The sequence below is a fragment of the Microbispora sp. NPDC004025 genome (genome assembly GCF_053604425.1).
Genome location: NZ_JBSGHN010000012.1, coordinates 108436 through 162478 on the forward strand (window position 1 = coordinate 108436; position 54043 = coordinate 162478).

The 54043-nt window shown below is 73.1% G+C and carries 56 protein-coding genes (1 of these 56 cut by a window edge); 23 read left to right on the top strand and 33 right to left on the bottom strand.

The genetic code is table 11. The annotated features are described in order from the left end of the window. Positions 1 to 23 precede the first annotated feature (23 nt). Positions 24 to 2282: an SF1B family DNA helicase RecD2 gene (gene recD2, locus ACWEQG_RS26950; RefSeq protein WP_452289166.1), complete on the top strand. Its 2259-nt coding sequence runs from the start codon at positions 24 to 26 to the stop codon at positions 2280 to 2282. Between the two features lie 53 nt (positions 2283 to 2335). On the opposite strand, the gene ACWEQG_RS26955 is transcribed toward recD2, so the two are convergent. The 3 genes from ACWEQG_RS26955 to ACWEQG_RS26965 form a co-directional block, all read right to left on the bottom strand. After that, positions 2336 to 3301: a hypothetical protein gene (locus ACWEQG_RS26955; protein ID WP_452288823.1), complete on the bottom strand. Its 966-nt coding sequence runs from the start codon at positions 3299 to 3301 to the stop codon at positions 2336 to 2338. Between the two features lie 67 nt (positions 3302 to 3368). Beyond that, the gene (locus ACWEQG_RS26960) at positions 3369 to 4463 is read right to left on the bottom strand and encodes a hypothetical protein (protein ID WP_452288825.1); all 1095 of its coding nucleotides are present in this window, start codon (positions 4461 to 4463) and stop codon (positions 3369 to 3371) included. 152 nt (positions 4464 to 4615) lie between these two features. Next, a complete protein-coding gene (locus ACWEQG_RS26965) occupies positions 4616 to 5707 on the bottom strand; it encodes a hypothetical protein (protein WP_452288827.1) in 1092 nt (363 codons plus the stop codon). Positions 5708 to 6025: 318 nt separating this feature from the next. Between ACWEQG_RS26965 and ACWEQG_RS26970 the strand changes: the two genes are divergently transcribed. From ACWEQG_RS26970 to ACWEQG_RS26980, 3 genes are all read left to right on the top strand, one after another. Beyond that, entirely contained in the window at positions 6026 to 7093 is a 1068-nt protein-coding gene (locus ACWEQG_RS26970; protein WP_452288829.1) for a cytochrome P450, read from the top strand. Beyond that, complete coding sequence (locus ACWEQG_RS26975; protein WP_452288831.1) at positions 7090 to 7899, top strand: isocitrate lyase/PEP mutase family protein; 810 nt, start codon at positions 7090 to 7092, stop codon at positions 7897 to 7899. Before ACWEQG_RS26970 ends, ACWEQG_RS26975 begins: the two co-directional genes overlap by 4 nt. Positions 7900 to 8041: 142 nt before the next feature. Then, positions 8042 to 9259 (top strand): Ig-like domain-containing protein, encoded by a 1218-nt coding sequence (locus ACWEQG_RS26980; RefSeq protein WP_452288833.1) that lies wholly within the window; start codon positions 8042 to 8044, stop codon positions 9257 to 9259. An 89-nt stretch (positions 9260 to 9348) separates the two neighbouring features. Here the strand turns inward: ACWEQG_RS26980 and ACWEQG_RS26985 are convergent, their stop codons facing one another. Further along, complete coding sequence (locus tag ACWEQG_RS26985) at positions 9349 to 9993, bottom strand: response regulator (protein ID WP_452288835.1); 645 nt, start codon at positions 9991 to 9993, stop codon at positions 9349 to 9351. After that, entirely contained in the window at positions 9984 to 11132 is a 1149-nt protein-coding gene (locus ACWEQG_RS26990) for a sensor histidine kinase (protein WP_452288837.1), read from the bottom strand. The genes ACWEQG_RS26985 and ACWEQG_RS26990 overlap by 10 nt, the downstream gene beginning before the upstream one ends. A 111-nt stretch (positions 11133 to 11243) precedes the next feature. Between ACWEQG_RS26990 and ACWEQG_RS26995 the strand changes: the two genes are divergently transcribed. Further along, positions 11244 to 12680 carry a serine hydrolase domain-containing protein gene (locus ACWEQG_RS26995; protein ID WP_452288839.1) on the top strand — a complete coding sequence of 479 codons (1437 nt, stop codon included), beginning with the start codon at positions 11244 to 11246 and terminating at the stop codon, positions 12678 to 12680. A 10-nt stretch (positions 12681 to 12690) separates the two neighbouring features. Here ACWEQG_RS26995 and ACWEQG_RS27000 read toward each other — a convergent pair whose 3' ends face one another. Beyond that, positions 12691 to 12870, bottom strand: a complete 180-nt coding sequence (locus ACWEQG_RS27000) for a hypothetical protein (RefSeq protein ID WP_363463409.1) — start codon at positions 12868 to 12870, stop codon at positions 12691 to 12693. 131 nt (positions 12871 to 13001) lie between these two features. On the opposite strand from ACWEQG_RS27000, the gene ACWEQG_RS27005 reads away from it, so the two are divergent. Further along, a complete protein-coding gene (locus tag ACWEQG_RS27005; RefSeq protein WP_452288841.1) occupies positions 13002 to 13439 on the top strand; it encodes a helix-turn-helix domain-containing protein in 438 nt (145 codons plus the stop codon). Positions 13440 to 13470: 31 nt separating this feature from the next. On the opposite strand, the gene ACWEQG_RS27010 is transcribed toward ACWEQG_RS27005, so the two are convergent. From ACWEQG_RS27010 to ACWEQG_RS27020, 3 genes are all read right to left on the bottom strand, one after another. Then, positions 13471 to 14166 (bottom strand): GNAT family N-acetyltransferase, encoded by a 696-nt coding sequence (locus ACWEQG_RS27010; RefSeq protein ID WP_452288843.1) that lies wholly within the window; start codon positions 14164 to 14166, stop codon positions 13471 to 13473. Positions 14167 to 14375: 209 nt separating this feature from the next. Beyond that, on the bottom strand, positions 14376 to 15137 hold the full coding sequence (locus ACWEQG_RS27015; RefSeq protein ID WP_452288845.1) for a phytanoyl-CoA dioxygenase family protein: 762 nt from the start codon (positions 15135 to 15137) through the stop codon (positions 14376 to 14378). Between the two features lie 185 nt (positions 15138 to 15322). Then, complete coding sequence (locus ACWEQG_RS27020) at positions 15323 to 16471, bottom strand: epoxide hydrolase family protein (RefSeq protein WP_452288847.1); 1149 nt, start codon at positions 16469 to 16471, stop codon at positions 15323 to 15325. A gap of 62 nt (positions 16472 to 16533) precedes the next feature. Between ACWEQG_RS27020 and ACWEQG_RS27025 the strand changes: the two genes are divergently transcribed. Further along, the gene (locus ACWEQG_RS27025) at positions 16534 to 17493 is read left to right on the top strand and encodes a helix-turn-helix transcriptional regulator (RefSeq protein WP_452288849.1); all 960 of its coding nucleotides are present in this window, start codon (positions 16534 to 16536) and stop codon (positions 17491 to 17493) included. An 18-nt stretch (positions 17494 to 17511) separates the two neighbouring features. Here the strand turns inward: ACWEQG_RS27025 and ACWEQG_RS27030 are convergent, their stop codons facing one another. Genes ACWEQG_RS27030 through ACWEQG_RS27040 form a run of 3 tightly spaced genes read right to left on the bottom strand, consistent with a single transcriptional unit; the run spans position 17512 to position 19288 of the window. Then, positions 17512 to 17649: a hypothetical protein gene (locus ACWEQG_RS27030; RefSeq protein ID WP_452288851.1), complete on the bottom strand. Its 138-nt coding sequence runs from the start codon at positions 17647 to 17649 to the stop codon at positions 17512 to 17514. Further along, complete coding sequence (locus ACWEQG_RS27035; RefSeq protein WP_452288853.1) at positions 17646 to 18311, bottom strand: CatB-related O-acetyltransferase; 666 nt, start codon at positions 18309 to 18311, stop codon at positions 17646 to 17648. The genes ACWEQG_RS27030 and ACWEQG_RS27035 overlap by 4 nt, the downstream gene beginning before the upstream one ends. 23 nt (positions 18312 to 18334) lie before the next feature. Then, positions 18335 to 19288, bottom strand: a complete 954-nt coding sequence (locus ACWEQG_RS27040; RefSeq protein ID WP_452288855.1) for a sigma-70 family RNA polymerase sigma factor — start codon at positions 19286 to 19288, stop codon at positions 18335 to 18337. Between the two features lie 114 nt (positions 19289 to 19402). Between ACWEQG_RS27040 and ACWEQG_RS27045 the strand changes: the two genes are divergently transcribed. Continuing rightward, positions 19403 to 20047 (top strand): TetR/AcrR family transcriptional regulator, encoded by a 645-nt coding sequence (locus tag ACWEQG_RS27045; RefSeq protein ID WP_452288857.1) that lies wholly within the window; start codon positions 19403 to 19405, stop codon positions 20045 to 20047. 55 nt (positions 20048 to 20102) lie between these two features. Here ACWEQG_RS27045 and ACWEQG_RS27050 read toward each other — a convergent pair whose 3' ends face one another. Continuing rightward, the gene (locus ACWEQG_RS27050; protein ID WP_452288859.1) at positions 20103 to 21089 is read right to left on the bottom strand and encodes a radical SAM protein; all 987 of its coding nucleotides are present in this window, start codon (positions 21087 to 21089) and stop codon (positions 20103 to 20105) included. Positions 21090 to 21210: 121 nt separating this feature from the next. Further along, positions 21211 to 22290 carry a TetR/AcrR family transcriptional regulator gene (locus tag ACWEQG_RS27055; RefSeq protein WP_452288861.1) on the bottom strand — a complete coding sequence of 360 codons (1080 nt, stop codon included), beginning with the start codon at positions 22288 to 22290 and terminating at the stop codon, positions 21211 to 21213. A 103-nt stretch (positions 22291 to 22393) separates the two neighbouring features. Here ACWEQG_RS27055 and ACWEQG_RS27060 point away from each other — a divergent pair, with 103 nt between their 5' ends. After that, positions 22394 to 23599, top strand: a complete 1206-nt coding sequence (locus ACWEQG_RS27060; protein WP_452289168.1) for a cytochrome P450 — start codon at positions 22394 to 22396, stop codon at positions 23597 to 23599. A 30-nt stretch (positions 23600 to 23629) separates the two neighbouring features. Here the strand turns inward: ACWEQG_RS27060 and atzF are convergent, their stop codons facing one another. Genes atzF through ACWEQG_RS27080 form a run of 4 tightly spaced genes read right to left on the bottom strand, consistent with a single transcriptional unit; the run spans position 23630 to position 30291 of the window. Further along, positions 23630 to 25315 (bottom strand): allophanate hydrolase, encoded by a 1686-nt coding sequence (gene atzF / locus ACWEQG_RS27065; RefSeq protein ID WP_452288863.1) that lies wholly within the window; start codon positions 25313 to 25315, stop codon positions 23630 to 23632. Further along, positions 25308 to 28841, bottom strand: a complete 3534-nt coding sequence (locus tag ACWEQG_RS27070) for a 5-oxoprolinase/urea amidolyase family protein (protein WP_452288865.1) — start codon at positions 28839 to 28841, stop codon at positions 25308 to 25310. Before ACWEQG_RS27070 ends, atzF begins: the two co-directional genes overlap by 8 nt. Continuing rightward, on the bottom strand, positions 28838 to 29479 hold the full coding sequence (locus tag ACWEQG_RS27075; RefSeq protein ID WP_452288867.1) for an urea amidolyase associated protein UAAP2: 642 nt from the start codon (positions 29477 to 29479) through the stop codon (positions 28838 to 28840). Before ACWEQG_RS27075 ends, ACWEQG_RS27070 begins: the two co-directional genes overlap by 4 nt. Next, entirely contained in the window at positions 29476 to 30291 is an 816-nt protein-coding gene (locus ACWEQG_RS27080; RefSeq protein WP_452288869.1) for an urea amidolyase associated protein UAAP1, read from the bottom strand. The genes ACWEQG_RS27075 and ACWEQG_RS27080 overlap by 4 nt, the downstream gene beginning before the upstream one ends. 151 nt (positions 30292 to 30442) lie before the next feature. Between ACWEQG_RS27080 and ACWEQG_RS27085 the strand changes: the two genes are divergently transcribed. Continuing rightward, the gene (locus ACWEQG_RS27085; protein ID WP_452288871.1) at positions 30443 to 31210 is read left to right on the top strand and encodes a TetR/AcrR family transcriptional regulator; all 768 of its coding nucleotides are present in this window, start codon (positions 30443 to 30445) and stop codon (positions 31208 to 31210) included. Here the strand turns inward: ACWEQG_RS27085 and ACWEQG_RS27090 are convergent. Next, positions 31142 to 32689, bottom strand: a complete 1548-nt coding sequence (locus ACWEQG_RS27090; protein ID WP_452288873.1) for an amino acid permease — start codon at positions 32687 to 32689, stop codon at positions 31142 to 31144. The genes ACWEQG_RS27085 and ACWEQG_RS27090 overlap by 69 nt on opposite strands. Positions 32690 to 32807: 118 nt before the next feature. Next, on the bottom strand, positions 32808 to 33761 hold the full coding sequence (locus ACWEQG_RS27095) for an FAD-binding protein (RefSeq protein ID WP_452288875.1): 954 nt from the start codon (positions 33759 to 33761) through the stop codon (positions 32808 to 32810). Between ACWEQG_RS27095 and ACWEQG_RS27100 the strand changes: the two genes are divergently transcribed. Together ACWEQG_RS27100 and ACWEQG_RS27105 are read left to right on the top strand one after the other, a co-directional pair. Continuing rightward, positions 33754 to 34146, top strand: a complete 393-nt coding sequence (locus tag ACWEQG_RS27100; RefSeq protein WP_452288877.1) for a winged helix-turn-helix domain-containing protein — start codon at positions 33754 to 33756, stop codon at positions 34144 to 34146. The genes ACWEQG_RS27095 and ACWEQG_RS27100 overlap by 8 nt on opposite strands. A 161-nt stretch (positions 34147 to 34307) precedes the next feature. Further along, a complete protein-coding gene (locus ACWEQG_RS27105) occupies positions 34308 to 34631 on the top strand; it encodes a DMT family transporter (RefSeq protein WP_363463442.1) in 324 nt (107 codons plus the stop codon). A gap of 57 nt (positions 34632 to 34688) precedes the next feature. On the opposite strand, the gene ACWEQG_RS27110 is transcribed toward ACWEQG_RS27105, so the two are convergent. Together ACWEQG_RS27110 and ACWEQG_RS27115 are read right to left on the bottom strand one after the other, a co-directional pair. Further along, positions 34689 to 35045 carry a YdeI/OmpD-associated family protein gene (locus ACWEQG_RS27110; RefSeq protein ID WP_452288879.1) on the bottom strand — a complete coding sequence of 119 codons (357 nt, stop codon included), beginning with the start codon at positions 35043 to 35045 and terminating at the stop codon, positions 34689 to 34691. Positions 35046 to 35050: 5 nt separating this feature from the next. Further along, complete coding sequence (locus tag ACWEQG_RS27115; RefSeq protein ID WP_452288881.1) at positions 35051 to 35464, bottom strand: VOC family protein; 414 nt, start codon at positions 35462 to 35464, stop codon at positions 35051 to 35053. Positions 35465 to 35555: 91 nt separating this feature from the next. Here ACWEQG_RS27115 and ACWEQG_RS27120 point away from each other — a divergent pair, with 91 nt between their 5' ends. Then, entirely contained in the window at positions 35556 to 36494 is a 939-nt protein-coding gene (locus ACWEQG_RS27120) for a helix-turn-helix transcriptional regulator (RefSeq protein WP_452288882.1), read from the top strand. Between the two features lie 113 nt (positions 36495 to 36607). On the opposite strand, the gene ACWEQG_RS27125 is transcribed toward ACWEQG_RS27120, so the two are convergent. Continuing rightward, on the bottom strand, positions 36608 to 37618 hold the full coding sequence (locus ACWEQG_RS27125; RefSeq protein ID WP_452288884.1) for a GlxA family transcriptional regulator: 1011 nt from the start codon (positions 37616 to 37618) through the stop codon (positions 36608 to 36610). A gap of 52 nt (positions 37619 to 37670) precedes the next feature. Between ACWEQG_RS27125 and ACWEQG_RS27130 the strand changes: the two genes are divergently transcribed. The 4 genes from ACWEQG_RS27130 to ACWEQG_RS27145 all read left to right on the top strand — a co-directional run bounded on the left by ACWEQG_RS27130 (position 37671) and on the right by ACWEQG_RS27145 (position 39658). After that, positions 37671 to 38066 carry a cupin domain-containing protein gene (locus ACWEQG_RS27130; protein WP_452288886.1) on the top strand — a complete coding sequence of 132 codons (396 nt, stop codon included), beginning with the start codon at positions 37671 to 37673 and terminating at the stop codon, positions 38064 to 38066. Between the two features lie 158 nt (positions 38067 to 38224). After that, on the top strand, positions 38225 to 38893 hold the full coding sequence (locus ACWEQG_RS27135; RefSeq protein WP_452288888.1) for a TetR/AcrR family transcriptional regulator: 669 nt from the start codon (positions 38225 to 38227) through the stop codon (positions 38891 to 38893). Further along, positions 38890 to 39207 carry a DUF952 domain-containing protein gene (locus ACWEQG_RS27140; RefSeq protein WP_452288890.1) on the top strand — a complete coding sequence of 106 codons (318 nt, stop codon included), beginning with the start codon at positions 38890 to 38892 and terminating at the stop codon, positions 39205 to 39207. The genes ACWEQG_RS27135 and ACWEQG_RS27140 overlap by 4 nt, the downstream gene beginning before the upstream one ends. 52 nt (positions 39208 to 39259) lie before the next feature. Beyond that, positions 39260 to 39658 carry a VOC family protein gene (locus tag ACWEQG_RS27145; protein WP_452288892.1) on the top strand — a complete coding sequence of 133 codons (399 nt, stop codon included), beginning with the start codon at positions 39260 to 39262 and terminating at the stop codon, positions 39656 to 39658. Positions 39659 to 39662: 4 nt separating this feature from the next. Here ACWEQG_RS27145 and ACWEQG_RS27150 read toward each other — a convergent pair whose 3' ends face one another. After that, positions 39663 to 40382, bottom strand: a complete 720-nt coding sequence (locus ACWEQG_RS27150; RefSeq protein WP_452288894.1) for a helix-turn-helix domain-containing protein — start codon at positions 40380 to 40382, stop codon at positions 39663 to 39665. Positions 40383 to 40443: 61 nt separating this feature from the next. Continuing rightward, positions 40444 to 42072: an ABC-F family ATP-binding cassette domain-containing protein gene (locus ACWEQG_RS27155; RefSeq protein ID WP_452288896.1), complete on the bottom strand. Its 1629-nt coding sequence runs from the start codon at positions 42070 to 42072 to the stop codon at positions 40444 to 40446. Between the two features lie 105 nt (positions 42073 to 42177). Here ACWEQG_RS27155 and ACWEQG_RS27160 point away from each other — a divergent pair, with 105 nt between their 5' ends. After that, a complete protein-coding gene (locus ACWEQG_RS27160; RefSeq protein WP_452288898.1) occupies positions 42178 to 42891 on the top strand; it encodes a TetR/AcrR family transcriptional regulator in 714 nt (237 codons plus the stop codon). Here the strand turns inward: ACWEQG_RS27160 and ACWEQG_RS27165 are convergent. Genes ACWEQG_RS27165 through ACWEQG_RS27175 form a run of 3 tightly spaced genes read right to left on the bottom strand, consistent with a single transcriptional unit; the run spans position 42818 to position 45390 of the window. Beyond that, positions 42818 to 43828, bottom strand: a complete 1011-nt coding sequence (locus tag ACWEQG_RS27165; protein WP_452288900.1) for a sterol desaturase family protein — start codon at positions 43826 to 43828, stop codon at positions 42818 to 42820. The two genes, ACWEQG_RS27160 and ACWEQG_RS27165, sit on opposite strands and share 74 nt — an antisense overlap. Positions 43829 to 43886: 58 nt before the next feature. Beyond that, complete coding sequence (locus tag ACWEQG_RS27170) at positions 43887 to 44711, bottom strand: AraC family transcriptional regulator (protein ID WP_452288902.1); 825 nt, start codon at positions 44709 to 44711, stop codon at positions 43887 to 43889. After that, positions 44698 to 45390: a TetR/AcrR family transcriptional regulator gene (locus tag ACWEQG_RS27175; protein ID WP_452288904.1), complete on the bottom strand. Its 693-nt coding sequence runs from the start codon at positions 45388 to 45390 to the stop codon at positions 44698 to 44700. The genes ACWEQG_RS27170 and ACWEQG_RS27175 overlap by 14 nt, the downstream gene beginning before the upstream one ends. A 99-nt stretch (positions 45391 to 45489) precedes the next feature. Here ACWEQG_RS27175 and ACWEQG_RS27180 point away from each other — a divergent pair, with 99 nt between their 5' ends. Beyond that, positions 45490 to 46971, top strand: coding sequence for a DHA2 family efflux MFS transporter permease subunit (locus tag ACWEQG_RS27180; protein ID WP_452288906.1), 1482 nt, complete (start codon positions 45490 to 45492; stop codon positions 46969 to 46971). A 49-nt stretch (positions 46972 to 47020) separates the two neighbouring features. Here ACWEQG_RS27180 and ACWEQG_RS27185 read toward each other — a convergent pair whose 3' ends face one another. Continuing rightward, complete coding sequence (locus ACWEQG_RS27185; protein ID WP_452288907.1) at positions 47021 to 48019, bottom strand: helix-turn-helix transcriptional regulator; 999 nt, start codon at positions 48017 to 48019, stop codon at positions 47021 to 47023. A gap of 168 nt (positions 48020 to 48187) precedes the next feature. Between ACWEQG_RS27185 and ACWEQG_RS27190 the strand changes: the two genes are divergently transcribed. Together ACWEQG_RS27190 and ACWEQG_RS27195 are read left to right on the top strand one after the other, a co-directional pair. Then, positions 48188 to 48610 carry a VOC family protein gene (locus ACWEQG_RS27190; RefSeq protein ID WP_452288909.1) on the top strand — a complete coding sequence of 141 codons (423 nt, stop codon included), beginning with the start codon at positions 48188 to 48190 and terminating at the stop codon, positions 48608 to 48610. Between the two features lie 27 nt (positions 48611 to 48637). After that, positions 48638 to 49738: a winged helix DNA-binding domain-containing protein gene (locus tag ACWEQG_RS27195; RefSeq protein ID WP_452288911.1), complete on the top strand. Its 1101-nt coding sequence runs from the start codon at positions 48638 to 48640 to the stop codon at positions 49736 to 49738. Positions 49739 to 49789: 51 nt separating this feature from the next. Here ACWEQG_RS27195 and ACWEQG_RS27200 read toward each other — a convergent pair whose 3' ends face one another. From ACWEQG_RS27200 to ACWEQG_RS27210, 3 genes are read right to left on the bottom strand one after another with little or no spacing between them, the layout of a single operon-like run. After that, positions 49790 to 50590, bottom strand: coding sequence for an ABC transporter permease (locus tag ACWEQG_RS27200; RefSeq protein WP_452288913.1), 801 nt, complete (start codon positions 50588 to 50590; stop codon positions 49790 to 49792). Continuing rightward, complete coding sequence (locus ACWEQG_RS27205; RefSeq protein WP_452288915.1) at positions 50590 to 51363, bottom strand: ABC transporter permease; 774 nt, start codon at positions 51361 to 51363, stop codon at positions 50590 to 50592. Before ACWEQG_RS27205 ends, ACWEQG_RS27200 begins: the two co-directional genes overlap by 1 nt. Position 51364: 1 nt before the next feature. Further along, complete coding sequence (locus tag ACWEQG_RS27210) at positions 51365 to 52300, bottom strand: ABC transporter ATP-binding protein (protein ID WP_363466171.1); 936 nt, start codon at positions 52298 to 52300, stop codon at positions 51365 to 51367. A 154-nt stretch (positions 52301 to 52454) separates the two neighbouring features. Between ACWEQG_RS27210 and ACWEQG_RS27215 the strand changes: the two genes are divergently transcribed. Beyond that, a complete protein-coding gene (locus ACWEQG_RS27215) occupies positions 52455 to 52904 on the top strand; it encodes a universal stress protein (protein ID WP_452288917.1) in 450 nt (149 codons plus the stop codon). A gap of 31 nt (positions 52905 to 52935) precedes the next feature. Here the strand turns inward: ACWEQG_RS27215 and ACWEQG_RS27220 are convergent, their stop codons facing one another. Next, on the bottom strand, positions 52936 to 53691 hold the full coding sequence (locus ACWEQG_RS27220; protein WP_452288919.1) for an ATP-binding protein: 756 nt from the start codon (positions 53689 to 53691) through the stop codon (positions 52936 to 52938). A 200-nt stretch (positions 53692 to 53891) separates the two neighbouring features. On the opposite strand from ACWEQG_RS27220, the gene ACWEQG_RS27225 reads away from it, so the two are divergent. Then, on the top strand, positions 53892 to 54043 hold the start of the coding sequence (locus ACWEQG_RS27225) for a DUF3224 domain-containing protein (protein WP_452288920.1). Its footprint extends 244 nt past the window's final position; 152 of the gene's 396 nt are visible here — the first part of the coding sequence; the start codon lies at positions 53892 to 53894; the stop codon falls past the right edge of the window.

A 54043-nucleotide genomic window follows, 5' to 3' on the forward strand; every position in this document is an offset into this window, starting at 1 on the left:
CCTGCCCTAGTCTCGTCCACGTGGTGAGGACTGAGGGGAGCCCGGACGCGGGTTCCGGAAAAATCGCTACTCATTTAGATGCAGTACTTGAGCGGATCACGTATGCCAACGAGGAGACCGGCTACACGATCGCCAGGGTCGCCACCGAACGGTCGGGCACCGATCTGCTGACCGTCGTCGGGCCCCTGCTCGGGGCGCAGGTGGGGGAGTCGCTGCGTCTCACCGGTCGCTGGGGCTCCCACCCCAAGTACGGCAGGCAGTTCGAGGTCTGGTCGTACACCACCGTCCTGCCGGCGACGATCCAGGGCATCCAGCGTTACCTCGGCTCCGGCCTGATCAAGGGCATCGGCCCGAAGATGGCCGAGCGGATCGTGGACCACTTCGGCACCGACACGCTGCGGGTCATCGAGGAGGAGCCGAAGCGGCTGGTCGAGGTTCCCGGCCTCGGGCCGAAACGGACCAAGATGATCGCCGCGGCCTGGGAGGAGCAGAAGATCATCAAGGAGGTGATGATCTTCCTGCAGGGCGTCGGGGTGTCCACCTCCATCGCCGTGCGCATCTTCAAGCAGTACGGCGAGGACTCCATCGACGTGGTCCGCAAGGAGCCCTACCGGCTCGCCGACGACGTGTGGGGCATCGGCTTCAAGACGGCCGACACCATCGCGCAGGCAGTGGGCATCCCGCACGACAGCCCCGAGCGGGTCAAGGCCGGACTGCGCTACACGCTCTCCCAGGCCGCTGACGACGGCCACTGCTTCCTGCCCGCGCCCAATCTGGTCGCCGACGCCGTGAAGATCCTGGAGGTGCCGGCCGACCTGACCACGGCCTGCCTGGAGGAGCTGGTCGCCGAGGAGGGCGTGGTTCGCGAGGAGATCCCGGCCAGGGGGAACGGCGAGCAGAACGGGGACGACGGCGACAGCACCGTCCCCGCGATCTACCTCGTCCCCTTCCACCGCGCCGAGCTGTCGCTGGCCGGCACGCTGCGCACCCTGCTGAACGCCGGGCACGACCGGCTCGGCGCGTTCACCGACGTCGACTGGCCGGCCGCCCTCGACTGGCTGCGTGGCCGGACCGGCGCCGACCTCGCGCCCGAGCAGGCCCAGGCCGTACGGCTCGCGCTGACCGAGAAGGTCGCGGTGCTGACCGGCGGCCCCGGCTGCGGCAAGAGCTTCACCGTGCGCTCGGTGGTGACCCTCGCCCGCGCGAAACGGGCCAAGGTCATCCTGGCCGCCCCGACCGGCCGCGCGGCCAAGCGGCTGGCGGAGCTGACCGGGCACGAGGCGACGACCGTGCACCGGCTGCTCCAGCTGCGCCCCGGCGGGGACGCCACCTTCGACCGCGACAACCCCCTCGACGCCGACCTGGTCGTGGTGGACGAGGCGTCCATGCTCGACCTGCTGCTGGCCAACAAGCTCGCCAAGGCCGTCGCCCCGGGAGCGCACCTGCTGTTCGTCGGCGACGTCGACCAGCTTCCCTCGGTCGGCGCCGGAGAGGTGCTGCGCGACCTGCTGGCCGCCCCCGCCATCCCCCGGGTGCGACTGACGCAGATCTTCCGTCAGGCGCAGGAGTCCGGCGTGGTCGTCAACGCCCACCGCGTCAACACCGGACAGCAGCCGCTGGTGCGCGAGTTCCCCGACTTCTTCCTGTTCCCCTGCGAGGAACCCGAGGAGATCGCCGCCCTGACCGTGGACGTGGTGGCCCGGCGGATCCCGAGGAAGTTCGGCCTCAACCCGCGCAGGGACGTACAGGTGCTCGCGCCCATGCACCGCGGCGCGGCCGGCGCGGGAGCGCTGAACATCGCCCTGCAGGAGGCGCTGACCCCCGCCCGGGAGGGCATGCCCGAGCGCCGGTACGGCGGGCGGGTCTTCCGCGTCGGCGACAAGGTCACCCAGCTGCGCAACAACTACGACAAGGGCGCGGCGGGGGTGTTCAACGGCACGGTCGGCGTGGTCACCGCCATCACCCCCGAGGAGAGCAAGCTGACCGTGCTCACCGACGAGGACGAGAACGTCGACTACTCCTTCGACGAGCTCGACGAACTCGCCCACGCCTACGCGGTCAGCATCCACCGCTCCCAGGGCAGCGAGTATCCGGCGGTGGTCATCCCGCTGGCCACCAGCGCCTGGATGATGCTGCAGCGCAACCTGCTCTACACCGCCATCACCCGGGCCAAGAAGCTCGTGGTCGTCGTCGGGTCGCGGCGGGCGCTCGGCCAGGCGGTGCGCACGCGGGGGGCGGGCCGCCGCCACACGGGGCTGACCCACCGCCTCCGCGTGCCCTGATCCGCGTCGCCCTGATGCGTGGGTCCTGGCCGGCGCGCCCGCCCTCGGCCGCGTCAGTACTGCGAGGTGTAGGTCACCAGCGACGGGGAGTCGACCTTGACGTTCTCCCGGTAGCAGAAGACGTCGCGGACGTGGACGTCGGAGCCCGCCGTGACCCACAACGTCACCAGGTTGCAGAACTCCGGCCCGGAGCCGTACGCGGTGACCTGCACGTTGCTGGGCAGCACCCCGACCGAGGGGAACGCCACCCAGCGCCGGCCGGTCGCGGTCCTCGTCAGGGTGTTGACCGCGCCGGTGTGGTTGTAGTTGACCCCGGCGGGGACGGGCGCGTACGGCCCGGGGTTCGACGGGTCGTTGTCGAAGGTGTAGGCGAAGTACTTCGGCGGCACCGCCGCCCCCATGATCGCCCGCTGCCGCTGGTAGGTGAGGGTCCAGCCGGTGTCGAGCGGCACATCGGTCGCGTCGTGGCACAGCACCCGGATCTTCTGGGCGTCCTTGGACCAGTCCCAGGCCCCGACCTTGCACCGCGCCGCCCGGCCCGAGTCCACCGCGGTGACCTGGATGTTGCCCGCCTGCACGACCGAGCCGAGCCCGGGTAGCACGACCGCCCAGGCCCCGGTGCCCGTGTGGGCGACGGAGTTGGTGGCGAGCGCCGAGTTGTAGTGGGAGGCGATGGATCCGCCGTCCCAGTAGACGTAGCCGTACGCCTGGGACGCTGAGGCCAGCGCCCCGCTGCTGGAGGCGAAGACGACGGAGAACAACGTCTGCGCGTGGTGCCCGCCGCCGTACAGCGTGCACCGCACCGCCACGACCTCGTCCGGGCCGTCCTGCCACCACTTCTCGATCTGGCACCATTCCGGTGACTGCGAGATGGCGGTCACGTGCGCGATCCCGCCCCTGGGGATGCCGATCTTCGGGAAGCGCACGAAGTACTCACCGGAGCCGCCGGAGGTGACGCTGACCGTCGGCCCGGGCGCCCAGTCGCGCCGGCGGTGGCCCGGCGGGTCGTGCCCGGCCATCGGCGGCAGGGGACGCGGGCCGCGCCACCCTGCCACCGCCCGGCCCGCCCCGGCGGGGCGGGTGCCGTCAGTACGCGGAGACGTAGGTCACGAACGAGGGCTGGTCGACCTGGGTGGTGCCCTTGTAGCAGACCACGTCACGCACGGAGACGTCGGACCCGTAGGTCGTCCACAGCGTGAGCAGGTTGCAGAAATACGGCCCGGGGCCGTACGCCGTCACCTGCACGTTGTTGGGCGTCACTCCGACCCTGGGGAAGAACGCCAGGCGCATGCCGGGCCCGGCCGTCCGCACCGTGTTGATCCCGCTCTGGGAGTTGTAGTTGATCCCCGCGGGGGCGGGCGCGTACGGGCCGGGGTTGGCCGGGACGTTGTCGAAGGTGTAGGCGAACAGCTTCGGCGGCGCGTACGCCCCGGTGATCGCCCGCTCGCGCTGGTAGGTGAGGGTCCAACCGGTGTCGTACGGCTTGTCGGACACGTCGTGGCACAGCACCTGGATCTTCTGCCCCGACGGCGCCCAGCTCCAGGCGCCCACCTTGCACCGCGCCGGCTTGCCGGAGTCGACCGCGGTGACCTGGATGTTGCCCGCCTGCACGGCGGAGCCGAGCCCGGGCAGCCAGACGGTCCAGTCGCCGGTCGTGTTGGGGAAGACGGCGTTCACGCCGAGCGCGGAGTTGTAGTCGGAGGCGATGGATCCGCCGTCCCAGTAGACGTAGCCGTAGGCCTCCGTCGCCGAGGCCAGCGCCCCGCTGCTGCTGGCGAAGACGATCGAGAACTTCGCCTTGACGGGGGTGCCGCCGTACCGGTAGCACCGCACCGCCACGATCTCGTCCGAGCCGGACTGCCCCCACTTCTCGATCTGGCACCACTCGGCCGCCTGCGAGATCGCGGTGACGTGCGCGATCCCGCCCTTGGGGATGCCGATCTTCGGGAAGCGCACGAAGTACTCACCCGTGCCGCCGGGCGTGACGCTGACCGTCGGCCCGGCCCCCCAGCTGCCCGCCTGGTAGGCCAGGTTCGGCACACCGGAGGTGACGTCGACGTAGGCGAATCCCCATACGTCGGGAACCGCCGCGTTGGCGGCCCCCGCCCCGGCGGTGGCGCCCGCGGCGACCATCGCACACAGCAGAAGAATTCGAGTGACCATGGTTCGTAACAGGCGCATCTGTCCTCCATGACAGGTCGTGCGAGAGGCCGCGCCGGGGCTGGCCCGGCGGGTCGTGCCCGGTCGTCGGTCCGGTGACGGTCGGTCCGGTGACAGGGGACGCGAACCGCGCCGCCCCGCCACCGCCCGGCCCGCCCCGGCCGGGGGTGATGTCAGTACTTGGAGGTGTAGGTCACGAACGCCTGCTGGGCGGCCCGCACGCCGCCGCTGTAGCAGGCCACGTCGCGGACCACGGCCTCCGAACCCGACACGCCCCACACCGTGAGCAGGTTGCAGAACCCGGGGCCGGCTCCGAACGCCGTCACCTGGACGTCGTCGGGCGGCGATCCGACCGCGGGGAAGCGCACCAGGCGCAGGCCGAGCCCGGCCGACTGCACCGTGTTGACCGCCCCCGCGTTGTTGAAGTTGATCCCGGCGGGGGCCGGCGCGTACGGCCCGGCGTTGCCCGGGGTGTGGTCGAAGGTGTAGGCGAAGAACCTCGGCGGTGCGGCGGCGCCGGTGATGGCACGTTCACGCTGGTAGGTGAGGGTCCAGCCGGTGTCGCGCAGCGCGGTGGTCGCGTTGTGGCACAGCACCCGGAACTTCTGCGCACCCGCCGACCAGCTCCAGTCACCCACCTTGCACCGCGCCGGCGAGCCCGAGTCGACCGCGGTGACCTGGATGTTGCCCGCCGGAGAGGTCGCGCCGAGGCCGGGCATCGTCACCGTCCACACGCCGGTGGCGTCGTGGACGACGGTGTTGGCGGCGAGCGAGGAGTTGTAGTCGGAGACGATGGACCTGCCGTCCGAGTGGATGTAGCCGAACGCCTGGGTCGCCGAGGCCAGCGGCCCGCTGCTGGAGGCGAAGACGATGGTGAACCGCGCGTCGGGAGCGGGGCCTCCGCCGTACCGGTAGCACCGCACCGCCACGATCTCGTCCGAGCCGCTCTGTCCCCACTTCTCCAGCTGGCACCACTCGGCCGCCTGCGAGACCGCCGTCACATGCGCGACGCCGCCGCGAATGCCGATCTGGGGGAACCGCACGAAGAACTCACCGGGAACGCCGGGTGAGACCGACACGTTCCCGGCCGCCCAGCTGCCCGCCTGGTGGGCCATGCTCGGCACGCCGGAGGTCACGTTGACGTAGGCGAATCCCCACACGTCGGGGACGGCCGCGTTTGCGGCCCCCGCCCCGGCGACGGCGCCCGCGGCGACCGTCGCACACAACAGGAGTAATCGAGTGACCACGGTCCGTAACAGGCGCATGCCGTCCTCCATCGCGGTGGTGCCCAGTGGGCGTGCAAAGGTCGACGCCGGTGACCCGGCGCGTGGAACCCGTACGTCGGTGGAGCCGTGGATCGCGCTCGGAAGGGCGGGAGATCACATTCACCCTCTCGCCCTGTGATAACCCGCGCGGCGACCCTTGAAAAGGCCCAAAGGCCCACAAGCCGCGCACAGCGTGCCCGGGCATGAAACGTTCATCGTTCGACCGGAGCCGAAGGATCGCGGCCCTAACCTGCCTGGGAGGCGACGACCACCACGAAAGGGGTGAAGGGGGCGGCCTCCACGCGCCCCCGGCCACCGATGACAGCAGATCCGCCCGCCGTACGGGAACGGCGGCTGACCCGGTACGCGGACGTGCGCGCCGTGCTCGCCGACCCCCGGTTCCTCGTCCCGGCCGCCCCCGCCGCGCCGCCCGGAACGGGTTCGGCCCCGGGGATGGCCTGGCTGCGGGGAGCGGTCAGCAGGTTCAGCAACGGGGCCGAGCACGCCCGCCGCCGTGCGCGCGTGCTGGAGTCGCTCGACGCCCTCGACCCCGCACGGCTGCGCCGCGAGGCCCGGGAGCGGACGCGCGCCGAACTGGCGGGCGGGGCACCCGTCGACGTGATGGCCACGATCGCGCGCCGCGTCCCGGTCGGGGTTCTCGCCACGCGGCTCGGCGTCCCGGAGGAGCGGCGGGAAGAGGTCGTCGCCGCGGTGCGGGCCATGGCCGCCGCCTACCACCTGCCCGCCGTTTCCGCCGCGACGCCCGCCGGGGACGCGGCCGACGCGGCGGTGGCCGTGCTGGCGGCCGCGCTCGGCGGAGGGAACGCGCCCGATCCGGGCCTGCTGGCCGCCGTGGCGGGGGTGCTGGTGCAGGCGTGTGACGCCACCGCCGGCCTGGTGGGCAACGCCCTCGCCGCCGTGACGCGCATGCCCGCCGAGCTGGTCCTGCGGTGGCCGGTCGAGGCGCTGCTGGCCGAGACCCTGCGGTGGGACCCGCCCGTACGGCTCACGCGCCGGGTGGCGGCCGAGGACGCCACGGCAGGGGGAGTCCTCGTGCCCGCGGGGGCCGTCCTCGTGCTGGACCTGGCGGCGGCCAACCGGGACCCCGAGGTCTTCCCCGACCCGCACCGCTTCGACCCGGCCCGTTTCCGGCAGGGGGGCGACGGCGAGCACGTGTGCATGACTGGCAAGCACCTGGGCTTCGGCGACGGGATCAGGCCCTGCCCGGGGCAGGCCGCCGCGCTCGCCCTGGCCGCGGGCATCGTGGAAGCCGCCGCCGGACACCGGCTCGCCGACCCTCAGCTCCCGTACGAGCCGTCGCCGAACCTGCGGGTGCCCGCCCGGCTCTGCCTGCACGACCCCGACACGACGGAAGGACACCGATGAGCACGCACGCCGCGACATTCCGGGCGCTCCATCACGCCGAGCGCCCCCTGGTGCTGCCCAACGCCTGGGACCACGCCTCGGCGGCCGTGCTGGCCGCCGCCGGGTTCGCCGCGATCGGCACCACGAGCCTCGGCGTCGCCGCGGCGGCGGGCAAGCCCGACGCGACCGGCGACACCGCGGCGGAGACGCTGGCGCTGGCCCGGCGGCTGGCCGAGCTGCCGTGCCCGGTGTCGGTGGACATCGAGGGCGGCTTCGCGGACACGCCGGAGGGGGTGGCCGAGATCGCCGCCCACCTGGCCGCCCTGGGCGTGGCGGGCGTCAACATCGAGGACGGCCGGCCGGACGGCACACTGGCGGACCTCGGCGAGCGGTGCGAGACGATCGCGGCGGTCAAGGCGCGGGCGCCGCAGCTGTTCGTCAACGCCCGCACCGACACCTACTGGCTGGGCGCCGGGGACCTGCGGGAGACCCTCGCCCGGCAGCGGGCCTTCGCCGAGGCCGGGGCCGACGGGACGTTCGTTCCCGGGGTGGCCGGCGACGACGACGTGCGGGCAATGGCGGAGGCGGTCGAACTGCCGCTCAACGTGCTGTTCCTGCCCGGCCGCCACACGGTCGCGGGTCTGGCCGCGCTCGGCGTCCGGCGGATCAGCACCGGGTCGCTGCTCCTGCGGGCCGCCCTGCACGCGGTGGCCGAGACCGCCCGGGCGGTCGCCGGAGGCGGGGACATCCCCGCCGGCCTCCCGTCGTACGCGGACGTGCAGGCCCTCGCCACGGCGGATGCTGACTGGGTGCTTGATCAGTCTTGACCCGCACCTTACCGTCAACAGAGACGACTCCACCGGAGAAGCGACCGAAATGTGACCTTAGCGCAGGAGAAAATGACAACATAAGAGGCAACCCCGAATAAGGTCTTATGGTGCCCTTCGCGCTCATGGGGGAGTAGTAGTTGTGCTGAGCACTGGTAGTCGTTCGAGGTGGCCGATCGCCGCAGTCGCCGTCACGTTGACCGCGGCTCTGTCGGCGTGTTCCGGTGGATCGGGCGCGCCAGGCTCGTCGGGCGGCGGAACCGGGGACTCCGGCGGCGGCACCGCCGCGCCCGCCGTCCCGGCTCCCGCCATCACGATCAGCCCCGCGACGGGCAGCGCCAAGGTGCGTCCCGACAAGACCGTGGTCGTCACCGCCGCCAACGGCCAACTGGAGGAGGTCACGGTCCAGGCGGGCGGCGAGACGCTCGAGGGCGAGTTCGACGCCGGCCGCACCAAGTGGACCTCCAAGCAGCCGCTCAAGCCCTCCGCCAGGTACACGGTGTCGGCCAAGGCCACCGGCCAGGGCGGCCCCGCGACCGCGACCAGCCGCTTCACCACGCTCAAGCCCAAGGTCGGGCTCGAGGTCGTGGACGTCACCCCCGGCATCAAGGGGGAGACCGTCGGCGTCGGCATGCCGATCATGGTGAGGTTCAACGCGCCGGTGCAGGACAAGGCCGCCGTGGAGCAGGCCCTCGAAGTGGACGCGGAGAAGCCGGTCAAGGGCGCCTGGCGGTGGGTCGACGACAAGTTCGTCATCTACCGGACGGCCAAATACTGGCCCGCGCACCAGAAGGTCAAGTTCACCGCGCACCTGACCGGGGTGAAGGCCGGGCAGGACACCTACGGCGTCGAGGACCACAGCACGACCATCAAGATCGGCGCGGCCTGGATCAGCTCGGTCAGCACCAGGACCCACATGATGGTGGTCCGGCGCGACGGCAAGGTCGTGAAGACCATGAAGATCAGCGCCGGCAAGGCGACCACCCGCGAGTACACCACCACCAGCGGCGTCCACCTGACCATGGAACGCGGCAACCCGGTCACGATGATCTCTCCCGGGAAGAAGGAGGGCGACCCCGGGTACTACAAGGAGGTCGTCAACCACGCCGTCCGCATCTCCAACAGCGGCGAGTACGTCCACGGCGCACCGTGGTCGGTCGGCTCGCAGGGCCGGGCCAACGTGAGCCACGGATGCATCAACGCCCACCCCAGCGACGCCAAGTGGTTCTACGACAACTTCCACCGGGGCGACGTCGTCAAGATCGTCGGCACCGACCGGGCACTGGAGTGGAACAACGGCTGGGGCTTCTGGCAGATGCCGTTCAGCAAGTGGCAGAAGGGCAGCGCCCTGGAGGCCTGATCCGCTCGGATCGCAGGACCCCGAACCTCGGTGGGGAACTGTGGCCTCGTCACCACACCGGGGGAGACGCTCCGGCATCCACGGCGTGCTCACGCGTCGAGATAACGCAGGATGGCCAGCACCCGGCGGCTGTAGCCGGGATCGCGCGGCAGCTCCAGCTTGTCCATGAGCGAGTGGATGTGCTTTTCGACAGTGCTCAGCGACACGTGCAGGCGTTCGGCGATCGCCGTGTTGACATAGCCCTGGGCGAGGTGCCGCAGCACCTCTGTCTCGCGCGGGCTCAACCTGCTCAGCGGATCGGCGTGGGTGGTGCGGGTGAGCAGCTGGCGGACCACTTCGGGGTCGACGGCCGTGCCGCCCGCGCGTATCCGCTCCAGTGCGTCGAGGAAGCCGGCCACCTCCGAGACGCGGTCTTTGAGCAGGTAACCCAGGCCCTCGACATCGCCCGAGAGGAGTCTGGCGGCGTAGGTCTTCTCCACGTACTGGGACAGCACGAGCACGCCGACCCGCGGGTGACGCTCGCGGATCTCCAGAGCCGCCCGCAGCCCTTCGTCGGTGTGCGTCGGCGGCATGCGCACGTCGATCACCGCGACGTCGGGCGGGTGCGCGGCGACCGCTTCGAGGAGCGCCTGCCCGTCGCCGACGGCGGCCGGGATCTCGTGCCCGGCGTCGGCGAGCAGCCGCGTCAGCCCTTCGCGGAGCAGCACCGAGTCGTCGGCCAGGATCACACGCACGGGACCTCCTTGGGCAGTGTGGCCGCGATCCTGGTGGGGCCGCCCGGCGGGCTGTCGACGGTGAACGCCCCGTCCAGCGCCCGGACGCGCCTGGCCAGTCCGGACAGCCCTCCGCCGGAGGGGTCGGCGCCACCCGCGCCGTCGTCGCGGACCCTCACGCCGACGGTCCGCTCGTCCTCGTCCACCTCGACCAGGATGTCACGTGCGCCCGCGTGCTTGATCGCGTTGCTGATCGCCTCGCGGACGATGAAGTACAGGGCGGTCTCGATCTCGGTGACGGGCCGTTCGGACAGTCCGTAGCGCACGGTCACCGGCACGCCCGACCGCTCGGCGATGTCCGTGAGCGCGGCACGCAGCCCCAGCTCGTCGAGGGCGGTCGGGTAGATCCGCCAGGCCACGCTGCGCAGCTCGTCCAGGAGCCGGCGTGATTCGGTGTAGGCCTGGGCGACCAGCTCGCCGGCCTTGGCCGGGTCGGCGGCGTGCGCAGCGCGGCCGAGCAGCATGGCCAGCGCCACCCCGCGCTGCTGGACACCGTCGTGCAGGTCGCGCTCGATCCTGCGCCTCTCGTCGTCCACGGCGCGGACGATGTCGGACCTGGTGGCGGTCAGTTCGGCGATGCGCCGGCGCATCCGCTCCTGGCTGCTCGGCCCGAGGAACCGGTCGGCGAGCAGGCGCTCCGCGGCGCCGGCGGCGAGCGTGCCGGCCAGGGTCACCACGAGCAGGAATCCGCCTGTCAGCAGCCCCACCACCCCGATGTTGCTGGTCAGCTTCACACCCGGGAAATCGACCGGCACGGACTCGCTTTCCCCGGCGAGCAGGTCCTGCGACCCGCCGAACACGAGCAGGCCGCCGGCGACCAGTCCGGCCGTCATGGCGTAGCCGATCACGAGCCCCACGGCGGCGCGCACGGCGAGAAAGCCGTATCCGCCACCGGCAGGAGCCGTCGGATGCCCCAGCCAGGTGGCGAGCCGGGCCCGTTCGAGTGCCAGCAACCGCTCCGCGACGCGGTCGCAGGCGGGCCGCGCCGCCGGGATCAGACGGACCGGCCCGGCCACGACGAGGATGACCAGCTCCACCACGCCGAGGACCGCGCCCGCCGGCACTCCCACCAAAGTGCGCGCAGCACGTCGACCTGACACGGCCTGCAGTCTAGGCAGCACATCACCCGCGTGTTCATGGCGGTTTCCCGTAACGAACGCGGCGGGTTCCCGCAATGGCGCACGGGTGAAGGGCCTCCATAGCGTCGACGGGTGCTCAAAATCGCCCTTGCCGCACTTGTCGTCGCCCTGGTCCCCGGCACTCCCGCATCGGTGCCCGCGTCGTTACCCGCGTCGGTCGACGCCTACGTCGCGCAGTACCGCGCGGCCACGGGACTGCCCGGCGTCGCGGTGGCGATCACGAAAGACGACACGGTCGTCCACGCCGCGGGATACGGCCGGACGGCCGTCGGCGAGCCCGTCACAGCGGACACTCCCATGGCGGTGGCCTCGGTCAGCAAGTCCTTCACCGCCCTGGCCGTCATGCGACTGGCCGAGAAGGGCAAGATCGCTCTCGACGAGCCGGTGCGCCGCTACCTGCCCGAGTTCACGATGGCCGACCCCAGGGCCGCGAGGATCACCGTACGGCAGCTGCTCGACCAGACCTCAGGCATGGCCGACTCGGCCTTCCACGAGAAGAGCCTGCCCCAGCCGGAGACGCTCGAAGGCGCCGTGGCCCGGCTGAGGACGGCCGTGCTCGCGACGGAGCCCGGAACCGCCTTCAGCTACCACAACACCAACTACCAGGTCGCCGCGCGGCTCGTCGAGGTGGTCGACGGCCGCACGTTCGCGGCCTACCTCACCGCGAACGTGTTCGAGCCCCTCGGCATGCGCCACAGCACGACGATCGACACCGACCGCGACCTGCCCGGCAGCGCCCGCGGCCACCTGTACGTACTCGGCCGGGCCGTCGCCGTGCCCGAGCCCACGGGGTTCGGAAACGGTTCGGGCGGGGTCCTCAGCACCGCCGGCGACATGGCCAGGTGGCTGATCGCGCAGAACGCCGGCCTCCCGGGTCTCCTGTCACCGCGGGCCGTCCGGGAGATGCGCACGCCGTCGAAGCCGAACGACCGGTACGCCCTCGGCTGGGAGATCGGCACGACCGAACGCGGCACCGCCGTGCTCGAACACGGCGGAGACCTTTTCACCTCCAGCGCCCACCAGCTGCTGATGCCGGAGTCCGGCTACGGCATCGCCGTCATGGCCAACGCCAACATGGCCTTCTCCGACGCGCACGAGCTCATGGCCGGCATCGTCGCCATCGTCGAAGGCGGCACTGCGCAGGTGCCCACCGGGCAGCCCGTGATCCTCACCGACGTGCTCTTCGCGCTGCTGACCCTGGTCACCGCCGGACTTGCGGTACGGGGCACGGTACGTGCCCGCCGATGGGCCGCGCGCCGCACGGGATGGCAGCTGTTGCGGCTGGCGCCGTATCTGGCTCCGATCGGGCTGTGCGCGACGATCGTCCCGATTCATCGCCTACTCGCGCATGGCCGCGACGCCGCATGGGTCCAGCTGGCCTACCTCTACCCGACGTTCATGGTCTGGCTGGTGACGGCCGCGGCCGCGGGCCCGGCGGTGGTCGCCGCGCGCCTGTGGAGCGCGGCTAGGCCCCGCGACCGCTCCGCCGGTGTCCGGTCCACCGCGTGAGGTGGGCGTCCTACTGGACGCCCGACTTCATGAGGACGAACGCGCCCACGATCTTCAGAGCGACGAGCGCGATGACCACGCAGAACACGATCAGCGCGGGGCGGTGCTCGAAGTGCTTGCCCTCCTTGAGCGGTGGGCGCTTGGCGACACGCTCGGCGATGCGCTCTTCGATGGGTTTGCGGTGGAACATGAACGCAGCCTACCGGCCGTGTCGCCTGCCCCTTTTCGCGACCTTGGCCGTTCATGCCCTCAGGACTCCCTAACATCCCTCGTCGGACGGCTGTATAGGGTACGTGGGGGAGCCGGACGGAGGGGAGTGGGATGCCGCAGCAGCCGTACTCGGTGGAGCAGGTGGCGAACCTGCTGGGCCTGCACGTGAAGACCGTGCGCAACTACGTGCGCGACGGGCGGCTCAGGGCGGTGCGCATCGGCAAGCAGTACCGCATCGCCCGTGAGGACCTGGAGGCGTTCCTGGGGCATCCGGCCGAGCAGCCGGCCGCCGAGGCCGCGCGGCGCCGCCGCCACGTCGAGGTCTCGAGCATCGTGCAGATCGACGCCGTCGCCCCCGACGAGATGACGACCCTGGGCAACATGCTGATGGCCGCCGCCGCGAGCCGTTCCCCCGCCGACCGGCCCCTGCGCGTCGAGACCGTCTACGACGAGGAGCGGGCCAGCCTGAAGATCATCATCGTGGGCGGCGTGGACGACACCACCGAGGTGTTCCGGCTCGTCACCACGCTGGTGAGGGAGCCCGCCTGAGCGCCGCGCCGGGATCGCGGCGGCGGGGCCGTCACGGCGTGCGGAACCCCCGGAAGGTCACGGGCCTCCGGGTGTCGAACCCGAGCCGCTCGTAGAGGGCGATCGCGCCGGTGTTCGCCTCGGCCACGTGCAGGAACGGGCGTTCGTCGCGGGCCACGACACGCGCGACGAGCGCGGCGACCAGGTGAGCGGCGAGCCCTCGCCCGCGTGCGTCGGGGGCGGTGCAGACGGCGCTGATCTCGGCCCATCCCGGCGGCCGGAGCCGCTCGCCCGCCATCGCCACCAGCGTCCCGTTCTCCCGGACGCCGAGATAGGTGCCGAGTTCGCAGGTGCGCGGCCAGAACGGCCCCGGCCGGGTCCGCGCGACGAGGCCGAGCATCTCGGGCACGCTGTCCGCGCCGAGTTCGACCACCTCGACGTCGCCGGCGACGGGGTGATCGGGCCGGCCGCCGGTCCAGATCATCTGGCGGCCTTCCAGGACGAAGACCGGCTCCCAGTCCGGTGGCGGCGCCGCCGGGCAGCTGAACATGTCGGCGAGCTCGCCCCGGCCGAGCAGCCGGGCGAGGTCGGCCCATTCCTCCGCCTCCGGGTCCGCCGTGACCGTGGAGAAGGTGGCGACCTCCGGTGGGTAGGTGGCGGCCCCGCCGAGCCGGCGGGCGAGATGCGCGTGGTGACCGCGCAGCGATTCGCCCACCGGGTCGTCCAATACGGCGGCGTCGCGGTTCACCGCTCTGCTGCACCTCTCATGTCATGCGGGCGGCCGCGCTCCCGGTTCGCTGTGGTCACGCCCGGCGGCCGGGCAGCACGGACCCGCATCTTCCCGGCGTTCAGGGTATGGCCGAGCGGCGGCTGCCGGCTCCGGCCTGCCGGATTCGGTGAGCCGGTGCGGCCCCGGGGCGTGGCGGGGCGAGAGGTGCCGGTCCGGTCGCGATCCTCTCAGCCGCCGAGGCCGAGCCGTACGGCCCGCGCGAGGGGGGTGGCGTCGCCGGGGGCCAGCGGATCGGTGAGGAAGAACGGGATCTGGGACATGAAACGCGGCCGTTTCCCGTGGTGGGGCTGGGCGGCGTGGACGAGGTGCGGATGGCACAGATAGACGTCGCCGGGCAGGCCCGTGGCGTAGGTCTCGGGGCGGTGGGAGGTCGCCTCGTCCAGCAGCGGGCCGGCGGCGAAGAAATCCAGCCCCTCCTCGCCGTGCGGCTCCAGCAGGCGGACGGTGTCGAGATGGGATCCGGCTCTGATGCGGGTGGGCGCGTCGTCGGGGCCGACCTCCGACAGCAGGACCAGCACGAGCATCGTGCGGGACCTGAGCGTGACGGTTCCCCAGGCGCCGGCCGGTCCGGGGGTGTTCTGGTCGATGTGCCAGCCGGTGTCCCCGGCGTCGGAGGGGTGGGGGAAGCGGACCGGCGTGTTGCCGATGGTGCCGCGCGGCTCCCATCCGCCCTCGCCGGCGATCAGGTCCAGCGCCTCGGCGAGGCGCGGGCTTCGCATCGCCTCCCCGGACGGGCCCTGTCCCGTCGGGTCGGGGGCCGCCCACACCACCGGCTGCGTCCAGTCCTCCGGGCGGTCGGGGGACAACCCGATCTGCCGCCACAGCTGCTCCCTGATCCGGTCACCGGTCTCGCGGGGGAAGGCCTCCTCCACCTTGAGGAACCCGTCGGAGACGAAGCGGTCGAGGTCGGCGTCGCTGAAAGCAGGCATGGCGGGACTGTAGGGACCTTCCGCGCCCGATGTCGACAGGTTTACGCCTCGTTCCCCGACCCGCCGGGCAGGGGCGGAAGTGGGTGTCGCGCCGAGCCCGGCGCCGAAGCGGGCGGCATCCCGCTCGGGCATGCGACGCGCGGCCGGAGCGCCGCCGGCGCCGCCGCCCGGCTACCGGCTCTCAGCTACCGGGCTCTCAGCTTCCGGAAGAAGTCCCGGATGTCGGTGACCAGCAGGTCGGGGGCCTGCAGCGAGGCGAAGTGCCCGCCACGGGGGAACCGCGACCAGTGCGTGACGGTGTTCGACAGCTCCGCCAGTCCGCGGATCGCCCGGTCGCCGGGGAAGTTCGCCACCCCCGTCGGCACCGGTGAGGGCGCCGGCCGCCGGCCCCAGGCCTCCGACGCGCTCTCGAAGTACAGCCGCGCGGCCGATCCCGCGGTCGCGGTCAGCCAGAAGATCGTGACATCGGTCAAGACGGTGTCGCGGTCGACGGGGGTGCGTTCCGTCCGGGTGGGGTCCCAGTCCACGAACCACTCCAGGTTCCAGGCCAGCTGCCCGGCGGGGGAGTCGTTGAGCGCGTAGGCCAGCGTCTGCGGCCGGGTGGACATCTGGGTGGCGTAGCCGGAGTGGGCGTACCACCATCTCCGGTTGCGCTCGGCCTGTTCGCGTTCCTCATCGGACAGCTTGTCCATCTCGCCGGGACCGGCCGCCGTCGAGGCGTTGACCAGCGCGTTGACGTGGACGCCGATCACGTGCTCCGGCGCGACGCGGCCGAGCTCGGGAGAGACGATGCTGCCGAAGTCGCCTCCCTGGGCGCCGTAGCGCTCGTATCCCAGGCGGCGCATGAGCTCGGCCCAGGCCCGCGCGACGCGGCCGACGCCCCAGCCGCTCTCGCGGGTCGGGCCGGAGAACGCGAAGCCCGGTACCGAGGGCGCGACGACGTGGAAGGCGTCGGCCGGGTCCCCGCCGTACGCCCGCGGGTCCGTCAGCGGCCCGAGGACCTCCAGGAAGTCGTACACCGTGCTCGGCCATCCATGCGTGACGATCAGCGGCGTGGCGCCGGGCTCGGGGGAGCGGACGTGCAGGAAGTGGACGGTCTGGCCGTCGATCTCGGTGGTGAACTGCGAGACCTCGTTGAGGCGGGCCTCGTGCGCGCGCCAGTCGTAGCCGGTGCGCCAGTGATCGACCAGCTCCATGAGGTGGTCCTTGTTCACCCCGTAGGACCAGCCGGCGCCGGGAAGCTCGTCGGGCCAGCGGGTGCGGGTCAGGCGGAGGGCCAGGTCGTCGAGATCGGCCTGCGGGATGTCGACGCGGAAGGGTTCCGGTGTGCTCATGGCGTGAAGCGTCGCGCCTATGGAGGACAGCCGCCGTCCTACATTGCGGTAATCATGGACGGATGTCGGACACCTCCGCCCGCCTGCTCCGGATGTTGTCGTTGCTGCAGGCGCGCCGCGACTGGCCGGGCGCCGAGCTCGCCGAGCGCCTGAACGTCACGACCCGTACGGTGCGGCGTGACGTGGAGAGGCTGCGCGAGCTGGGTTATCCGGTTCACGCCGCCCTGGGCCCGGCGGGTGGCTACCGGCTCGGAGCCGGCGCCTCGCTGCCTCCGCTGCTGCTGGACGACGACGAGGCGGTGGCGGTGACCGTCGGGCTGCGCACCGGCGCCGCGAGCGGCGTCAGCGGGATCGACGAAGCCGCGGTGCGCGCGCTGGCCAAGGTCGAGCACGTTCTGCCGTCCCGGCTGCGCCATCGGGTCCAGACCCTGGAGGAGGCCATGGTCGCGATCCCGCCACGCGGGGGGCCCACGGTGGACGCGGCCGTCCTCACCGCGATCTCCGCCGCGATCCGCGCCGCCGAGACGCTCCGCTTCGACTACGCCGGCCATCACGGGGGCCGGTCCACCCGGGTAGCCGAACCCCACCGCCTGGTCGCCTGGGGCCGCAGGTGGTACCTGGTCGCCTGGGACGCCGACCGGGCCGGCTGGCGTACCTTCCGGGCCGACCGGATGGCGCTGCGCACGCCCAACGGGCCCCGCTTCGCCCATCGTGATCCACCCGGCGGCGACGTGGCGGCCTACCTGCGCAGGTCGATCGGCCAGGAGATCTGGCCGTATCGCTCGCGGCTGCGGGTGCACGCTCCCGCCTCCCGGGTCGCCGGGCGCGTCGACGGGATCGTCACCCCCGTCGACGACGACACCTGCGTGCTGGAACTGGCCTCCGACTCACTCGAGCTGGTCGCGCTCGTGGCGGGCACGCTCGGGGTCGACTTCGACGTCGAGTCGCCGCCGGAACTCGCCCGTCACCTGCGCACGCTGTCGGCCCGCTTCGCCCGCGCGGCCGGCCGGCGCCGAAGGTGACGGGCCCGGGAGCGTCTTTCAGGGCTGACCGCGGGCCGGGGCGATGCGGGCCGGCGCGCCGATCTCCAGCGCCGTCCACAGCGCGCCGTCCGGTCCCGTCGTGATCGCGTACGGCCCGGCGTCGCGGCCGGCCACGGCGTGCTCCGTGATGGTCACGTGGGTCGAAGGCTCTTCTCCAGTCCGTGCTCGGCGGCGATGCGGGCGATGTCGGCGGGGGTGCCGGCCATGATGACGCGGGCATGCTCGGTCACCAGCTCCACGGGCCAGTCCCACCAGGCCGCCCGCAGCAGCCGTTCGACGTCGGCGTCGGCGAAGCGGCGGCGGATGGGCCTGGCCGGGTTTCCGCCGACGATGGTGTAGGGCGGGACGTCGGCGGTGACCACGGCGCCGGTGGCGATGACGGCGCCGTCGCCGATGGTCACTCCGGGCATGACCGTGGCCTGGTAGCCGAACCAGACGTCATTGCCGATCACGGTGTCGCCGCGGCTGGGCATGCCGGTGACGATGTCGAGGGTGCGTTCGGTCCACTCGCCGCCGAACATGGTGAACGGGAAGGTCGACACGCCCATCGTCGGGTGGTCGGCGCCGGCCATGAGGAACCGGGTGCCGCAGGCGATGGCGCAGTACTTGCCGATGACCAGCCGCTCCGGCCCGTAGGCGTACAGCACGTTGCGGTGCTCGAAGCCGGTCGCGCCGTCGGGGTCGTCGTAGTAGGTGTACTCACCGACCTCGATGGTGGGGGAGCTGACCAGCGGTTTGAGGAAGACCACCCGCTCGTGGGCGGGCAGCGGGTGCACGGTCGTGGGGTCGGGGATCACGGGGGAGTCCTTTCGAGGCGAGGTCAGGCGAGGAGGTCGGCCAGGACGCGGGCACGGGCGGGCTCGCGCAGCTTGCGCATGCCTTTGGCCTCGATCTGGCGGACGCGTTCCCGGGTCACCCCGAACGTCCGGCCGATCTCGTCCAGGGTCCGCGGCGTGTCGTCGGCCAGGCCGTACCGGTGGGTGATGACGGCCGCCTCCCGCTCGCTCAGCGTCGCCAGCACCGCCTCCAGATCACGGCGGAGCGAGGAAGCGGCGACCTCGGCGGCGGGACCGGGCGCGTCGTCGGCGAGAAGGTCGCTGAGCTCGGCGCCGTCGTCGCCGACGGGGGTGTGCAGCGAGATCGGCTCACGGGCGTGTCGCAGCAACCGCTCGACCTTCTCGGGTGTCAGGCCGAGCTCGGCCGCCAGTTCCTCGGGGCTGGCCGCACGGCCCAGCTCCAGCTGCATCACGTGCCGGGCACGCAGGACCCGGTTGAGATCCTCGACCACGTGCGCGGGGAGGCGGACCGTCCGGCTCTGGTCGGCCAGCGCGCGGCCGATCGCCTGCTTGATCCACCAGGTGGCGTAGGTGGAGAACTTCAGCCCGCGCCGGTGGTCGAACTTTTCCACCGCGCGCATCATGCCGATGGTGCCCTCCTGCACCAGGTCCAGCAGTGGCAGCCCACCCCTGGCGGCGTAGCGTCTGGCGATCGACACGACCAGTCGCAGGTTGGCCTCGACCATGTGGTCCCTCGCACGGCGGCCGCCGGTGGCCAGCCGCTCCAGCTCGCGCCGCTCGGCCGGGTCGCCGGGCCCGGAGGCGAGGCGCTCCATGGCGAGCCGGCCGGCCTCGATGCGCTCGCCCAGCTCCACTTCTTGCTCGGCGGTGAGCAGCGGGGTGCGCCCGATCTGCTTGAGGTAGTCCTTCACCGGGTCGATGTCGACGGCTCCCTTCGGATGGCGGGCGGGGCTGATGGGGAGCGCGGCTGTGGTCAAAAGCAAGTCCCTTCGGTGTCGCACGAGCCCGGACCGGCTGGCAGCGAAAAACTTATGTTCAACCTAGAAATATGTCAAGCCGAATTTTAGGTCGATTCGATGTAGAGTGGGCACATGGACGCGGAGAAGACCGGCCTCAGAGAGCTGAAGAAGCGGCAGACCAAGGAGAAGATCTCCCATGAGGCCACGCGGCTGTTCCTGGAGCACGGCTTCGACAAGGTGACGATCGCCGAGGTGGCGGAGGCGGCACAGGTGGCCAAGATGACGGTCACCAACTACTTCCCCCGCAAGGAGGATCTGGTCTTCGACCTGAGCGAGGAGTTCGTGCAGTCACTGGCCCGGACCGTGCGGGACAGGGCGCCCGGCGAATCGGCCCTGGCCGCACTCCGTCGCGCCTACCTCGCCGCGGTCGCCGAGCACGACCCGGTCATCGGCTTCTCCGGTCCCGCCTTCGCCCGGATGGTCGTCGGTAGCCCGGCTCTCACGGCCCGGCTGCGGGAGTTCCACGACGAGCGCGAGAAGGCCCTGGCCGACGCGCTGGCCGCGGAGACCGGCGCCGGGCCCGACGACATCCTGCCCCGGGCGGCCGCCGCCCAGCTCGGCGGCGTCCACCGGCTGCTGTTCGACGAGACGCTCCGCCGCGCGGTCGCGGGGCAGGACGACGCGGAGATCGCGACGGCTCTCACCGGCTACGTCGAGGCCGCCTTCGGCCTCCTGGAACCCTCCCTCGGCGGCTGCGCCGTCCGTCCCGCCGGCTGAACGGCCCGGCCCGGCCGGTACGCGGGACCGGTGGCGGCTCGGGCCGGCCGAGGAATCAGACGAGGGCGAGCTGGCGGGCGGGGGAGCGGCGCCGCCGCCAGCGCCGGGCGTCCCTGCCGATGCCGTAGGTCTCGGCGAGGGCCCGCACCTGCTCGGCGATCCGCAGCCGGTAGCCCTCCTCGGCGACCTGGCCCCTGCCGTACAGCGCCTGGTAACGCGGCACCAGACCGGGGTGCTCGCGCTCCAGCCACCGCAGGTACCACTCCCGCGCCCCCGCCGGCAGGCGCAGCACGATGGGCGTGACGCTGACCGCGCCCGCCTCGGCCGCCCGTCGTACGGTGGCCTGCAGGTGGTCGGTGGAGTCGGTGATGAGCGGCAGGATCGGGGCCATCAGCACGCCGCAGGGTATGCCGGCCTCGTTCAGCGCGGCGCAGACCTCAAGGCGCCGCTGCGGCGTCGCGGCCCCCGGCTCGACGGCGCGCCGCAGGCGGTCGTCGACGAACCCGACCGATACCAGGGCGCCGACCTGGGTCACCTTGGCGGCGTCGCGTAACAGGTCCAGGTCGCGCAGGACCAGAGGGCTCTTGGTGAGCACGGTGAACGGGTTGGCCGCGTCGGCGAGGGCCCGGATGACACCGGGCATCAGGCGGTAGATCTCCTCGGCCGGCTGGTAGCAGTCGCCGGTCAGCCCCAGGGCGACCGGATCGCCGCCCCAGCGGGGGGCGGCGAGCTCGCGCCGCAGGCGGCGGGCCAGATCGGTCTTGACCACGATCTTCGTGGCGAAGTCGGTGCCGGGGTCCAGGCCCAGGTAGCGGTGGCCGCGGCGGGCGGTGCAGTAGCCGCAGCCCGCCTCACAGCCGCGATAGGGGCTCGCGCCCCAGGCGAAGGGCAGCTCGGCGGCCTCGGGCACCCGCTCCAGCGCCGCGCGGGCCGGCACCTCGTAGCAGGTGATGCCGTCGAAGACGCGGGTGACGGCCTGCCGTTCGATGCGCGGGCGGGCTGCGGCCGCTTGACCGCCCGCACCGACGAGCGGCTCCTGCACCGTCTCATGCGCTCGGGGCCGCGCCGGGCTCGGGTCCCCCGCGCGGGAAGTGGCGTCGCGACGCATGAGGTTCAGTAGAACACGCATTCGACCGTCGCGCCAAGTGTCCACGCCCGCGCGGTCAGGGTTCGGCGGAGGCGGCGGCGTGACAGGCGCCGTACCCGTCCGCGCGGGCGACCACGCGACCCGACCGCACCCGCACGGCCGCCTCGGTCCCGTCGCTCACTGCGGTCACCCCGGCCGCCGCCGCGACGGCCCCCTCCTCGTCGTGCACCACGCGCAGGCACGGCCAGGCGGGCGCGGGCAGCGCCCGGCGCAGGCAGAAGCGCAGCTCGGCGAGGGTCAGCCGGGCCAGCGGCCCCAGCTCGCCGGGGTCGCCGGTGACCAGGACCACGGTGACCTCGCCGGCGGGCGGCGCGGCCCGCGCCGCCTCCTCCAGGGCCCCCAGGCGGTGCAGCCCGAGGATCGCCACCACGCCGTCGCGCGCGAGCGGGGCCGGTCCGCCGCCCAGCGCGTCCACCGCGGGCGGCGGCGACCACGACCCGTCGGCGGGCCGCGCGCGGGGGACGAACGGCAGATGGGGGGCGTCCCACCGGTCCCCGAGATCCAGGTCCGCCAGGGCGGCGCACGCCGCGACGACGTCGAACGGCTCGGAGAACCCGGGCGCCGCGTCGGCCATCTGGCTCGCGCCGTACAGGGTGGTCAGGGCCGTCTCCGCGACCCGCACCAGACGCCGCCCGGGCACGCCCAGGCCCTCGAGCGCGAGCCCGAGCACGATGGCGTTCAGCTTCATCAGCTGCGCGAACGGCCGGCGGACCCGCTGGTCGGCGAGCACCTCCGGCATCAGGTCCATGCCGAGCCTGGCCGGGCCTTCGGTGGCCAGCGGAAGCCGGGAGACCCAGGCGCGGGCGAACGCGGCGAGCGCCTCCCGGGCCGTGCCCGCTCCGGACGCCGCGCCGTCCACGGCGTCCACGGCGTCCACGGCGGCCTCCCGCTCGGCCAGATCGGCCAGCACCGAGAAGTACAGGGCCCGCTTGCCGGGGAAGTTGGAGTAGACGGCGCCGCGGGTGAGTCCCGCCCGGTCGGCGATCGCGTCGACCTTGGCGTCGCGGAATCCCCGCTCGGCGAACTCCTCCCGGGCGGCGGCCAGCACCCTGGCCCGGTTGCGCGCCTGAAGCTCGGCCCTCGTGAGGCGTTCCATCGTTCTCCTCGTCCGCGTACGCCCGCTTGCCGTACGGCGAGGCCCAAGATACCGTCGCCATCCAGATGACATGAACATCTGGGACTATCATTTGGAGTTGCCTGTGATCTCCCTGCCCGAGGTGGACCTCACCGACCCCGAGGTCCTGCGTGACCCCTTCACCGCGTACGGCCGAGCGCGGGAGGCCGCGCCGCTCGCGCGGCTGCGCATCCCCGGCCTCGACCCTGTATGGGCTCTGACCAGGCACGACGGCGCCAGGGCGATGCTCGGCGACGCCCGTTTCGCCCTCACCGCCGACAGCTTCATGCGCCCGCCGGTCCCCGACGACTGCCTGCCGTACATGCGGACCATGAGCGAGATGCACGGCCCGGAGCACGCGCGGCTGCGCAAACTGGCCGCCCCGGCCTTCACTCCCCGGCGCGCGGCCGAGTTCCGGCCCCGCATCGACGCCATCGTCGGCGCCCTGCTCGACGACCTGCCCGCGCACGCCGAAGGCGGACAGGTCGACCTGCTGCGCCACTTCGCCCGGCCGCTGCCGATGGACGTCATCTGCGCGCTGGTCGGCATCCCCGAACGGGACCGCCCGCACTGGCGCGAATGGGGCGCCACCGTTGCCGCCGGAGCGGGCGGGGACTTCGCCCGGGCCATTCCCGGCATCATCGCGGGTGCCAGGGCCGCCGTCGCCGCCGCCCGGGCCGAACCGGACGCGCCCGGAGGCGTGCTGGCCGACCTCGTCCGCGCCCAGACCGAGGACGGGGCCGAGGGCGGAGACCGGCTCAGCGACACCGAGATCGTCACGCTGGTCTGGCACCTGGTCATCGCCGGGCAGACGCCGACGAACCTGATCGCCAACGCCGTGGCCGCCCTGCTGTCCCACCCCGCCCAGGAGGCCGCCGTACGCGCCGATCCCGCGCTGATGCCGGCCGCCGTCGAGGAGCTCATCCGCTGGTGCGGCCCCGCACTGCTGGCGATCCCGCGTCACGCCCGTCAGGACGTCGAACTGTACGGCGTGACCGTGCCGGAGGGTGCGAAGGTCACCGCCCTGATCGCGGCGGCCGACCGCGACCCCCGGGTGTTCGACGACCCCGACCGGCTGGACGTGACCCGGGCGCCCGGCGCCGGCCACCTGGGGTTCGCCCACGGCCCGCACTTCTGCCTGGGCGCCTCCCTGGCCCGCGTGCAGACCCAGGCCGCGATCACCGCGCTGCTGCGCCGCTTCCCCGGCCTGGCCCTGGCCGCCCCGATCGACGGGCTGCGCGCCCCCGACCCCGGCACGTGGCGGCTGACCGCGCTGCCGGTGACCCTGTGACGGCGTCCCCGGCCCGCAGGGCCCGCCGCGTCAGCCGTGGACCGATCGCAGGTAGGCGCGCCACCCCCCGTACGCGGTGATGTCGGCGGCGCCCCGCAGCCCCTCCGGGGCGCACAGGAAGCCGGGCACGTTCGTGCCGTCGGCGAGTTCGACCCGGCCCAGCGTCATCGGACGGGGAAGGGCCGACAGCAGGTCGCCCAGTCCTTCGGAGGGGAGCTCCCACACCTCGCACTCGACGGCCGCGCCGCCCTCGGCGACCCGTACGAGCCCGGGTTTGGGCGGGTCGGTGGCCAGGGCGTGCAGCCGGTAGCGCGCGGCGGTGCCGGTGGTGACGAGCAGGCGGCCGCCGCGCGCGGTCAGTTCGTGGTTGAGCGGCTGTCCCGACAGGTGCGCGCCGACCACCGCCAGGCGGGCGGCCGGGCGGAGCAGCCGGGCGACGGAGGCCAGGTCGTCGTCGGCGTGGGCCCGGCCGGCCAGCATCACGCCGTACGGCAGCCCGTCCACCTGCCCGGCGGGTACGGCGAGCGCGCACATGTCGAAGAGGTTGACGAAGTTGGTGAAGCGTCCCAGGTCGCTGTTGACCCCGACGGGGTCGGCCGCGACCTGGGCCAGGGTGGGATGGCGGGGAGCGACCGGCAGGAGCAGGGCGTCGCTGTCGCCGAGCAGGGACATGGCCCGCTCGCGGAGCTCCGCCAGGCGTTCCCGGTCGGCGAACAGGCGGTGGGCGGGCAGGTCACGGGCCGCGGTGATGATGGAGGCGACGGTGGGGTCCAGGTCCGGGCCGCCCTTGTCCATGAGCGCGTCCACGAACGCGCCGACGGCGGTGTACCGCTCGGCGACGAACGCCCCCTGGTAGAGCAGCGCGGCAGCCTCCAGGAAGGGAGCGGGGTCGATCGGGCGGATCTCCACGCCCGCCGAGGCCAGCCCGCCGGCCGCGGCCTCGAACGCCTCGGCCCATCCCGGGGCCAGCGCGCCCAGATCGGCGGTGGCGGGCACGGCCACCCGCCACGGCCCAGGACGGCGGGCAGGACGGCGGGCAGGGCGCGACGCGGGTCGTGCGGAAGGGCCGGCCATGAGGGCCAGGGCCCGCTGGGCCTCGGCGATCGTGCGGGCGAAGACGCTGACGCAGTCCAGGCTCCGGCAGGCCGGGACCACTCCGCCGGTGGGGACCACGCCACGGGTGGGCTTGAGCCCGACGATGCCGTTGAAGGCGGCCGGGACCCGGCCCGAGCCCGCGGTGTCGGTGCCGAGCGCGAGGTCGGCCAGGCCGAGCGCGACGGCGACCGCCGAGCCCGAGCTGGACCCGCCGGAGATCCGCGCCGGGTCGGTGGCGGCGCGCACCGCGCCGTACGGGCTGCGGGTGCCGACCAGCCCGGTGGCGAACTGGTCCAGGTTGGTGGTGCCCAGCACGATCGCGCCGGCCGCGCGGAGGGCGGCCACGGCGGGGGCGTCGGCGTCCGGCCGGTAGGCGTAGGACGGGCAGCCGGCGGTGGTCGGCAGCCCGGCCACGTCGATGTTTCCCTTGACGGCCAGCGTCCGGCCCGCCAGGGGGAGGTGTTCGCCGCCCGCCACGCGGGCGTCCACGGCGGCGGCCTCGGCCTCCACCTCGGCCTGTGGCCGCAGGTCGATCCAGATCTCGCCGCGGCCGGTCTCGGTGATCCGGGCGTAGGCCCTGCGGGCCCGTTCCAGTGCCGTCTCAGCTGTCGTCTCAGGCATGATCGCTCCTCAGCACCACCAGCGGGGCGCCCGCCTCCACCTGGTCGCCGGGGGCGACCAGGACTCGTTCGACGACGCCGCCGGCGGGGGCCGGGACGGCGGACTCCATCTTCATCGCCTCCAGCACGACCAGCGGCTGCCCTGCCGCGACCCGCAGGCCCGGCGTGACGCCGACCTGCCAGACGCTCGCGGTGAACTCCGCCTCCACCACCTCGCAGCCCGGTGGCAGCTCCAGCTCCGTCTCGGCCGGGCCCTGGGACTGCTCCGCCCGGTCGAACTCGCCCGCCGCCTGCCAGGCCGCGCGTTCGGCGGCGAAGGCGGCGGCCTGCCGGTCGCGGAAGGCCGCGATGGACTCGGCGTGCTCGGCCAGGAAACGACGGTAGTCGGCGAGCCGGAACACACCCTCCTCGATCTTGGGTTCGAACCGCCCCGCCGCCAGGTCGGCCCGCAGTTCGAGCAACTCGCCGGCCGTCACCGGATACCAGCGGATGCGGTCGAAGAAACGCAGCAGCCAGGGGAATCCCGGCTGGAACGCGCCGCGCTGCTGCCAGCTCGACCACACCTGCGTCGTACGGCCCACGAACTGGTAGCCGCCCGGGCCCTCCATGCCGTAGACGCACAGGTAGGCGCCGCCGATGCCGACGGAGTTCTCGGCGGTCCAGGTGCGCGCGGGGTTGTACTTGGTCGTGACCAGCCGGTGCCGGGGATCGAGCGGGGTGGCCACGGGCGCGCCGAGATAGACGTCGCCGAGCCCGAGCACGAGATACTCGGCGTCGAACACGACGCGGTGCACGTCGGCCACGTCCGCGAGGCCGTTCACCCGGCGGATGAACTCGATGTTGGACGGGCACCAGGGCGCGTCGTCGCGCACTCCCGCCATGTAACGGGCGATGGCCTCCCGGGTGGCGGGGTCGTCCCAGGACAGGGGGAGGTGGACGACGCGGCTCGGCACCTCCAGCTCCTCCGTGGGCGGCAGGCCGTCCTCGAGCCGGAGCAGCTCGGCCAGCAGGTCGCGCTGCGACAGCACGGCCGGGTCGAGGTGGATCTGCAGCGAGCGGATGCCGGGGGTGAGGTCGATAACGCCGGGCAGATCCCGGACGGCGAGCGCCTGCGACAGCGCCTCGGACAGTGCGTGCACCCGCATGCGCAGGCCCAGGTCGAGCTCCATCGGCCCGTACTCGACGAGGATGTTGTCGTCCCCGCTGCGCCGGTAGGTGACGCGGGGCCGCTCGCCGGTCTCGGGCAGGCGGCGCAGCACGCCGCCGTCGCCCGGGGCGCCGACCGCGGAGGGCACGGGGACGAAGGTGACGGTGTCCCCGGGCCGCAGCTGGCCGAGTTTCCAGCGTTCCGAGGTGACGACGGTGGCCGGGCAGACGAACCCGCCGAGCGAGGGGCCGTCGGGACCGAGCACGACCGGCATGTCACCGGTGTAGTCCACCGCGCCCACCGAATAGGGCGTGTCGTGGATGTTGGAGGGGTGCAGCCCCGCCTCGCCTCCGTCGAGACGCGCCCAGCGTGGTTTGGGGCCGATCAGGCGTACGCCGGTGCGGGCGGAGTTGTGGTGGACCTTCCACTGGGCGGCGTAGAAGTCGCGGATGTCGTCGCCGGTGAAGAACTCGGGGTCGGCGTGCGGGCCCTCGACCACGCCGATCCGCCAGTGGTGCCCGAACTCGGGCCGCCCCACGGGCGCCGCGCCCGCGTGGGTGGCGAGACCTCCGCCGTGCAGGACGTCCCCGGCGCGCAGGGCCCGTCCGCCGTGGCCGCCGAACCCCCCGAGCGTGAACGTCGCGGCGCTGCCGAGGTAGGCGGGCACGTCGAACCCGCCCGCCACCAGCAGGTAGACCCGCAGCCCCGGCCCTTCGGCCGCGCCGATGTCCAGCACGCCGCCGGCGGGCACGGTGACCGGCTCCCACTGGGGGACGGGCGTGCCGTCCACCGTGACGGGCGCGGGCGCGCCGGTGACGCAGACGGTCGTGGCGTGGCTGAAACGCAGCGCCGGGCCGCGCAACGTGCACTCCAGGCCGGGCGCGCCGGGGTCGTTGCCCAGGGCGGCGTTGCCGTCCCGGAAGGAGCGGTCGTCCATCGGCCCCGACGGCGGCACGCCCACCTGCCAGTAGCCGGTCCGTCCCGGCCAGTCCTGGACGGTGGTCAGGGTGCCGGGCCGGACCACCTCGATGCGCCGGGAGTCGTCGGCGAGCCCGGCCAGGGTGGCCGTGCCGTGCGCGGCCGCCCGTACGGAGGGATCGGCCACGGCCGCGCGCAGCAGCCCGAGGTTGGTCTCGATGCCGTCGATCCGGGTCTCGGCCAGCGCCGAGGCCAGCCGGTCCAGGGCCTGGTCCCGGTCGGCGCCGTGCGCGACCACCTTGGCGAGCAGCGGGTCGTAGGCGCTGCTCACCTGCGTGCCCGTCTCCACCCAGCCGTCGACCCGTACGCCCTCGGGGAACTCGACGCGGGTGAGCAGGCCCGCGCCGGGCCGGTGGTCGCGGCTCGGGTCCTCGGCGTAGATGCGGGCCTCGACGGCATGACCGGCGGCCCGGGGCGGGTTCCGCAGCGCGGCGTGCACGTGGCCCACGTCGCCCTGGGCCAGGCGCAGCATCCATTCGACCAGGTCGACGCCGTAGATGGCCTCGGTGACGGGGTGCTCCACCTGCAGCCGGGTGTTGACCTCCAGGAAGTACGGCTCGGCGCGCACCGGGTCGTAGATGAACTCGACCGTGCCCGCCGACCGGTAGCGCACCGAGGCGCACAGACCGGCGGCGCTGCCGGCGAGCCCGGCCCGCACCCGCGGCGGCAGGCCGGGAGCGGGGGCCTCCTCCAGCACCTTCTGGTGACGCCGCTGCAGCGAGCAGTCGCGGTCGCCGAACGTGACGACGCCGCCCATGCCGTCGCCGAAGACCTGGACCTCGACGTGCCGCCCGCCCTCGACCAGGCGTTCCAGGAACAGCCCGGCCGAGGCGAAGCTCGCGGCGGCCGTGCGCTGCACGCTCTGCCAGGCCTCGGCCAGGTCATCGGCGTCGCGGCAGGCGCGCATGCCGATGCCGCCGCCTCCGCCGGTGGCCTTGAGCATGACCGGGTATCCGATGTCCCGCGCGGCGTCCAGGGCGGCGTTCAGGTCGGGGAGCAGGCCGGTGCCGGGGAGCAGGGGAACGCCGGCCCGCTCGGCGGCGGCGCGGGCGGTGTGCTTGGCGCCGAACAGGTCGAGCTGCTCGGGGGTGGGGCCGACGAAGGCCAGCCCGGCGGCCTCGACCCGGCGGGCGAAGGCGGCGTCCTCGGACAGGAAGCCGTAACCGGGGTGGACGGCGTCCGCGCCGCTGTCCAGGGCTGCCCGCAGCACCCGGTCGGCGTCCAGGTAGCTCTCGCGGGCGGGGGCGGGGCCGAGACGTACGGCGTGGTCGGCCAGGCGGACGTGGGCGGCGCCCCGGTCGGCGTCGGAGTAGACGGCGACCGTGCGCAGACCGAGGCGGCGGGCGGTGGCGATGACGCGGACGGCGATCTCGCCCCGGTTGGCGACGAGGAGGGTGTTCATCGGATCGTCATCCGCACGGGCGTGGGGTCGAAGCCGTTGCACGGGTTGTTGATCTGCGGGCAGTTGGAGACCAGGACCAGCACGTCGGTCTCGGCGCGCAGGGTGACGGCCAGGCCGGGGGCGGAGATGCCGTCCACGATGCCGAGCGTGCCGTCGGGTTCGACCGGGACGTTCATGAACCAGTTGATGTTGCTCACCAGGTCGCGTTTGCCGAGCCCGTGGCGGCTGCCCTCGATGAGGAAGTTCTCCACGCAGGCGTGCTGGGAGTAGGTGTGGTGTCCGTAGCGCAGCGTGTTGGACTCCTTGGAGCAGGCGCCGCCGACGGTGTCGTGGCGGCCGCAGGTGTCGGCGACGACGGTCATCAGCGGGGTGTGCTCGTTGGACATCAGCACGCTGCCGGTGGTCAGGAAGATGCCGCCCTGGGCGTGGACGGTGTCGGGGGCGCTGTAGCGGACGGCGGTGTCGTGCGCGTCGTACAGCAGGCAGTCGACGGCCTGGTTGCCGCCGAGGTCGGTGATGGTCAGTTCCCGCCCCGCGCGGACGATCGCCGACCAGGGTGCGCGGGCGGGCACGGTGACATCGAGTACGGGAACGTCGAGCGTGGGTACGTCGGGCACGGTTGTGGCGGGCAGGGTCATCGGGTCACCTCGGCGGTGTTGAGGAAGGCGCGGCGGCCTTCGGGGCTCGCCTGCCACAGGGGGTCGCCGGGACCGGTGGGCCGGGCGCGCCAGGCCAGGACCTCCAGCGGCGTGCAGGTGTAGGCCGGACGAGGGTCGATCGGGTGGGCGGTGTTGGCGATGAGCACGGTCAGCGGCAGCTCGGCGCGCAGGGTGACCGATGCGCCGGGCCCGGCGGAGCCGGTGAAGGTGAGGCCGCCGTCGGGGCCGACGCTGACGCCCTGGAAGAAGGAGATCGACGGGGGCAGGTCCCGGGGCTCCAGGCCGTGCTTGGCGGCGGCCAGCGTGAACAGTTCCCGCCCGGCGGGGGCGGGGCCGTGCGGCGTGCCGTCGCCGTAGCGCGCGGTGTTGCGCCGCAGGGTCGAGGTCCCGCACACGGTGTCGTGGCGGCCGGAGGTGTCGGCGACCACGGAGGCCAGCACGCGGCCCTGGTCCGACAGCAGCAGGTGGCCTTCGCCGAGGTAGGCGTTCCACAGCACCTTGACGGTGTCGGCGACGTTGAGCCGCTCCCAGGGACGGCCCTCCACGTAGAGCAGCAGGTGCGCGCAGGCGTCGCCGGCCAGGTCGGTGAGGCGCAGCTCGGTGCCCCGGGCCAGCACCTTGTGGGTGTAGCCGCCTCCGGCGACGGTTTCGGCCCACACGAGGTCGGCGGGGGCGACGCCGTCCGGCGGGGCGGGCCAGTCCGAGGCCGGGAGCACCGGCATGGTGTCGCTTCTGGTGCCCTCCTGGGCGCGGGCGTGCTCTCGCGCGCCGTACGTCGTGCTGGTCGCCATGACGCGATCTCCTGTGAGAGGGGGCAGGAATTTCTGTCGTGCGACAGAAATTAGGCGGCGCGTGTTTCCTCTCACGCGCCACGAGGTTTCCCGTCCGTTACCGAGATCGCACAGCCGCGAGAGTTCGGGGAAGGTGTGCGACGATCGTGGGGTGACCGCCCGTTCCGACCTGCCCGTTTCCCGCGTGACCGGCCCGGCGACGCCCGAATCCGGCGCGCCAGAACCCCGCGTGCCCGGCTCGGGCGGGGGTTCCGGAGGGAGGAGAGTCGGCAGGCCGCGGGCCGTCGCGCGCCCGCGCGGCGACCTGAGCCCGCGCGAGGAGATCCTCACCGCGGCGGCGGAGTTGTTCACGACGCACGGCTACGCCGCGACCTCGACGAGGGCGATGGCCGAGCGGGCCGGAATCAGGCAGGCGTCGATCTACCACTATTTCGACGGCAAGGAGGACATCCTCGCCGAACTGCTGGAGAGCACGGTGCGGCCCTCGCTGGAGACCGCCCGCGCCCTGACCGGCGCCACGCCGGAGGAGCGGCTGTGGCAGCTGTGCCACTGCGACGCCGGGCTGTTGTGCTCGGGCCCGCACAACCTGGGCGCGCTCTATCTCCTGCCCGAGGTGCGCACCGAGCGGTTCGCCGGGTTCCGGCGCATGCGCGGCGAGCTCAAGGACACCTACGGGCGGCTGCTGGCCGCCACCTCCGCCGGTGCGGCGCTGACGCCCGCCGAGCGGGCGCTGCGCACCGACCTGCTGTTCGCGCTGATCGAAGGCGTCATCCTCATCCGCAGGGACACCCCGGGCGAGATGGCGGCCGGAGTCCTGGAGACGCTGGCCGCCGCCACCGCCGACGCGGCGCTACGCTTGGCCGGTGTTGCCGACGGGGATCTGCCCGACCTGCGGAAGAAGAGCGGCGGGCCGGCGTAGCCGCCGGTAGAGCGCGCCGAGAACCACGACCGCCGCGAGGAAGAGCAGCGTGAACCACTGGAAGAACCAGTGGCCGGTGATCGGGGCGTACACCTCGGCCCTCGGCCAGGCCAGGTTGACCGCCATCGCCAGGCCGTAACAGAGCGCCAGCGCGTTGACCGGCAGGCCCCAGCGGCCCATGCTGAACAGCGGGCTGCCGTCCTCGGCGACCCCGGCCGGCGCCCCGCCCCGCCAGCCGCCGCGCAGGCGCTGGAACAGCAGGGGCCCCGTCACCATCGCGTACGCCAGGTAGAGCAGCACGATGCAGGTGGTGCCGATGGCCAGGAACGCCTCGGGAGAGGCGAAGTTGAGCAGCAGGACGGCCCCGGCGGCCACCCCGGTGACCAGCGCGGGCCCGGTCGGCATGCCGGTGCGGGGCGAGACCCTCGACAGCGCGCCCGACAGCGGCATCACCCCGTCGCGCGCCATGGAGAACAGCATCCTGGTGGCGGCGGTCTGGATCGCCATGGTCGCCACGGCGATCGCCAGCACCACGTCGGCCAGCAGCAGCTTGCCCACCCAGTCGCCCAGGCTGCTGGTGAGCACGTAGGACAGGCCCTCGGCGGCCAGCCTTCCGTCGGTCAGGCTGGGCGCCGCGAGCAGACCGGCGAACAGGATGAGCCCGCCGAGCAGCCCGGCCGCCGTGAGCGCGGTCAGGATGGTGCGCGGGGCGACCCGCCGGGGGCTGCGGGTCTCCTCGCTCAGCTCGCCCGCGCTGTCGAACCCGATGAGGACGTAGGCCGCGGTGAACGAGCCGACCAGCAGCGCGCCGACGGCTCCGCCGTGCCCGCCGGTGCTGAGCGTGACGCCGGGGCCGTGCTCGGCGTGGGTGAACAGCAGCACCACGATGAGCACCGCGCCGATGATCTCGGCGGTGACGCCGATGCTGTTGATCCGGGCGAGGACGCGGTTGTCGACGGCGTTCACGGTCGTGGTGAGCGCGAGCAGGGCGAGGCCGAGGACGGCGGCGTTGGCCGCTCCCGTGGCGGTGGTGGGCGTGGGGTCGCCGCCGACGAGCTGGAAGCCCGGCCAGATCGCGGGCAGCACGACCTGCAGGGCGAGCGCCGCGGCGGCGATCACGACGATCTGCCCGAGGATCATGATCCATCCGGCGAACCAGCCGAACGCCGCCGTGCTGAGCCGGGTGGACCACTGGTAGATGGCGCCGGAGATCGGGTAGCGGGCGGCCAGTTCGGCGAAGCACAGGGCGACCATGATCTGCCCGGCCAGCACGACGGGCCAGGTCCAGAAGAAGGCCGGGCCGCCGGAGGCGTACCCGAAGGCGAAGAACTGGAAGACCGTGGTCAGCACGGAGATGAAGGAGAATCCGGCGGCGAACGAGGCGTACCTGCCCATGCTGCGGTGCAGCTCCTGGCGGTAGCCGAACGTCTGCAGGGCGCTCTCGTCGGTGGGGGGCGAGGGAGGGACGGTGACGGCCATCGTGGCTCCGGGAGCTGGGGGGATTTCTGTCGGTTGACAGATATGTACGGCGCGGTCGTTTCCCCGTCGTCACGGGCGCGTTCATGCGCCGTAACGCATCCCTCACCGCCCGCCTGGCCTATCCGAGCACGGGGTAGTTCGCGCGGAACACGTTGTGCGGGTCACGGGCCCGCTTGATCTCCCGCAGCCGCGCGAGCGCGCTGCCGGAGAAGGACTTCGCCGCCGTGTCGCCGGGGGACAGCACGGTGTACGGCTTGCGCCCGCTGACGCAGGCCTCCAGGTCGGCCACGACCTCGGCCTGCTTGGCGCGCGTCGCATCGGCCGTGTGCGGCAGGCCGAGACCCAGCAGGCCGAGCAGGAACGGCTCGGCCAGCGCGCCGCTCGCGCCGGCCCCGCCCCCCGGCTCGGCGAGCGCCCCGCCCAGGTAGACCAGATCCAGCGTGACCATCGGCGGCGCGCCGGGTGGCCGGAGCCGGTTGATCCAGACACTGAGCCCACGCGGCGCCTCGGCGGTGATCTCCAGGAAGGCGTCGTACACCTCCCCGGTCCGGTGCTCGGGCCAGATCACGCGCCCGCCGTACAGGACCGGCACGGGATACAGCTCCAGTTCGAGGGCGGTCACCATCGCGAAGTCCCCGCCACCGCCGCGCAGCGCCCAGAACAGCTCGGGATCGGACTCGGCGGTGACCCGGCCAGGCTCGCCATCGGCGTCCACGATGTCGATGGCCCGCACGCTGTCGGAGGCGAAGCCGTACTTGCGGCTGAACCAGCCGACCCCGCCGCCCAGCGTGTAGCCGGTCACGCTGACCCCCGGCGCGCTGCCGGACAGGCCGGTCAGACCCAGCGGACCGGCCGCCGCCAGCACCTGCCCCCACGTCACGCCCGCGCCCACCCGGACCACGCGCTCCTCCGCGCGTACCTCCACCTCGTTCAGCAGGCCGGTACGCACCAGGATCAGGCCGTCCACATCGCCCGAGGCGCCGTGCCCGCTCGGCTGCACGGTCCTCCCGCGCCTGCACCACTGCGCGGCGTGCGACGGCGACACCATCACCGCCGAGTCGGCCGTGGACATCGACGTCGACTGCCCCGAGGGACTCATTCTCGTTCCGTCGCTGTTCATCACCGACCGGGTGCAGTGCGCGACCTCGGACCACTGGGCTCCGGCGATCTACTACCCGGCATCCGGGCGGTACCTCTGGGCGGCACCCTCCACTCCGAGATCCCTCGACCGGCTCCTGGGCACGACCCGATCGAGGATCCTGGCCGCGCTCACCACTCCGCTGCAGACGACCGTCGTGGCCAGGCTGGTGAGCGTCACCGCCCCGACGGCCAGCGAACACCTGGCGATCCTGCGAGACGCCGGTTTGATCGACAGCAGCCGGGCCGGCCGCACGGCCACGCACGAACTCACCGAAGCCGGACGCGCTCTCCTGGACGCGGCCTCGCCGCGACCCTGACCGGTCCGGGAGCCGCAGGTCCTCCCGGCCGGAGATGACGCCCGCCTTGGGACCACCGGTTCACAAGCTTGGAGCACCCGGTTGCCCCGCCCATGGCCTTGCGATGCCATGCCGAGTAAAATTGGGACAAGCGTACAGTTTTTGGTTTGGAGAGGTTCCCAATGGCCTGGCTCCTGCTCGTCGGCGCGATCGCCTCGGAGGTCCTGGCCACCTCCGCGCTCAAACTCAGCGACGGCTTCAGCCGCTGGGGCTGGACCATCGTGGTCGCCGTCGGCTACATCGCGTCGTTCGTCCTGCTGGCCTGGGCGCTCAAGCTCCGCATGCCCGTCGGGATCGCGTACGCGGTGTGGGCGGGCACCGGTACCGCCGCGATCGCGCTGATCGGCGCCCTGTTCCTCGGCGAGCACATGAACCTCGTCAAGGCCGCCGGCATCGCGCTGATCATCGCCGGGGTCGCCGTGCTCAACCTCTCCGGCGCGCACTGACCGTCGCCGCCCCCGCGGCACACGCTCCGCCGTCACCGGGCCGAGCCGGCGACGCGTTCAGGCGGGCCAGCGGCCCGCGGTTTTGGCGGCCCGGATCGCGGCGTGGCCTGCCGGGCGCATCCGGCCGGCGGCCGTCAGCGCCTCGGCCTTCGCGGCGTTGACGCGGGACCAGGGGCTCCGGCGGGTACGCGGCGAGTAGCGCTGCAGGTAGTAGTCGCCGTCGAACGCCCTGCGGTGGCTGTCGATCCAGCCGTGGCACAGCGCCTCGTCCAAGGCCTCGTCGAGGGTGACGGTCGTCGCGCCGCCGTTCTTCCTGGCGATCATCAGCCAGACGTCGCGGGCGCTCTCGTGGTGCTCGGCGAGCCATGCCCTCCAGGCGGCGGCGTCGTCCATGAGCAGGGCGTTGCCGGTCATCGTGGTCAGCCCCTCCGGCTCGCGAGGACGTCCATGTAGTGGTGGTTGACCATGACGCCGAGGATGTTGCCGAACGGGTCGCGCACCGAGGCGGTGACGAACCCCGGGCCGCGCTCAATCGGCTGCTCGAACGGCGTGGCCCCCATCTCCAGCAGCCGCTCCCAGGTCGCCTCCAGGTCGTCGACGGCCCAGTAGACGATCGCTCCGCCGCCCTCGGTGCTCCGGCCGGCCGGAGCGAAGCGCGCGTCGACGATGCCGAGCTCGTGCTGGTAGTCGCCGACGCGGAACTCCACGTAGGCCGGGTCGCCCTGCTCGGGCCGCTGGAAGTAGGCCCGTACGCCGAGGAACTCGGCGTACCAGTCACGGGCGGCGACGACGTCACTGGCGTAGAAGCTGATGGTGGTGAGTCCGCGGAGCATGTCCTTCTGCCTTCCGTTCGGCGGCCTGTGAGACCGATGCTTCCAGGCAAAGTGCTCACCGAATGAGCACTTTTTCTGGCATCGTCGAAGCGTGAGAGCGGATCGTCTGGTGGCCGTCCTGCTGCTGATGCAGTCGCGTGGCAGGGTGACGGCGGCGGAGATCGCCGCCGAGATGGAGGTTTCGGTCGCCACGGCCCGCCGCGACCTGGAGGCGCTGTCGGCCGCGGGCGTCCCCGTCTACCCGCAGGCCGGACGCGGCGGCGGCTGGGCACTGCTCGGCGGCGCCCGCACCGACCTGTCCGGGCTCAAGGCCTCCGAGGCCAGGGCCCTGTTCCTGCTGCTCGGCCCGGCCTCCGCGATCGCCCCGGAGGCCAAGGCGGCGCTGCGCAAGCTCGTGCGCGCCCTGCCCGCGACGTTCCGGCAGGAGGCCGAGGCGGCGGCGGACGCGGTCGTGGTCGATCCGGCCCGCTGGGGCGAGCACCGCCGCGCGCGGCCCGCACTCGTCGGTCTGCTGGAGGACGCGGTGGTCCGGCGCCGCAAGGCCCGCCTCACCTACTCCGGGCGGGAGCGCGTCGTCGCACCGCTCGGCCTCGTCGACAAGGACGACACCTGGTACCTGATCGCCGCAACCCCCGGCGGGCGACGGACCTTCCGCGTCGACCGGATCACCGGCGCCGAGGTCACGGAGGAACCGGCCGAGCGTCCGGCGCACTTCGACCTCGCGGCGGCCTGGGACGAGGTCGTCACCGCGATGGAGGCGCGACGCGCGACGACCACCGCCACCGCGACCGTCGAGGCCCGCCACCTGCCCGTCCTGCGCGGCCGCTTCGGCCGCCACTGCGAGGTGATCTCCCAGGGCGAGCGGGTCCGTGTCGCGCTCACCGCGCCGACCGCGCTGGACATCGCCCGCCAGCTCGCGGGCTGGGGTGACCTCGTCGTCGTGGAGGGCCCGCAGGCCGTCCGGGACGAACTGGCGAAGCTGGCCGTCCAGCTCACCACGTTGTACGACCGGCGGGCCCAGGACCACTAGGCCCCCTGCCGCGCTCGGCGAGACCGATCAGGACGTGAACACCGCCGAGCCGGTGGCGGCCTGTCCGCGAGGTGTCGCGACAGGCAAGTGCGGGCCGGCTCCCGTCCGTCCGGTCAGCGGGACCGCGTCCCCGTTCCTGTCGCCGGGCCGAACCGGCGCCGGTACTCCACAGGCGTGAGCCCGATCTTGCGGCGCATCAGCGCGCGCAGATTGGCGGCCGTACCCAGACCGCTGCACCGCGCGACGATCTCGAAGCGCGACTCTCCCCGCTCGATCAGGCGGCATGCCAGGGCGAGGCGTTCCCCGGTGAGCCACGCCAGCGGCGTGGTGCCCAGCTGCGCGCGGAAGCGGCGATGCAGCGTCGCCGGGCTGACCGAGGCGCGGGCCGCGAGATCCGACACCGTGAGCGGGGCGTCCAGCCGCTCCTGCGCCCAGGACAGGACCGGCGCCAGCGACTCGTCCGGCACGTCCGGCACCGGCCGCTCCACGAACTGCCGCTGCCCGCCGTCACGGTGCGCGGCGAAGACGAGCCGGCGGCTCACGGAGTTCGCGACCTCCGCGCCGTGGTCGCGGCGGACGATGTACAGGCCGAGGTCGAGCGCGGCGGCGCTCCCCGCGGAGGTCAGGATGTCACCGTCGTCCACGAACAGCACGTCCGTCTCCAGCCGCACGGCGGGGAAGCGGGCCCGGAAGGAAGCCGCCCACCGCCAGTGCGCGGTGGCCCGGCGCCCGTCGAGAACCCCGGCCTCGGCCAGGGTGAAAGCACCGCTGCAGAAGCCGACCAGGCGGGCGCCGCGCGCGTGCGCCCGCCGGACCGCGTCGAGTACGGCGGGGCGGCGCGGCACCTCGACGTCGGGACGGTTGGGGACGATCAACGTGTCCGCCGATTCGGCCGCCTCCAGGCCGGCGACGCCCGCGAGCGTGAAGAACCCGTCGCGCATCAGTGTGCGCGGCTCGGGGGAACAAAGCCGGAAGTCGTAGAGGTCGCGCCCGAGCTCGGGCCTGCGCAGGCCGAACACCTCGGTCGCGCAGCCCAGCTCGAAGGGGTTGGAGTTCTCGTCCACGATCACGACGACCCGGTGCGGACCGGCCCCCCGTTCGTCGTGCGAGGATCCTTGCGCCATGCGCTATTCCTAGCACTCACGCCGGGCGTGCCGCAGCGGCCAGGATGCACTCGTGAGCAACGAACCCATCGCCCTCGGCGAGGCCCTGGCCTCCTTCGACGCCCTGTGGAGCCCGCGCATCGTCACCCGCGTCAACGACTACGACGTACGCGTCGCCAAGGTGGAAGGCGAGCACGTCTGGCACGTCCACGACCACACCGACGAGTTCTTCCTCGTGCTCGACGGGGAGCTGTTCATCTCCGTGCGGGAGCCCGGCGGGGAGCGCACGGTCCGGCTCCCCCGGGGCGCGGTGTTCACCGTCCCCCGCGGCACCGAGCACAAGCCGTCGGCTCCCGCCGGAGCCGCGATCCTCATGTTCGAACCCGCCGGGACATCGACGGTCGGCGACCGCCACGGCGAGATCCCCGGCCACGTCGACGCGACGACCGGGCACCCGCTCGGCCTCTGAACAGGGACGGGGAGCGGGCGGGCCGCCGCCGGGGTGATCCCGTCGTCACCGGGACACCGAGCCGCGCACGGCAGGGCATGATTGTCAGCGACCTATGGGTGTTCCGGACGGCTCCCCCGCCGAGGGGGAGCCCCGACGATCCAGGGGAGGATCACGGCGTGCCCGATCAGGACCGGCCCGCACCCGTCCCCGCGGCGGCCTCCCCGCGCGGCGTCGCCGTGCGGGCGGTCTCACCTCAGCCGCGGCGCCCGCAGGAGCGTGCCGTACGCCGCCGGGAGGCGCTGCTCGACGCCGCCGTCGACCTGCTCGGCGACGGCGGCTTCGCCGCCGTGACCCACCGCGCCGTCGCCCGCCGGGCCGGCCTTCCCCTGGCCGCGACCTCCTACTACTTCACCAGCCGCGACCAGCTGCTGGCCGAGGCGTTCGCCCTGCTCGTCGAGCGCGAACTCGCCCGCATGCGGGAGTCGGTGGACCACCCGTCCGGCCGTACGCCGCCCGCGGTCGCCGAGACGCTCACCGGTGTGTACGCCTCCGACCGGCTGCGCCAGCTCGGCCTGTGGGAGCTGTACCTGCAGGCGGGCCGCGACCCGGCGTTGCAGGCCATCGCCCGCGCCTGGACCGACGGCTGCGACGGCATCGTGGCCGCCGTGCTGGAGCGCGCGGGCTACCCCTGCGGGCCGGCGGAGGTCCGCTTCGTCGCCGGCCTGCTGTCGGGACTGTGGGTCGAAGACGTCGTCGAGGCCCGCCCCGACTCCAGGGACCGGGCCAGGGAGGCGGTGGCCCGCGCGCTCGCCGCGCTCGGACCGCCCGCTAGGGTCAGCCCATGATCTTCCATCTCGCGCTGGCCGCCGACTGGGACGCGGCCGTCACGGCGGGCGAATACCGCGTCTCGACCCTCGGCCGGACCCTGGCGGAGGAGGGCTACATCCACGCCTCCGCCGACCTGACCCAGGCGCGCGGGGTCGCCAACCGCTACTACGCGGGCGTCGCCGAGCCCCTGGTGCTGCTGGAGATCGACGAGGACCGGCTCGGCTGTCCCGTCAGGCTGGAGGTGCCCGAGGGGTCAGACGAGGCGTTCCCCCACATCTACGGGCCGATCCCGGTGGCCGCCGTCACGGCCGTCACGCCCTTCTCCCGCTGAGTGTCCGATTCGTTCAATACGGCCGACCGGTGCGCCCCCTAGCGTGGCCGTCATGGCACCTTCGTTCGATCTCATCGGCCTGGTCGTGTCCGACATGGCCGCCTCCCTGTCCTTCTACCGCCGGCTCGGGCTGGACATCCCGCCCTCGGCCGACACCGAGCCCCACGTGGAGGTGACCCTGCCCGGCGGGCTGCGCCTCGCGTGGGACACCGCCGACACCGTCCGCTCGTTCGACCCCGCCTGGACGCCCGGCGTCGGCGGGCCGCGCACGGCGCTGGCCTTCCGCTGCGACGACCCGAAGGAGGTCGACCGCGTGTACGCGGACCTGGTCGAGGCCGGATACGAGGGAAGCCTGCCGCCGTGGGACGCGTTCTGGGGGCAGCGCTACGCGTCGGTGCACGACCCGGACGGCAACGGGGTGGACCTGTTCGCCGCCCTGCCCGCCATGTGACCGCTCATCGGATCAGCGCGCCGAGCGTCACACCGGTCAGCGACCTCACCTCGCGCGACAGGTGAGCCTGGTCGGCGTACCCGGCCACGGCGGCCACCGCGGCGAACGGCGCGCCCCGGCGGGCCAGGTCCACCGCCCGGTTCATCCGCAGGATCCGGCCGAGCGTGCGCGGCCCGTACCCGAACGCGTCCAGGCACCGGCGGTGCAGCCGCCGTTCGCCGACCCCGGCGTCGGCGGCGATCCGCGCCACCGGCAGGCCCGCCCGCACGCCGTTCACGACGGCGCCGACGAGATCGACGTCGACGGGACGGGCCGCGGCGTCGAGGCGGCGCGCCGCCGCCTCCTCCAGGACCGCGCCCAGACGCGTGCCCGGCGACGGGTGCCGGGCGGCGGCCTCGCCCGCCCGCTCGGCCAGCCGCCGCACCTCGGCGCCGGGCCACAGGTCGGCCAGCGGCACCCGCCGGTCGCGCAGCTCGTGCGCCGGGACTCCGAGGACCACCGGGCCGGTGCCGGGGCCGAAGCGCAGCCCCACGTAGCGGGCACCTGGCCGGTCGCTCACCAGGTGCGCGGCGGTGTCCGGGCCCGCCACCAGCAGCGCGCCGTCCGCCCAGATCACGTCCATGCATCCGTCCGGCAGCACCCGCCGCTCGGCGGCGTCGGAGCCGGGGGAGGTGCTCCACCACAGCACCGCCCGCGGCACACGCGAAGCCCTCTCCCGGTACATGCCCGGCATTATCTCGCCCGCGTACCGACGAGGCCCATTGCGTGTCCTGAACGTACGCGCCTCAACGGCCACGCGTGACCCGTGCCTCGTCCCACACCGGCTCGGCGCTCTCGTACACCGTTCCGTCGGCGCCGAAGACGAGGAAGCGGTCGAAGTCGGCGGCGAACCAACGGTCATGGGTGACGGCCAGCACCGTGCCGGAAAAGGAGGCCAGCCCCTGCTGCAGGGCCTCGGCACTGGCCAGATCGAGGTTGTCGGTCGGCTCGTCGAGCAGCAGCAGGGTCGCACCGGACAGCTCCAGCAGCAGGATCTGCAACCGTGCCTGCTGCCCGCCGGACAGGGTCTCGAACGGCTGCTCGGCGGCCGGCGCGAGCTCATAACGGGCCAGCGCCGCCATCGCGTCGTTCAGCGTGAGCGCGTGCCCGGACGTCACCAGCTCGGCGGGGGTGCGGCCGTGCAGGTCGGGCCGGGCATGGGTCTGCACGAAGTGGCCGGGGACCACCCGGGCACCCAGTCGCACGAGACCGCTGTGGCGCACCGTGGCGACGGCGTCGCCTGCGGACTCGGCCAGCAACCGCAGGAAGTGGGACTTGCCCGAGCCGTTCGACCCGACGACGCCCACGCGCTCGCCGTACCAGATCTCCAGGTCGAAGGCCCGCATCAGCCCGGTGAGCTCCACGCCCTCGCAGACGACCGCCCGCTTGCCGGTCCGGCCGCCGCGCAGCCGCATCCGGACGTTCTGCCGCCTCGGCGGACGCTCGGGCGGGCCCGCCTCCTCGAACCGCTCCAGCCGCGTACGGGCGGCCCGGTAGGCCGAGGCGACGGCGTCGTTGTTGGCCGCCGTCTGCCGCAGGGTCTGCACCAGCCGCCGGAGTTTGGCGTGCTCCTCGTCCCAGCGGCGCCGCCGCTCCTGCAGCCGGTCGATACGGTCGCGGCGGCCCTGGGCGTAGGTGGCGAAGCCGGCGCCGTGCACCCACACGCCGCGCGACTCCACCGTCACGATGCGGTCGGCGGCCTCGGCCAGCAACCGCCGGTCGTGGGAGACCAGCAGCACCGTCTTGGACGTGGCACGCAGCCGGCCCTCCAGCCACTGCTTGGCGGGCACGTCCAGGTAGTTGTCCGGTTCGTCCAGCAGCAGCACCTGGTCCGGGCCGCGCAGCAGCGCCTCCAGCACGACGCGTTTCTGCTCTCCGCCCGACAGCGAGCTCACCGGCCGTCTCCGGACCACCTCGTACGGCAGGCCGATCGCCGACGTGGCGCAGGTGTCCCACACCACCTCCATGTCGTAACCGCCGGCGTCGGCGTAGTCGCTGATCGCCTGCGCGTAGGCCAGTTGTGCCGTCTCGTTCTCATCGCCCGCCAACGCCGACTCCGCCCGCCGCAGGGCCGCCGCCGCGGCCCGGACCCGCTCGGGAGCGACCGACAGCAGCAGGTCGTGCAGGGTGCGGTCGTCGCGGACGCCGCCGATGAACTGCCTCATCACGCCGAGCCCGCCCGAATGGGTGACCCGGCCGTCGTCCGGGCGCAGGTCTCCGCTGATGAGCCGCAGCAGGGTCGTCTTGCCCGCGCCGTTCGGCCCCACCAGCCCGGCCTTGACGCCGTCGCCGACCCGGAACGACACCTCGTGCAGGAGCAGCCGCCCGTCCGGCAGCACGTAGGTGAGCCGGTCCACCTCCACGTGTCCCGCCATCGTCGTCCCCTCCCGCTCTCCGGACTGACGTTCCGGTTACCGGATCATCGATCCGGTGGCCGATCACCATACTAGACTCGCTCCCGGCGAGGAGGAGGACGCGAAGTGGCGGGGAAAGGCTCGGGATCGGCCGGAGACGTGTGGCTGCGGCCGCCCGCGCGGGCGGCGCGTGAGGCGCCGCCGCTCAGCCGCGACCGGATCGTCGAGGAGGCCGTCGCCCTCCTGGACGAGGAGGGCGCCGACCGGCTGACCATGCGGCGGCTCGCCGAACGCCTCGGCACGGGTTCGACGACGTTGTACTGGCACCTGAAGACGAAGGACGACGTCCTCGACCTCGCCCTCGACGCGATCTTCGCGGCGGTCGAGATCCCCGGGGAGGCCGGCCGGGACTGGCGCGCCGACGTCACCGCCCTGGTCACCGGGTGGCGCGCCGTCCTCCTGGACCACCCCTGGTCCGCGGCGCTGCTGGGCCGCCCCATGCTCGGTCCCAACGTGCTCGCCCGCAGCGAGTTCCTGTACGCCACCCTCGTGAAGGCCGGGGTCGCCGAACCCCACCTGACCGCCGCGGCGTACGGGCTGTCCAACTACGTCATCGGGTCCGCGCTCATGCAGACGACCTGGACGGCGCGGGGAAAGCACGCCGCGCGGCAGGCCGCCCGGGATCTCTTCCGCGCCAAGAGCGACGACTATCCCGTCCTCGCCGCCCATGGCCCCCTGGTCGCCGACGGAGACTGGGACACCAGCTTCACCCTCGGCCTCGACTGGCTCCTGGACGGCATCCAGGCCGCCGCGGCTCCCAGCGAGCCCCGGAACGAGTAGGCCCGGGCCGGGACGGCTCGGCGTGACAGGCGCCCGAGGCGCGGAACGGCTCGGCCAGCTGCGGCAGGTAGGCGGTGGGGTAGTCCGGCTTGGCGGCCATGCCGAGCAGCTCGGAGGAGAAACGGCGGGCGGGGTCGTAGGAGAAGGTGCCGAGCAGGTGGTCCCAGACGAGGGTGAACAGACCGAAGTTGACATCCCCGACGCCGGCCCACTTGAGGTGGTGGAAGCGATGGCCCTCGTTCAACGCCAGCACATACCTGGCCGCTCCGACGCGGTAGTCGACGTTGGAATGCTGCAGCAGCAGCTGGACCGCCACGGCGAGCGCCAGCGCGCAGGCCACCTCGACCGGCAGGCCGATCAGCAGCAACGGGGCGACCCCGGCGGTCATCTCCACCGTCTGGTGCAAGGGGTGCTTCATCAGCCCGTTGAGGCCGTAGAAGCGTCTGACCGAGTGGTGGACGGCGTGGAAGCGCCACAGCACGCCGACCTTGTGACTCGCGTAGTGGACCAGGGTGATCCCCAGGTCGGCGACCAGCACGGCGGCCGTCACCTGCACGACGAAGGGCCAGGAACGCGGCCACAGCTCCACGACGGTGACGTGGGTGGCCAGCAGCGGAACGGCCGCCACGCTGACGAGCAGCAGGCTCTCGTTGACGAAGGCGTGGACGGCGTCGCGCCGCCCGTCCCCCGACAGCGGGGCGTTCCATGCGTCCTCGTACGGCAGCAGGCGTTCGGCGGCGAACGAGCAGCCGACGGCCAGGAGTAGCAGGCCGAGCAGCCAGAGCTTGGCGGCGCCGGCGGCGGCCAGGGCGACGCCGGCGCCGTCGACGCCGACGAGCATGAACGGCACGTAGCCGTAGCGGATCACGGCCCTCACGGCCCGGTTCGCAGGCCGGTTCACGGTCGGGTTCACGGACGGGTTCACGGTGCGACGCATGCCGTCCAGGCTGGGGGAGACGCGGCCCGGCGGGCTTGGACGGATCCGCTGACCTCGCTCAGGGCGTGGGCGGGGAAAGAGCGGCGAGCAGGTGGGAGGGGGCCAGCCCGAACATCTCCCGGGTGACGCGGGTCAGGTGGGAACTGTCGGCGAAGCCGGCCCCGTGCGCGGCCTCGGTGAGGCTCGCCCCGCCGGCCGCCAGTTCCACGGCGCGGCGCAGCCGGGCCCAGCGCAGGTACGGAGGGAACGGCAGGGCGAGCTCGGCGGAGAACAGGTGGCCCAGGCGGCTGGCCGAGATCCCGGCCGCGACGGCCAGGTCGGTGAGCCGTACCGGGCCGTGCAGCAGCCCCGGCAGCACCCGCAGGGCGTGCCGCAGCGCCGGGTGCCGAGCCCCGGCGGGTGCGCTCCAGCCGTGGACCAGCGCGGCCGGGTCGGGTGCCACGCCGGGGCCCGCGGGCGGGAGCAGCGCGCGGGCGGCGGCCGCCCACCGATCGAGGCGGTCGCGGCCCGGGCCGCTCAGACAGGCGGTCAGCCGGCGACCGGCGCCGCCGGCGGGGTCGAGGTAGATCATGGTGGCCTGCGCGCCCGGCCCGGCGTGCAGGGCGTGCCGGACACGGGCGGGGATGATCGCGGCCCGCACCGGGCCGCGGGCCTGATGAGGGTCGGTCAGCTCCACCACGCCGTCGCCGACGATCAGGACCTGCACGGCGGCGTGGGCGTGCGGCTCGGTGACGCCCGCCACGCCGGTGTAGGCCAGCCAGCCGGGCCGCAGCAGGGTCGTGCCGCGCCACCCGCCGTCCGGGATCGCCGGATCGGGGTCGTGGTCGGCGGCCGAGGCGGGGCTGCGGCGGCCTGGTCCGATGTGGCGCTCAGGGCGCGTCATGAGGAGCCGGCGCGGCGTGGGCGAGCAGCCCGTCGACGAACGCGCGCAGGCCCTGAGGATAGGTGTCCCGCGCCGCGAGGGCGGGCCATTGGTCGCCGATGGCGGCCAGGTGCGGCACCCGGGAGGCGTCGAGGCCGCTGAACAGGGCCCCGCGGTGGCGCTCGTCGACGACCGGACGGCGGGCGGAGTGGGCGCGGACGAGGATCTCCCCGACGGTGTAGTACCAGATGCCGCGGAAGAGGTCGACGGCCTGCACGGGCGTGCATCCGTGGTCGCGGGCTCCGGCCACGATGGCCTCGACCATCCACAGTGCCGACTCGTCCAGCAGGCCGACGAAACCGTCGGAGGTGAGGACCTCCGCCGCCCACGGCCAGGCCGCGAGGGCGTCGTGCAGGGCGATGGCGGCCGCGACGATGCGCTCGCGCGGCTCGGCGGGCAGCCGGGGGCGTTCGAGCTGGTCGACGTAGTGATTCAGCAGCAGGACCAGCAGGTCGTCCTTGTCCCGGATGTGGTGATAGAGGGTGGTCGCCCCGATGCCGAGCTCGGCGGCCAGCCTCCGGATGGTCAGTTTCTCCCAGCCGTCCCGGTCGATGAGCCGGCGGGCCGCCGCCACGATCTGCGTACGGGAGGTCAGGGGTGGCCGGCCGGTGCGGCCGTGCGCTGCGGGCGGTCGGGGCATTGCCCCATCATGCCGTTCCGCCGTCCCCGGTCGCGAAACAGAGCGCGGGTTCCACCCATGGGGGTTCCCGCCGGCCGGTCCGGATGCTACTTTCGGAACATGTTCCGAAAGTCTGCCGGCCACACGGAGAACGAGCCCCCGATGACGCACATCCCGACCGCCCGGCCAGGGCGCACCCTCACCGCGGTGGCCGTCGTGCAGTTCATGGTGTCGCTGGACCTGTCGGTCGTGAACGTCGGCCTCCCGCAGATCGCCGCCGGCCTCGGCTTCAGCGCGGTGGGACTGACCTGGGTGATCCACGCCTACGCCCTCGCCTTCGGCGGGCTGCTCCTGCTGGGCGGCAAGGCCGCCGACCGGTACGGCCGAAGACGCGTCCTGCTGCTCGGCCTCACACTGTTCGGCCTCGCCTCCCTGTCCGGCGGCTTCGCCCAGGAACCCGGCCACCTCGTCGCCGCCCGGGCGGCACAGGGCATCGGGGCCGCCGCGCTGGCCCCGGCCGCACTCGCGCTGCTGACCGCGACGTTCCCCGCAGGCAGGGCCCGCATCCGCGCCTTCGGCGTGTGGAGCGCGATGAACGCCGCCGGAGGCGCCCTCGGCGTCCTCATCGGCGGCCTGCTCACCGAGTACGCCGGCTGGCGCTGGGTCATGTTCGTCAACGTGCCGATGGCCGCGTGCGCACTGGCCCTGACCTGGCGAGCCGACCCGGGCCCGCCCCCCGCCCGCGACGGCCGCCCGGACGTGCTCGGTGCCGTCCTGGCCACCGCGGGCATGACCCTGCTGGTGTTCGGCATCGTCCGCACCGACCACTACTCGTGGACCTCGCCGATCACCCTGATCACCCTCGGGATCGCCGCCGCCCTGCTGGCCGCCTTCCTCCACGTCGAACGCACCACCGCCCGCGACCCGCTGATCCGGCTCGGCCTGTTCGCCAACCGCTCGGTCACCGGCGCGAACGCCTACAACCTCCTGGTCGGCGCGGCCATGGCCTCGGCCTTCTACTTCGTGTCCCTCTACCTCCAGCGCGTCCTCGGGACCGGGCCCGCGCTGACCGGCGTCATGTTCCTGCCGTTCGCCCTCGGAGTGGTCGCCGGCTCCGTGCTCGCCGTCAAACTCGGCTACCGCCTGGCCCCCCGCACCCTCCTGGTCATCGGCGGGCTCCTCACCGCGACCGGATTCGCCTGGTTCGGCCTCATCGGCCCCGACGGGACCTTCACCACCGACGTCCTGGGACCCTCCATCGTCGCCAGCGTCGGTTTCGGGCTCTGCCTCGCACCGGTCGTCTCCACCGCCACCGCAGGCGTCGCACCCCACGAGACCGGCACCGCCTCAGGCCTGCTCAACAGCTCACGCCAGATCGGCGCCTCACTCGGACTCGCCGCCCTCGGCACCGTCGCCTACGACCGCACCGGGCCGGCCGCCACACCCGAGGCCCTCAGCGACGGCTACGCCCTCGGCCTGACCCTCGGCGCCGCGCTCCTGGTGGCCGCCGTCCTCATCGCCCTCACCGTCCTGCGCCGCACCAGCCCGCCGGCACAGGCCGAGCACACCACAGACCCCGGCCTGCTGCCCACCGTGGACTGACCAGGACAGACCGGGACAGACCGGCGGGGGACCGGAGGTCCGGCCGCACTCACGGGAGCGGGGACCGCGTGACCGGCGGGCCGCTCGCCGCCGCGGCGAAGCGGCCGGCCAGCCGCGCGAAGGCATCCCTGAGCTCGGCCGGACCGACCACCTCGATGTCGGCGTCGAACCTGCCGATGTCGGCGGCCAGGCCCGCCCACGACCACGACCCCAGGACGAGCCGGCAACGGTCCGGGGCGAGTTCCTCGACCACTCCGTCACGGGCGTACAGGGACACCGAGGCGGCGGGCAGCCCGAGAACCACCTCGCCCCGGCAGGGCCACTCGCCGGAGCCGCCCGCGCCCCGGAACCGCGCGGACACGAAGGCGGCCACGTCACCCCCGGGCAGCTCACGCGGGACGAAGCGCGGCCCGGTGGGGGAGCGCGGGGTGATCCGGTCGGCGCGGAAGGTCCGCCAGTCCTCGCGGTCGAGATCCCAGGCCACGAGATACCAGCGCCCGCTCCAGGCCACCAGATGATGAGGCTCCACCCGGCGCGGCGGCCTCGGCACGCCGTCGTCGTCCCCCCACGCCTGCGGCGCGTAGTCGAAGCGCAGCACCTCACCGGCGTGGACGGCGGCGCTGAGCGCCATGAGGACGCTGCCGTCGACCCGGACCTCCGGCCGCTCGACGGCGGTGATCTGGAGAGTGTCGATGCGATGACGCAGCCGCGCCGGCATGACCTGCCGGACGGTGTTCAGCGCCCGCGCCGCGGCCTCCCCGATGCCGGCGCCGGTCGTGGTGGCCGTCTGCAGCGCCACGGCGAGGGCCACGGCCTGGTCGTCGTCGAACAGCAACGGAGGCATCTGCGAACCGGCCTCGAGCCGATAGCCGCCGTCGGGCCCCATGAAGGTCGTGATCGGGTAACCGAGCTCGCGCAGGCGGTCGACGTCCCGGCGGACCGTACGCGCACTGACCCGCAGCCGCTCGGCCAGGTCCTCACCCGACCAGTGACGACGGGTCTGCAGCAGCGACAGAAGCGCGAGCAGCCGCGCGGACGTCTTCGGCACACGACCCATCCTGCCTCCAGTGGAGGACACACCCTGTCCTCTACCCATGGAAGTGTGAGCTCATCGACGCCGGCCGAGGGCGAACCCACGGCAGCGACGCGACCCCCGGCCGCTTCCCGGCACGGGCCCGTCCGGCGCCAGTCCGACAGATCCAAGACGAGGAGCCACATGTCCATCACCACCACGACCCACCTCAACTTCCGCGGCGACGCCCGCGCGGCGCTCGACTTCTATCACTCCGTCTTCGGCGGCCACGTCGTCGCCGTCACCTACAAGGACGCGGGCGACGCGCGCAATCCGGACGAGGCGGACTGGGTGATGTGGGGCCAGGTGATCGCGGACAACGGATTCCACGTCATGGCCTACGACGTGCCCTCCCACACCCCCTGGAACCCGGGCGAGAACGCCGTCTTCGTCTCCGTACGCGGCGACGACACCGACGAGATCACCGCCTTCTGGGACAGACTGACCGTCGGCTCGACCGTCGTGCGCCCGCTGGAGCCCGCGCAATGGGCCCCGCTCTACGGCATGGTCAAGGACCGCTTCGGCGTCGTCTGGGTCCTCGACGTCGCGGCACCCTACAACGGCTGAGAACGACAGCCGAGCTTCCCGCACCTGATGAGAGTCCTCGACAACCGCGCGCTGAACCGCGCCACGCTCGCCCGGCAGTTCCTGCTCGACCGCACCGCCACACCGGTCCTCGACGTCGTCGCGCACCTGGGCGGCATGCAGGCACAGGAACCACAGGAACCCTTCGTCGGGCTGTGGTCCCGCGTGCGCGCCTTCCACCCCGCCGCCCTGGACGACCTGCTGACCGGACGCCACGTGGTCCGCACCCACCTGATGCGCCGCACCGTCCACCTCGTCACCGCCGACGACGCACTGGCCTGGCGCGCCCGGCACGACACCATGCTGCGTCAGCGGGTGCTGACCACCTACCGCCGCGAACTCGCCGGGCTCGATCCGGACGAGGTGGCGGCGGCCGGCCGGGAGATCATGGCCGACGGACGGCCCCGCACGATGGCCGAACTCGTCGACGCGCTCGCCGGCCGCTGGCCCGCACCGCCGCGCCGGGCACTGGGCGAACTGCTCGTCGCCGCGCTCATCCCGATGGCCCAGCTGCCCCCGCGCGGACTGTGGCGCGTCAAGGCGGGAGTACGCAACGCACCCCTCGCGACATGGCTGGGACGCGACATCGCCCCGCTCACCGCGGACGGACCCGACCAGACGGGCCAGGCGCTGGTCCTCCGCTATCTGGCCGCGTACGGGCCCGCCTCGTCCGCCGACCTGCGCGCCTGGTGCGGCCTGGCCGGGCTGCCCGCCGCGGTCGACGCCGTACGCGGAGAACTCATCGCCTTCCGCGACGAACGCGGCCGGCAACTGCTCGACCTGCCCGACGCGCCGCGCCCCGACCCCGGCACGCCCGCGCCCGTGCGCTTCCTACCGGCGTTCGACAACGCGATCCTCGGCTACCACGACCGCAGCCGCATCGTCGACGACGCCCACCGCGGCCTGTCGGTCGCCGGCGCCCGCGTCGTCCTGGTGGACGGCCGGGTCGCCGCGACCTGGGACGTCACGGCCGGCGCCGTCGTCGTCACCCCGCTGCGCCGCCTCTCCCCGTCCGACCGCGCCGCCGTGACCGAAGAAGGGCGCTCGCTGGCGTCGTTCCTGACGGACGACGACAGCGACCGTGTGAAGATCGACCCGTCTCCCGCCTGAGCGCGAGACGCCGCCGCGGGCGTGGGGGAGTCGCGCCGTCAGCCGCACCCCTCAGTCACAAAGGACCCGGGTCAGGCGCCGGGAGGCGAACCAGACCCCCGCCACGGCCAGCGCCAGCAGGTAGGCCACGTGCCCCAGCAGCCCCCACCCCAGCGCGCCCATGCACAGGCCACGCACCAGCTCCACCGCGTGATACAGCGGCGTGACCTGGACCAGCACCTCGACCGGGGCCGGGTAATCCCGCACAGGAGAGAACGTCCCGGAGAACAGGAACAACGCGAACTGCCCGGTCCCCATCAGGTCGAAATCCTGCCAGCCCCGCATCAGCGTGCTGACCGCCATCCCCAGCCCGCCGAAGGCCAGCCCCACCAGCACCGTCGCCGGAAACGCGGCCAACGCCCAGCCGGGCTCCGTCAACCCCATCGCGACCATCACAGCCAGGAAGATCCCGGTGTAGAGCGAACCCCGCACGATCGCCCAGATCAGCTCGCCGACCGCGATCTCGATGGGCCGCACCGGCGTCGCCAGCACCGCCTCGAACGTCTTCATGTACTTCAACTTGAAAAAGAAGTTGAACGTCGTCTCGGCCAGCGCCCCCGACATCGCCGACACCGCCAGCATCGCCGGCGCGACGAACGCCGCGTACGACATGGTCCGCCCGTCCACCGTCAGATCACCGATCAGCGCACCGACCCCGACACCGATCGACAGCAGATACAGCAGCGGCTCGAAGAAGCCCGACACCAGGATGATCCAGTACGACGGCCCGGAGCGCAGCGCCCCCACGTTGCGGCCGATGACGGCGCCCACCCGGCCGGGGGAGACCCGGGACGCCACCAGCGCGGTCACCATCAGTCCTCCAACCTCCGCCGGAACGCCCGCACCGCCAGGAAGAAACCCGCCACCGCCCACGCCAGCAGATACCCGGCATGCACCGCGACCGGCCAGGCCGGGGCCGTGCCGAGCGTCGCCGCCCGGCACAACTCCACCGCATGCCACAACGGCGAGGCGTAGGCCAGCGGACGCAACACCGCCGTCAGCTGCTCCACCGGGAAGAACACCCCGGCGAACAACGTCGACGGGATCACCACGAACCGGAACAGCAGCGAGAAGTAACTGTCATGCTCGATCGTGGCGGCGAACGCCGTCACCGGCGCCGACACCGACACCGTCAGCACCGCGCACACCAGCGGAGTGACCAGCGCCCACGGCGAGTGCAGCCCACCGAAGAACACCACCACGACCAGGAAGGCCGCGACCGCGATCGTCACCCGCAGGACCAGGTAGAGCAGCTGGCCCCGGACCATGTCCGCCGGCCCCACCGGCGTGGCCCGCATCGCGTGATAGGCCCGGACCCACTTGAAGTCCCCAAGAACCGAGTAGGTCGACTCACCCACCGCGATCTGGAAGGCCGTCGACGCGAGCACGCCCGGCACGATCCACGACAGGTAGTCGACCCCCTGGACCTTGCCGACATAACCGCCCACACCGATACCGATGCTCAGCAGGAACAGCACCGGCAGCACGAACGAGGAGAACACCGACGCCTGCCACAACCGCCGGTACAAGGTCAGATGCCGCTCCAGCACCGCGACCGTCGGATGCGCCCCAAGAGTCACGGCCATCTCAGTCCACCAACGTCCGGCCCGTCAGATGGAGGAACACATCCTCCAGCGTCGACCGCCGCACCAGCACGCTCGACGGCTCCAGCCCCCGCCGCTGGATCTCGGCCAACGCGGCGTCGCCGTCGTCCACATAGACCAGCACCCGGTCGGGCAGCGGATCCACCCGCTTGCCGACCCCCTCCAGCGCCGCCGCATGCCGCGCCCCCGACTCGGGCATGCCGGGAAAACGCACCTCGACCACCTCGGCCGTCGAATAGGTCTCGATCAGCGACCGCGGCGACCCCTCCGCCACGATCCTGCCGCCGTCCATCACCACCAGCCGGTCGCACAACTGCTCGGCCTCGTCCATGTAGTGCGTCGTCAGCACCAGCGTGACGCCCCGCTGCTTCAACCGGAACAGCCGCTCCCACAACAGATGACGCGCCTGCGGGTCCAACCCCGTCGTCGGCTCGTCGAGCAGCACGAGATCAGGATCGTTCACCATCGCCCGCGCGATCGTCAGCCGCCGCTTCATGCCCCCCGACAGCGGCTCCACCTTGCCGCCCGCACGCTCGGACAGCTGCACGAACTCCAGCAACTCGTCGGCGCGCCTGCGGCTCTCCACCCGCGACAACCCGAAATAACGGGCATACGTCACCAGGTTCTCCCGCACCGTCAGGTCGGGATCGAGGTTGTCCAGCTGAGGACACACCCCCAGCCGCGCCCGGATCCGCGGCCCGTCGCGCACCGCGTCCATGCCCAGGATCCGCAGCTCCCCGGAGGTCGGCGTCGACACGCAGCCGATCATCCGCATGGTCGAGGACTTACCGGCCCCGTTGGGCCCGAGGAAACCGAACGCCTCACCCGGCGCCACCTCAAGGTCGATCCCGTCGACGGCGGTGAACTCCCCGAAGCGTTTGACCAGGCCGCGCGCGTAGATCAGAGGTTGATCAGCCACGATCCGAGACCCTAACCAACGGCCCCGACACTTCCGCAACAGGTTATCCGCGCCGCGATCCGGACCCCGTCCCGCCTCCCAGGCGGCCCGCGAACATCACACGACGCCTGGCCGGGTTCCCGTGCGCCCCGCCCGACGCCGTACGCTGACTTGCGTGAACACGTTCGAGCTGGGCACCGACGGCCCGCGGGTGATCCTCGCCGGCATCGACGGCTCGGAGACCTCTATGCGCGCCGCGGCGTACGCCTGGGGGCTCGCCCGCCGTCAGGGCTCGCACGTCGTCCTCGTCCACGTCACCAACCCCGGCACGATCAGCACGATGATGCCCGCCGCGTCGGCCTCGGTGATCGAGGCGGGGGAGCAGGTCGCCGCGGAGCTCCGCGACCAGGTGGAACGCTTCGCCCAGGCCGCCCACTCGCGCGTCGACTACACCTTCCGCACCGAACTCGGCGACGCCTCCGGCGTCCTCGCCAGAATCGCCGACGAGATCAGGGCGGACGCGGTCGTGGTGGGAGCCTCCACCCAGGCCGGCCACCGCTTCATCGGCTCGGTCGCCCTCCGCCTGGTCCGCGCCGGCCGCTGGCCGGTCACCGTCGTCCCCTGACGAGCCGCCCGGCACCCCGCCGGCCCGGCGCTCAGCCCCGCACGTCCAGCGCCCGCAGGCCCTCCAGCACCCGCCGCAACGTCGCCTCGTCCGGCCCGTCCTCTCGCACGCCCACCGGATGCCGCCGGACCCGCTGCGGCAGCCCCTCCGCCGACGTCGCCGCAGACGCCCCCGCAGAGGCACCCACCGGGACAGCCGCGGCCGTCCGCTCCCGCGGGCCCGTCGCCGGCGACCCCGCCGGATCGCGCCGCCCGGGACCGGCGCCCGCCGGCCCCCGCGGGTGAACCCTCTGCGGACGCGCCGCCTCGACCGGCGCGATGGCCAGCTCACACCACACGATCTTGCCCCGGTCCGGCGCCGGATAGTGCCCCCAGTCCCGGGCCAGGCCGCCGACCAGCGCGAGCCCCCGGCCGCCCTCGCCCAGCTCGCCCTCCACGTCGCCGACGTCGCCGCACTGCACCGGCTCACGATCGCTGACGTCCCACACCTCGATGAACAGGCTGCGCCGCCCGGACGCCACCCGGACCCGCAGCGCCACCGTACGCAGCGCCACCGGGAACATCGACGAGGCGACCGGCGGGCTGACCACGGCGTCCGTCGCCCGCACCGCGTTCGTCACCAGCTCGGAGACGACCAGCTCCGCCGTCTCCGCCAGATGCGCGAGCTCCCACCCCCGCAACTGGCACCGTACGAACGCGCGCGCCCGGCGCGGAGCGGTCGGAGCCGATCCGAACACCTCGAACGCGGTCCTGCGGCCCTCCTGGGACGGAAAGGGAGAGGTCAGCATTCCGGTGGACGCGCCTGGACGGACCGGCCGGCGAGGACCGGGGCGGCCGGTCGAGGGAAACCCATGCCTCCGATCATCTGTCATGAACGGCTGCAAAGTAGCCGGCTTAACGGCATTCGCCGAGATTTCTCCTTCCCCTCACCCGCAAGTCACCGCCATACCTGACAGAGGATGACAGGAATACCCGGCACGCTGGACATATGAACGGACACGCGACCGGAACCTTCGACATCACCGGCTGGACCGAGCTGGCGACCGAGGAGAAAGAAGGCGCCACCTTCGGCCGCAACCACATCGCCAAAACCTTCCAGGGCGACCTCACCGGCACCAGCAGCACCGAGATCCTCACCGT

Excerpts from the sequence above, each read along its gene's own strand:
- ACWEQG_RS26955 (WP_452288823.1), bottom strand. The coding sequence starts at position 3,301 with ATGGCCGGGCACGACCCGCCGGGCCACCGCCGGCGCGACTGGGCGCCC.
- ACWEQG_RS26960 (WP_452288825.1), bottom strand. The coding sequence starts at position 4,463 with ATGCGCCTGTTACGAACCATGGTCACTCGAATTCTTCTGCTGTGTGCG.
- ACWEQG_RS26965 (WP_452288827.1), bottom strand. The coding sequence starts at position 5,707 with ATGCGCCTGTTACGGACCGTGGTCACTCGATTACTCCTGTTGTGTGCG.
- ACWEQG_RS26970 (WP_452288829.1), top strand. The coding sequence starts at position 6,026 with ATGACAGCAGATCCGCCCGCCGTACGGGAACGGCGGCTGACCCGGTAC.
- ACWEQG_RS26975 (WP_452288831.1), top strand. The coding sequence starts at position 7,090 with ATGAGCACGCACGCCGCGACATTCCGGGCGCTCCATCACGCCGAGCGC.
- ACWEQG_RS27000 (WP_363463409.1), bottom strand. The coding sequence starts at position 12,870 with ATGTTCCACCGCAAACCCATCGAAGAGCGCATCGCCGAGCGTGTCGCC.
- ACWEQG_RS27005 (WP_452288841.1), top strand. The coding sequence starts at position 13,002 with ATGCCGCAGCAGCCGTACTCGGTGGAGCAGGTGGCGAACCTGCTGGGC.
- ACWEQG_RS27015 (WP_452288845.1), bottom strand. The coding sequence starts at position 15,137 with ATGCCTGCTTTCAGCGACGCCGACCTCGACCGCTTCGTCTCCGACGGG.
- ACWEQG_RS27020 (WP_452288847.1), bottom strand. The coding sequence starts at position 16,471 with ATGAGCACACCGGAACCCTTCCGCGTCGACATCCCGCAGGCCGATCTC.
- ACWEQG_RS27025 (WP_452288849.1), top strand. The coding sequence starts at position 16,534 with ATGTCGGACACCTCCGCCCGCCTGCTCCGGATGTTGTCGTTGCTGCAG.
- ACWEQG_RS27045 (WP_452288857.1), top strand. The coding sequence starts at position 19,403 with ATGGACGCGGAGAAGACCGGCCTCAGAGAGCTGAAGAAGCGGCAGACC.
- ACWEQG_RS27055 (WP_452288861.1), bottom strand. The coding sequence starts at position 22,290 with ATGGAACGCCTCACGAGGGCCGAGCTTCAGGCGCGCAACCGGGCCAGG.
- atzF (WP_452288863.1), bottom strand. The coding sequence starts at position 25,315 with ATGCCTGAGACGACAGCTGAGACGGCACTGGAACGGGCCCGCAGGGCC.
- ACWEQG_RS27070 (WP_452288865.1), bottom strand. The coding sequence starts at position 28,841 with ATGAACACCCTCCTCGTCGCCAACCGGGGCGAGATCGCCGTCCGCGTC.
- ACWEQG_RS27075 (WP_452288867.1), bottom strand. The coding sequence starts at position 29,479 with ATGACCCTGCCCGCCACAACCGTGCCCGACGTACCCACGCTCGACGTT.
- ACWEQG_RS27080 (WP_452288869.1), bottom strand. The coding sequence starts at position 30,291 with ATGGCGACCAGCACGACGTACGGCGCGCGAGAGCACGCCCGCGCCCAG.
- ACWEQG_RS27090 (WP_452288873.1), bottom strand. The coding sequence starts at position 32,689 with ATGGCCGTCACCGTCCCTCCCTCGCCCCCCACCGACGAGAGCGCCCTG.
- ACWEQG_RS27095 (WP_452288875.1), bottom strand. The coding sequence starts at position 33,761 with ATGTCCACGGCCGACTCGGCGGTGATGGTGTCGCCGTCGCACGCCGCG.
- ACWEQG_RS27105 (WP_363463442.1), top strand. The coding sequence starts at position 34,308 with ATGGCCTGGCTCCTGCTCGTCGGCGCGATCGCCTCGGAGGTCCTGGCC.
- ACWEQG_RS27110 (WP_452288879.1), bottom strand. The coding sequence starts at position 35,045 with ATGACCGGCAACGCCCTGCTCATGGACGACGCCGCCGCCTGGAGGGCA.
- ACWEQG_RS27115 (WP_452288881.1), bottom strand. The coding sequence starts at position 35,464 with ATGCTCCGCGGACTCACCACCATCAGCTTCTACGCCAGTGACGTCGTC.
- ACWEQG_RS27125 (WP_452288884.1), bottom strand. The coding sequence starts at position 37,618 with ATGGCGCAAGGATCCTCGCACGACGAACGGGGGGCCGGTCCGCACCGG.
- ACWEQG_RS27140 (WP_452288890.1), top strand. The coding sequence starts at position 38,890 with ATGATCTTCCATCTCGCGCTGGCCGCCGACTGGGACGCGGCCGTCACG.
- ACWEQG_RS27145 (WP_452288892.1), top strand. The coding sequence starts at position 39,260 with ATGGCACCTTCGTTCGATCTCATCGGCCTGGTCGTGTCCGACATGGCC.
- ACWEQG_RS27150 (WP_452288894.1), bottom strand. The coding sequence starts at position 40,382 with ATGTACCGGGAGAGGGCTTCGCGTGTGCCGCGGGCGGTGCTGTGGTGG.
- ACWEQG_RS27155 (WP_452288896.1), bottom strand. The coding sequence starts at position 42,072 with ATGGCGGGACACGTGGAGGTGGACCGGCTCACCTACGTGCTGCCGGAC.
- ACWEQG_RS27165 (WP_452288900.1), bottom strand. The coding sequence starts at position 43,828 with ATGCGTCGCACCGTGAACCCGTCCGTGAACCCGACCGTGAACCGGCCT.
- ACWEQG_RS27170 (WP_452288902.1), bottom strand. The coding sequence starts at position 44,711 with ATGACGCGCCCTGAGCGCCACATCGGACCAGGCCGCCGCAGCCCCGCC.
- ACWEQG_RS27175 (WP_452288904.1), bottom strand. The coding sequence starts at position 45,390 with ATGCCCCGACCGCCCGCAGCGCACGGCCGCACCGGCCGGCCACCCCTG.
- ACWEQG_RS27180 (WP_452288906.1), top strand. The coding sequence starts at position 45,490 with ATGTTCCGAAAGTCTGCCGGCCACACGGAGAACGAGCCCCCGATGACG.
- ACWEQG_RS27190 (WP_452288909.1), top strand. The coding sequence starts at position 48,188 with ATGTCCATCACCACCACGACCCACCTCAACTTCCGCGGCGACGCCCGC.
- ACWEQG_RS27195 (WP_452288911.1), top strand. The coding sequence starts at position 48,638 with ATGAGAGTCCTCGACAACCGCGCGCTGAACCGCGCCACGCTCGCCCGG.
- ACWEQG_RS27200 (WP_452288913.1), bottom strand. The coding sequence starts at position 50,590 with ATGGTGACCGCGCTGGTGGCGTCCCGGGTCTCCCCCGGCCGGGTGGGC.
- ACWEQG_RS27205 (WP_452288915.1), bottom strand. The coding sequence starts at position 51,363 with ATGGCCGTGACTCTTGGGGCGCATCCGACGGTCGCGGTGCTGGAGCGG.
- ACWEQG_RS27220 (WP_452288919.1), bottom strand. The coding sequence starts at position 53,691 with ATGCTGACCTCTCCCTTTCCGTCCCAGGAGGGCCGCAGGACCGCGTTC.